The sequence below is a fragment of the Actinophytocola xinjiangensis genome (genome assembly GCF_001921215.1).
Taxonomy (GTDB): Bacteria; Actinomycetota; Actinomycetes; order Mycobacteriales; family Pseudonocardiaceae; genus Actinophytocola; species Actinophytocola xinjiangensis.
The window spans coordinates 56270-111767 of the sequence record NZ_MSIF01000025.1 but is presented as its reverse complement, the minus strand read 5'-3'; the positions used below and the strand labels follow the sequence as shown (position 1 = coordinate 111767).

Sequence of the window (55498 nt, the reverse complement as noted above, 5' to 3'; positions counted from 1 at the left end):
CTCGCGGGTCTCGTCGTCGGCGGCGAGCTCACGGGCACGGGCCAGCAGGTTGTCCGCGCCGTCGCCGGACATCTCCGGGACCAGTGCCTGCCATTCCTTCTCGTAGTCGCCGCCGTCGCCCCTGGCGACCAGCGTCAGGGTCTCGTTGGCGCGCATCTTCAGCGCGACGATCCGCGCCTCGACCGCCAGCTCGACCTGCTGGGTGCCCGACTCCTGCCCGTCGGCGACGCTGTTGGACTCGATCAGCAACGCCACCGTGCCCCAGATGAGACCGACGAGCACCGCGATCGAGGCGACCAGCAGGCCGACGTTGAGCAGCCGGTTGGTGCGCCGGACCAGGTACATCTGGGTGGCGACCAGGGCGGCGAGCAGGGCGAGCACGAGCGCGGTGGTGATCCACGGGAAGGACCGGGCCTGTGCCTGCTCCTCGGCCAGGCGCCGGAAGTCGATCGAGTACAGCTCCTGGGCGGCGGGCAGCAGCTTGGCCCGCATCAGCCCGGAGGCCTCACGCAGGTAGGCGGCGCCGGCGGGGAAGCCCTGCCGGTTGAACGCCCGCGCGGTCTCGACCAGCCCCGTGTAGACGGGCAGTTGCTGGGAGAGCTGGTCGACCTGTTCCTGGGCCTGCGGCACCCCGGCGACGTCGGCGGCGGCCTTGGCCAGGTTCGCCCCGGCCTGGGCGATGTCCAGTTCGTAACGTTCGCGCAGCTCTTCCGGCGGGTTGCCGCCGGCGAGGAACGCGCTGGCGGCGGTCGCGTCGGCGTCGGACAGCGAGCGGTAGATCTGCTGGGAGGCGGCCGCGACCGGCTCCCGGTGCTCGATCAGGTTGTCGATCGTCGCCTGTTTCTGCTGCAGGGCGACCGCGCCGACCAGCCCGGTCAGCAAGGACAGGACGACCAGCCCCACCCCGATCACGAACAGCCGGCCGGGGGTGCTCGCGGCGGACCGGCGAACCCGGCGCGCGGCAGTAGCCGGGATCTCCCATACACCCTTTCGAGTGCCCGGTTCGGGTGGCGAGGCAGTCACCATCTGTGATCCCGACGGAGTGCCCTCGGACGCAGTGCCCACGCCCGGAGAGTCAACACGACAGCCACCCTCATAGTGGGAGGTTCCCCCTCGCAGTTACGCCCCTGTGATGTGATCCGAACTTAGTCCAGCACCACTCCAACGGCCACCATGACGCCGATTTTGGTTACTTTCAGTGACGATCCGTCGCTCGGTTGCACTATGGAGTTCGCGGCCCCCGGATGCGAGCCTTCGAGGACACCCTCCCCCACGCCGAGGTGACCCGTGAACGACGCGACCCCGCGCTGGGCCGTCACCGTCGCGTTCCTGGGGGTCGCCGTGTACTGCGTGGTGCGTCTGGTGGCCGCGAACCGCGCCGTGCCCGCCCGGTATCCCGGCTGCCACCGGGCCGTCGACACGGCCCACGTGCTGATGGCCGTCGGCATGGCCGCGATGGCCTCACCCGTGGGCGGGCCGCTGCCGGTCGCCGGCTGGCAGGCGATCTTCCTGCTGATGACGGGCTGGTTCGTCGGCTCGTGGTGGCTGGAACGCGGAGTGGTCGCCCCTCCCGGCGGCTGGCACGGCGGCGGACTGCACCACGCGGCGGCGGGCGCGGCGATGCTGTACATGCTGTCGGCCGGGTCGCATTCGATGGAGCACCTGTCGGCGCCGTGGATGCCCGGCCACGTCCCCGGACTGGCGTGGCCGGTGGTGGGGTGGGCGTTCGTCGCCTATTTCGTGGTGGTGGCCGGGGTTCTGGTGGCGCGCACGGACTGGCGGACCGGCGGCGCGTCGGTTCTGCTGGCGCCACGGCTGACGGCGGCCTGCCAGGCGTGGATGGCGTTGGGGAACGGCTATCTGCTGCTGGTCATGCTCGGCTAACCCTCCAGGGACTCGGCCACCTCGCGGATCCAGTCGAGGGACCAGGTGAGGCTGCCGTCCCGCAGCGAGGCCACCACGGGTCCGAGCCAGGTGAGTTCCGCTTCGAGGACCGCGACCTGGTACTCGTCGTCCAGCAGGAACAGTCGAGGCAGGTCGGGCACCGAGGCGAGATCGGCCCGCAGGGCCGCGATCTCCTCCCGCAGCACCTCCATCCGCGCCTCCAGTTGCACCAGCGCGTCGGCCGGATCCAGCAACATCACCGAGGCCAGCGCGGCCGGGAACTCGGGAAACTCCCGGCGTGGGGCCGCCAGCATCGACCGTGTCCACTCGCGCAGCGCCGCCTCGCCGTCGCCGGTGAGGGAGTAGATCGTCCGTTCGGGGCGGCGTTCGTCGCGTTCGGTGTCGTCGACGGTGATGAGGCCGGTGCGCAGCAGGCGGTCGATCGTCTGGTAGACGCTGTTGCGTTGGGCGACGTTGGCGATCCGGTCCTTGCCGCGCGTCTTGATCACCTGCTGCATCCGGTACGGGTGCATCGGTTCCTCCGCCAGTAGCGCCAGCAGTACCAGCGCCAGCGGGGAACGTCGGTCGGAACTCCTCGGCACCAGGTCAGCCTAGTCGCCTTGACCGCTGCGTCATTCTATGTATAGTCATACTATGACCAAGGCACTGGTGATCGGCGGTGGCATCGCGGGACCGACCACGGCGATGGCGCTCGAACAGGTCGGGATCGACGCGACGGTGTACGAGGCGTACGACCGGGGAGCGGACGGCGTCGGCGCCTTCCTCACCCTCGCGGTCAACGGGCTCGCCGCGCTGCGTCCGCTCGGGCTCGCGGACCTGCTGCGGGACACAGGATTCGACACCCCGTCAATGGTCGCGTGGATGGGCGATGGGCGGCGGATCACCGAGTTCTCCTTCGGCGATCCGCTGGCCGACGGCACCCGCAACCAGACCATCACCCGCGCCGCCCTCTACGGCGCCTTCCGCGACGAGGCCCTGCGGCGCGGCATCACCGTCGAGTACGGCCGCCGCCTCGTCGACGCCGAGTCGACCGGCGACGGCGTCCGGGCAAGGTTCGCCGACGGGTCCACCGCCGAGGGTGATCTGCTGATCGGCGCGGACGGTCTGCGGTCGGTCACCCGCCGGATCATCGACCCGCAGGCGCCGGCCCCCCGGTACGTCCCGCTGATGAACGTCGGCGGCTACGCCACGGGCCTGGACGTCGACGTCGAACCGGGCGTGTTCAACATGGTCTTCGGCCGCCGCTGCTTCCTCGGCTACCTGCGCGCGCCGGACGGCACCGTCTGGTGGTTCGCGAACCCGCCCCAGGAACGCGAACTGTCCCCCGCCGAGCTGGCCGCGATCTCACCCGACCAGTGGCGCGAGCACCTGCGCCACCTCTTCGCCGCCGACGCCGCCCCCGCCCGCGCCCTGATCGACGCCACCGACGAACTGTTCACCGGCTGGAACACCTACGACTTCCCCACGGTCCCCACCTGGCACCGCGACCGCCTGATCATCATCGGCGACGCCGCGCACGCCACCTCACCCTCGGCCGGCCAGGGCGCGTCGATGGCCATCGAGGACGCCGTGGTCCTGGCCAAGTGCCTGCGCGACCTGCCGGACGTCCCGGCCGCGTTCCGCGCCTACGAGAGCCTGCGCCGCCAACGGGTGGAACGCGTGGTTGCCAGGGGAAAGCGCAATGGCAGCGGCAAGGCCCTTGGCCCCGTCGGACGCGTCCTGCTCCCCACGTTCTTCCGCTTACTCGCCAGGTTCTCCGGCGGCGGCCAGAACTGGATCTTCAACCACCGAATCGACTGGGACGAGCCCGTCCCCAGCCAGCCCTGACCACGTCTCACCTCACCGCTGTCGGCCGTCCGGTCCGGCCGGAACCCTCCGCACCCCACAGGGCGCGACGCGGCCACGGTGGCTGCGGGAGCGGCAACGGTGGCGATGGCGGAAGGGGCGGCGGCTGGCGGCGACAGTGCGCCAACCCCAACGGCTACAGCGGCCGGCGCCAGCTGCGATGACCGAGGTAGCCGCAGCGGACAGCGCCGGTTGGGGACTGTTTCAAGATCGGCTCTGGCCGAGGACACCCCGAACCTGGACCACTCCGCTACTGGCCGGGTTGTGAGGAAACGGAACTGCGTCCTCAGCTGAGGAAATGCTGGAACATCCCGCCGCGGGCGAACGCTGAGTTCGCCGCGCGCATGGAAGATGTCCTCTCCGTCTACGCCCGGCCGTACGACCCCACCCGTCCCGTGGTGCGCATGGACGAGAAACCTTTCCAGCTACTGGACCAGGTCCGCGACCCGCTGAAGGCCGTCACCATCGCACGATCGAGCGGGCTCTCGCGCAGCCACGAGGCGACCGTGTTCGCGTACTCGACGGCGATCGCGTCCACGTCGCGGACCCCGTCCAGTGACAACGCATCGTCCCTGCCCGCCAACATTTCACCTGAAGCTGTCGTGACTCTTGGAACACTGTCGATCGCATCTGATCCCCCGACAGGAGAGGTTCCTCGATGCCGCGACGCACAAGCATCCGAAGACGATCCGTCACCTCGGCCGCCACGGCGGTGACCGCGCTGGCGGCGCTCACCATGGTCGCTCCACCGGCGCACGCCGTCACCCTCGTCCCCTGCGATCCGGCCGCGCTGGTCCAGGCCGTCGCCTCGGCCAACACCTCCGCCGAGCCGGACACGTTGTCCCTGTCACCGAACTGCGTCTACACCCTCACCGAGCGGGCCGACGCAACCAACAACTCCGGTCTGCCGGGCATCGACGGGACGCTCACCATCAACGGCAACGACGCCACTGTCGGCCGGGCCGGTGACGCGCCCCGTTTCCGGCTCATCGCCAACTGGGGTGAGCTGGTCCTCAACGACGTCACCCTCACCGGCGGCCACGCCCCCGACGGCGTCGGCACCGACACCTTCGGGGACGGCCGGAGCGGCCAGTCGGGCGGCGCCATCCAGAACTGGGGCCCGCTGACCATCAACAACAGCGTGATCACCGGCAACACCTCCGGCGCGGGTGCCCCCGGCGTCGACGCCACCGCCACCACGCGCGCCGGCCGAGGCGGGGGCGGCGGCTTCGGCGGCGGCATCGCCTCCTACAGCCTCAGCACGGTGAAGCTGACGATCACCGACACCCTGATCACCGGCAACGCCACCGGTCCCGGCGGCGTCGGCGGCGACGGCACGGGCACCAGGCCGGGCGGCACGGGCGGTTCCGGCGGCTTCGGCGGCGGCATCGACGTCACCGACGGCGCCTCCCTGCGGATCACCAACAGCACCGTCACCGGGAACGTCACCGGGAACGGCGCCGCCGGCGGTTCCGGCGGCCCCGACGGCGGCGGCGGTGGCGACGGCGGAGGCGGCGGTGTCGGCGCCGGCATGTTCGTGTCCGCCGACCAGGACGCCCCGCTGTACCCGTTCGTCATCGCCACCACGATCTCCGGGAACCAGGCGGGCAACGGCGGCGACGCCGGTGCCGCCGGCCCCAACGGGTACGCGGGCTGGTCCGGCAGCGGCGGCGGAGGCGGCGGGATCGCCGTGTTGTACGACATCCTCACCGTCTCCGGCGGGACGATCGTCGACAACGCGGCGGGCGCGCCGGGCGCGGGCATGTACCCACACCCCGGCTCCGGTGGCGGCATCTACACCCTGAGCGCGCAGGTCGCCCTGACCGACGGCGCCGTGGTGAGCGGCAACCTTCCTGACAACTGCGACTACCTCGAGGACGTGCCGGGCTGCGTCAACGACGGCGCGGCCGGCGTCAGTGGCGGCCCACCGGCCGTCCGACACCGCCACCTCGTCGACCTGGCCGTCGCGGAACGAAACGCGGCCATGGCGACGTCGCGCCGGTAGCGGCGGGGCCCGGTCCGGCTCGCCCGGGAGCGCGGACCGGGCCCCGTTCAGCGGTCCTGGTCACCCGCTCAAGTTTGCGGCCTTCCTCCATCGACGGTGTCCGAACGAACCTCAGGCAGACGAGCCACAAGCACCTCCCGTATCTGATCGACAGGAGACAGCCTGACCCACCACCGCCAAGATCGGTTACCGGGTCAACCCACTGAGACGAGCCACCAGGTCGGCGGTGATGGCCGCGGTGGGCGGTGGAAGCTGGTGGAGGTGTTGCGGGAGGAGATCGCGACCCCGCGGGCTGACCTCGCCTCGGTGCCCGACCTGAGGACCGCGACCTGATACTCGTCGTCCAGCAGGAACCGCACGGCGACAGGCGGCCACGAAGTCGACCCGGGTGCGGTCGCCCCGCGACCGTCCGGCGCACGGCGGGGAACGAAGTGACCCGGTGCGGTGCCGGGGATCGTCGTTGATCGAGTGGCACCGCACCGGGTTCCGCTCGGCTGGGCGGTGCTCAGGCGCTTCGCCGGGCGGCGCAGGGCTGGCACGTCGTCTTGCGTGGCCAGCCTTGTGGTCGGCTTCCCCACAGGGGCCAGGCGACGCCCGCCAGGGTGGCGAGCAGGCAGTTGGCGCACAACCGGTTCCGCCTGGCGGGTCGGGGCATCAGTTGTACCCGCGGATCAGGTGGTCGTCGGCGGTGCGTTCGGGGGTGGTCTGTTGGTTGTCCCGTGCCGGAGGCCCGGTGGTGGCAGCCTCGCGTTCGACCTGGGGCTGTGTGTTCATGCACCTCATGATGCGAAACGGAACTCAAAAGCCACTCAAAAGGCGCACGAGGAAGCTGGACATTTCACGCCCGACATGCTGGCGACAAGTCCACAGTGGACAGACAGTGGTCAGGCGTCCCAGATGGACACGTAGCGCGCGGGTCGAGCGAGGGTCGAAGATCGCTGACAGCGACCGATTCCCCGTGCTGTCGGTGTCACCATGGCGCAAGTCTGGCTCGTCGGGTGGAACCGCGCAGTGTGGGAGTTTTCCATGCAGAATCGTCATTCTGGAGCAGAGGCCGCAACAGCACTCCAGCTCACCGCTACACCGGCGAGCGAGACGAATCGCATCGTAGCGAACCAACCGGCCACCAGAGAGTACGACTCGATCACACTCGGACTCCTCGGCCCCCTGTTACTGATGCGCGGCGAACGGGTCGTCACCCCGTCGGCCCCCAAGCTGCGGCAGGTGCTCTCGCTGCTCGCCGTCCAGGCGAACTCGGTGACCAGGGTCGACCAGCTGGTCGAGGAACTCTGGGAGGAAAGCCCCCCGCAGTCCGCGCTGACCACCGTCCAGACCTACATCTACCAGCTGCGCAAGCTGCTGAAACTCGACGACAAGCCAGCCGCCTACCGCAGCAGCGGCGGGCCGAGCCCCGCCCTGCTCAGCCACCCCGGCGGCTACGTCCTCCAGCTCCCCGACCTGGAGTCCATCGACGCCAACCAGTTCGAGCAGCTCGCCCGGCGGGGCCGCCAGGAGCTGCTCGGCGCACACGTCGAGTCGGCCGCCGAGGTGTTCCGGACCGCGTTGGCGCTGTGGCGCGGCGGGTTCCTCGAGGGAGTCGCGACCGGCCCACTGCTGTACTCGCACTCCACCCGCCTGGAGGAGCTGCGCCGCACCGTCCTCGCCCTGCGCATCGAGGCCGACCTGCAACTCGGGCGCCACCAGGAGATCATCGGCGAGCTGACGAGCCTGGTGAACGCCGAACCCACCCGCGAGGACTTCTCCGCCAAGCTCATGATCGCGCTCTACCGCAGCGGCCGCCGCGCCGACGCGCTGGGCGTCTACCAGCGCATCCGGGCCGCGCTGGTCGACGAACTGGGCCTGGACCCCGCCGCCGAGCTGCGCCGGCTCCACCAGCTGATGCTGGAGGCCGACCCCGAACTGGACCTGCCGGGCGACCCGACCGCGCCGGTCACCGAGGGCCGGGTCGTCATCTCGCCGGCGCGCCCTGGCCGGCCCGCCCCCGCGCAACTGCCGGCCGAGGTGGTGGACTTCGTCGGGCGGCAGGCCGAGCTGGACGCGTTCAGCCACGCCCTCACCGGGCCGGACATCCAGGGCCTGCGGGTGGTCAACGTCGTGGGCCGGCCGGGGATCGGCAAGAGCGCGTTCGTGGCGCGGGCCGGCCGCGCGGTGCGGGAACGGTTCCCCGACGGGCAGCTCCACGTCGACCTCACCGGCGGGGACGGGCGGCCGATGCCCGTGCGGCAGGTGCTGGTCGGGATGCTCAAGGCGATCGGGGCCGACGAGGCGGACGTGCCGCACAACGTCGCCGAGGCGGCGTTGATGTTCCGCAGCTGGACCGCCGACCGGCGGCTGCTGGTCGTACTGGACAAGGCGGTCACCGCCGACTCGCTGCGCCACCTGGTGCCCAGCGGGTCGGGGTGCGCGCTGGTCGTGCTCAGCCGGGTGCCGGTGGACGCGCTGGCCGGGGCGCTGCGGCTGCGGCTGCCGGTGCTGACGGTCGCCGAGTCGGTGCGGCTGCTGGCCAACATCGTCGGTGAGCAGCGGGTCAGCCGGGAGCTGGACGCCGCCGAGAACCTGGCCGAGCTGACCGACCGGCTGCCGTTGGCGTTGCGCGCGGTGGGGGCAAAGCTGGCCGGACGACCCGGCTGGCACCTGTCGCGGATGGTCGTTCGGATGGCCGACGAGCGGAACCGGTTGAACGAGCTGAGCTACGGCGGCTTCGACGTCTTCGGGCAGCTGGCCGAGGCCTACCAGACGCTGACCGCGCGCCAGCGGTGGGTTTTTCGGCGGTTGGCCTCGACCGACGGGCTGACCGCCGGGGAACTCGCCGAACGCGCCAGCCTGGGCGGGCCGGCCGTTCTCGGCGTGTTGGACGAGCTGGTCGACGCCGACCTGGTCGAGGAGGGCGACGGGGAGGAGCCCCGGTACTCGGTTCCCGCGCTGGTCCGGTTGGTGGGGCTGTCGGGGATGCTGGGGAGCTCGTGGTGGCGCCGCACCACCGGGCGCGACTCCGGGTAAATGACGTGGCCGCGGCGAGGGGGGCGGTGTACGGTCGCGGTGAGGAGTCTCGTCGAGGTGAGGAGTTTCGGGCGATGCGCTGAACAGCCATTTCACGGCCTGTCCACATCGCACGGAAAGCTCCACCATGTCCAGGATCACCTGCACGGACCTGTCCTTCTCCTGGCCCGACGACACCCCCGTCCTCACCGGGCTCAGCTTCACCGTCGGCCTCGGACGCACCGGCCTGGTGGCGCCCAACGGGGCCGGGAAGAGCACCCTGCTGCGGCTGATCGCCGGCGAGCACACCCCCAGCGCCGGGTCGGTCGTCGTCGAGGGTGTCCTCGGCCATCTGCGCCAGACCCTGCCGTTGAGCGGGGAACTGACCGTCGGGCACGTGCTGGGCGTCGACCAGGTCCTGGCCGCCATCGCGGCGATCGAGGGCGGCGACGTGTCCGACGAGCACTTCGCCACCGTCGGCAGCGACTGGGACGTCGAGGAGCGGGCGCGGGTCGAGCTGGACCGGCTCGGGCTGGGCGGGGTCGCCCTGGACCGGACGCTGGGCACGCTCAGCGGCGGGCAGGTCGTCTCGCTGGGCCTGGCCGCGCAGCTGCTGCGGCGGCCGGACGTGCTGCTGCTCGACGAGCCGACCAACAACCTCGACCGGACCGCCCGCCGGCGGCTCGCCGACGTGCTCGCCGACTGGTCGGGGTGCCTGCTGCTGGTCAGCCACGACCGGGACCTGCTCGACCGGATGGACCGGATCGCCGAGCTGGAACCCGACCGGCTGCGGACCTTCGGCGGGAACTTCACCGAGTACCAGGCCGCGCGGGCCGCCGAACGCGACGTCGCCGAGAAGAACCTGCGCAACGCCGAACAGGACCTCAAACGGGAACGGCGCGAACTCCAGCAGGCCAGGGAACGCGCCGCCAAACGAGCGCGGACCGGGGCGCGCACCAACACCGACATCCCCCGGATCGTCAAGGGCGGGTTGGCGCGCCGCGCCCAGGAGTCGGCCGGGCGGGCGCAGGACGTGCACGCCCGGCGGGTCGAGTCGGCGCGGGCGCGGGTCGACGAGGCCGACCGGGCGTTGCGCACCGACGCCACGATCTCGCTGTCGCTGCCCGACACCGAGGTGCCGGCGGGGCAGACCGTGTTCGACGGGGAGCACGTGCGGGTCCGGGACCTGTTCGCCGGCGACGGGATCGACCTGAGCATCCGTGGCCCCGAACGGATCGCGTTGACCGGGGACAACGGCGCCGGGAAGTCGACGCTGCTGCGGGTCATGGCTGGCCTGGCCGAGCCGGACGGCGGGCGGGTCAGCCCGCCCCGGGGGCGGGTCGCCTACCTGTCCCAGCGGCTCGACCTGCTCGACCTCGACCTGGACACGCCCAGCAACCTGGCGGCGTTCGCGCCGTCGCTGCCGGTCACCGAGACCCGGCACCTGCTGGCCCGCTTCCTGCTCGACGCGCAGCGGGCCCGGGTCCCGGTCGGTGACCTGTCCGGCGGCGAACGGCTGCGCGCCACGCTGCTGTGTGTGCTGATGGCCGAGCCGGCGCCCCGGCTGCTGCTGCTCGACGAGCCGACCAACAACCTGGACCTGGCCTCCGTCGAGCAGCTGACCTCGGCGTTGGGCGCCTACCGGGGCGCGTTCGTGGTGGTCAGCCACGACGAACGGTTCCTGGCCGACGTGGGCGTGCGGCGCTGGCTACACCTGGCCGACGGGCGCCTCGAGACCAGGTAGGACCTTCCACCGGTCGTTGAGCGGCTCTCGTCCATGGCTGCCTAACTTGTTGCCACGGCGGCCACTGTGGGTCGGCTGGCATGAAGGGGTACGGCTGTGCAGTCCGAGGTTCGGGCCCCCGACGAGCGGCCCTACGGTCAGGTCCCCGAGTACGACTCGAACATCTCCGTGCTGGCCGGCGGCGGGGCGGCGTTACGTCTCGGCGCGCGGGTGTTACCGCTGCGCCGCTGGATGTCCATGCGGCACTCGCTGGTCGGGGCCGAGATCGGGGTCACCGCGAGCCTGCTCGACCAGCTGCCCGTCCGGCCGGCCGCGGTGATCGTGGTCGCCCCCGAGGTCGACGCGGCGGCCGTGGTCGACCGGCTGCTGTCGGCCGCCTACGGGATGCTGGGCAGTGACACGGAAACAGACGCGTTGACGTTGGGGATCACCAGCCCCGAAGCCGTCCGGTCGGGCACCGCCGGCGGGCTCGCGATGTACAACCTGCACCGCGAGTCGCTGCCCGAGGCGCTGGTCGAGGCGGTGACCGCCGGGCGGCGCTGCGGGCTGACGACCGTGCGCGGCAACTGTGTCCTGCTGCTGCAACGGTTCGTGCCGGCCTCGGCCTCCGCCGTGGTGCACGCCCGGCCCGAGCGGGACCGGCCGGTGCGGGTCGACGGGCGGTGGGGGCTGACCGAGGCGTCCTCGCCCTCGGACGTGTTCGAGGTGCCGCCCGACGGCGGGGCGATCAGCGAACGGCTCGCCTGGAAGCCGACCGCGCACGTCGTCGCGCACGGCGGCACGCACACCGTGAACCTGCCGGCCGGGCTGCGCTACCGGTACTCGCTGGGCCGCGCCACCGTCCGGCAGTTGGCCGGGCTGTCCCGCGACGCGGCGCTGACCGCGGGCCGGCCGCTGTCCCTGGACATCGCCGTGACCAGGACCGGGCCGGTGGTCCTGCGGTGCCGGCCGGCGGTGGGGTGACCGGACGAAGCTGACAGGGCGCTGGAAATCGCCCTGCTCTCGTTTCGAGGTGACTTCCAGGCACCCGGCACACCATCGAAGGGTCAGCCAAGTCCTCGGAGGTCATCGTGCCCCGCGCACTCACCGTGGAAAACCGGAAACAACGCCACGCCAGGAAGGCGCTGGCCGGACTGCCGACCGAATGCCGGACCGGTGACTGCGAGCACTACCGGGAGATCGTGCGGCTGCGGCGCAACCTGCACGACGGCCTCGGCCCCGGGCTCGCCGGGATCATGATGCGCGCCGACGTCCTCACCGAGCTGCTCACCGCCAACCAGGGCGCCGCCGAACAGATGCTGCACGAGCTGCGCCGCGAGGCCGCCTCGTTCATGGCCGAGTTCCGTCGCATGCTCGCCGACCAGAGCCCCGCCGAGCTCGACGGGCACCGCTTCGACGACGCGCTGCGCGCGTTGGCCGCGCGGATGAGCCGCGCGTCGGGCAACACGCTGCTGGTCACCGCCGAGGTCGACCCGGACGCCGTCGAGGTGGACCGGGCGGCGCGGGTGGCCGCGTTCTGGATCGCCAAGGAGGCGCTGACCAACGTCGTCAAACACGCCAGGGCCGGCACCTGCGTGATCCGCGTGTGGGTCGAGGACGGTCTGCGCCTGGAGATCACCGACGACGGGGTCGGCGGCGCGGGGCTGTCCAGGCCGGGCGTTGGCCTGCGGTCGATGGGCAGCCGGGCCGCCGAGCTGGGCGGGTGGTGCGACGTGACGGAGAACGGCCGGCACGGTCGTCCGGGCATCACGGTCAGCGCGCACCTGCCGGCGCCCTCACCAGCTGAGGAGTCCTACTGTGACAGCACCGACTGAGCAGACCACCGCCACGATCCGCGTGGTGATCGCCGACGACCACCCGGTGTACCTGTCCGGGCTGCGGATGCTGCTGGACCTGATCAGCGTGGTCGAGGTCGTCGGCGAGGCGCGCACCGGGCCCGAGGCGCTGGCCGAGATCTACCGGCTGCGCCCGCACCTGGTGCTGATGGACGTGAACATGCCGGGCACCAGCGGGATCGAGGTGACCAAGACGCTCGCCACCCGCTGCCCGGAGACGTCGGTGATCATGCTGTCGATGCTGGAGGACCGGGACACGTTCCTGGCCGCCATGCGCGCCGGCGCGCGCGGGTACCTGGTGAAGGGCGCGTCGTCGGAGGACATCGGGCAGGCCATCGGCACCGTGCGCCGCGGCGGGGTGGTGTTCGGCGCGGCCGTGGCGAACTGGGCGCTGGACCACCTGAACAAGCCCCGCGAGTCGGCCAAGCCGTTCCCCGAGCTGACCGACCGGGAGCTGGCGGTGCTGGAGCTGGTGGCCGACGGGCTGGGCAACGCCTCGATCGCCCGCCGCCTCGGCCTGTCGATCAAGACGGTGCGCAACTACCTGTCGCGGATCTTCGCCAAGCTGCAGATCGCCGACCGCACCGAGGCCGCCGTCCAGGCCCGCCGCGCGGGTCTGGGCAACTGAGCCTCCCCCACCAAGAGAAAAGCCGACCGTGCGGTAGGGACGACCGCACGGTCGGCGTTCGGGGGGTGGGTCAGACGCGGGCCGACTCCTCGGCGGGTGCCGGCGCCTCAGCCGGCTTTCCCTTGCGCAGGGCCAGGGTCACCGTCGCGACGACCAGCCAGAGGAAGCCGCCGAAGCGGCCGATCGGGGTGAAGGCGACCAACTGGTAGACCAGCGGCGTCAGCGAGGCGACCAGGCCGAGCGCGCCGATCACCAGGCCGGCGATGCCGAGCCACTTCGGCAGGCCAAGGCCCATGGCGGCGGCCACGATCAGCAGGCCGAGACCGGCGACGTGCAGCGGGCCACCCAACCAGAACGTCAGCTGGTAGGACAGCTGGGCCATGGTGTCGTCGGCCACCAGATCCGTGCTGGCGTAGACGATCGACACGGCGGCGCTCACGATCAGCGTCACCGCGGCGGTGATCGCACCGGCGAAGGCCAGTTCCGGGGCGGGGCCGGGGCGACCGGAGCGGCGCAGCGCACCGGCGACGACCGCGCCGAACCACAGCAGCGCCATCGCGGCGAGGACCTGCAGGCCGGCGCTCGCCTCCATCGACGAGGCGCCCTCGCGCAGGTAGCCGGCGACCGTTGCCGTGTCGTCGTCCGGTCTGGGGAACCCGGCACCGGACGCGCCCTGCACGACCGACCCGGCCATCCACAGCACGACGAACAACGACCCCGTCAGAATCCCCAGGTCCCGACGACCGGTCTCCTGCGTTGCGGTCATCGCATTCCTTCCCTCGGCGACAGACAAAACGGGCGACGGGCCCAGCCTGACACCGGCCGCTGACAAACGCCTCAGGCCACGGGAGGCTTCGCGACTACTCCGCCGAGCGTAGGTTCGCGGCTACTCGGCCCACCCCGGGCGGACGAGCCCCGACTCGTAGGCCAGCACCACCAGCTGCGCCCGGTCCCGCGCCGCCAGCTTGATCATCGCCCGGCTGACGTGGGTCTTGGCCGTCGCCGGGCTGACCACCAGCCGCCGCGCGATCTCGTCGTTGGTCAGGCCCTCGCCGACCAGCGCGACGACCTCCCGCTCCCGCTCGGTCAGCACGTCCAGCGCGGTCGACTCCGGCGCCTTCTTCGCCCGGGTGGCGAACTCGCCGATCAGCCGGCGGGTCACGCCCGGCGAGAGCAGCGCGTCGCCGCCGGCCACCACCCGCACCGCCCGCACCAGCTCCACCGGCTCGGTGTCCTTGACCAGGAACCCGCTGGCGCCGACCCGGATCGCCTCGAAGACGTACTCGTCCTCCTCGAACGTCGTGAGGATCAGAATGTGCACGTCGGCCAGCGACGGGTCGCCGGAGATCGTCCTGGTGGCCTCCAACCCGTCCAGGCCGGGCATCCGGATGTCCATCAGCATCACGTCGGGGTGGTGCTCGCGGGCGGCGGCGACCGCCTCGTTGCCGTCGGCGGCCTCGCCGACCACCTCGACGTCGGCCTGCGCGTTGAGCAGCGCCCGGAAACCCGCTCTGACCAGTGCCTGGTCGTCGGCCAGTACGACTCGGATCATGAACCGTCCTCGGTGTCGGTGTCGCTGTCGGTGTCGCTGTCGGCGGGCCCGGTCGGCAGGGTCGCGGCGACCCGGAAACCCCCGCCGGGCAGGGGCCCGGCCGACAGTGTGCCGCCCAGCGCCTCGGCCCGTTGCCGCATCCCCGTCAACCCGCTGCCGCTGCCCTCGACGAACCCCGACGCGTCGCCCCGCCCCTGGTCGAGGACCTCGATGGTCAGCTCGCCCGGCAGGTAGCCCAGGCGCACGGTGGCCCGGGTGGGGCCGGCGTGGCGGTAGGTGTTGGTCAGCGACTCCTGCACGATCCGCAGCGCGGCCGCGTCCACCCCCGACGGCAGGGTCCTGGTGGTGCCGGTGCGTTCCAGGGCCACCGGCAGCCCGGCCTCCCGCATCCGCTCCAGCAGCCGGTCGAGCTGGTCGAGGCTGGCGACCGGCTGGCGCGGCGCCGACCCGTCGACGTCGCGCAGCACCCCGAGGATGGTGCGCAGCTCGACCAGTACCTCCTTGCTGGACTGCTTGATCGCCGAGAGGGCCTGGCGGGCCTGCTCGGGCTGCTCGTCGATCAGGTGCAGCGCCACCCCGGACTGCACGTTGATCAGCGACACGTGGTGGGCCAGCACGTCGTGCACCTCGCGGGCGATCTTGAGCCGTTCCTCGCTGGCCAGCCGCAACGCCTGCTCCTCCATCGTCAGCTCGGCCTGGGCCGCCCGGTCGCGGCGCACCTTGAGGATCTCGGCCAGGCCAAGGATCAGCGCCATCCACGCCACCCCGAAGCCGACCCCGCCCAGGTCGGGGTCGTACCCGTCGCCCTTGCCGATGTCGGCCACGACGATCAGCACCGCGAACGTGCCGCCGGCGGCGGCCCAGCCGACGTACTTGGGCCCGAGCAGGACCACGTTGAACGCGGCCACCAGCGGGGACAGGAACACCGGGCCGATCGGGTAGTCGAGCAGCAGGTAGACCACGGTGACCAGGGCCGTGCCGAGCAGCGTCACCAGCGGCCACCGGCGCCGGCCCAGCAGCACCAGCGGGCCGGCCACCAGCAGCACGGCCGAGCCGGCGTTGAGCTTGTCCGCCTCGCCCCACACCGCGGCGGCCGGGAACGAGCCGGCGTACTGGATGAACGCCACCAGGATGACCACGGCGAACGGCGGCAGCCCGGACGGCCCGAGGCCCCGGGCGCCGCGCTGGGGCCGCACGCTGGTCATGTCACGACGGTAGAGCAGCGCGACCGCCCCCGACCTCCCGACTTGAGCGGTCCACGACCCTGACCGGGTACACGTACGCCCACGGGAGCAGGCGGGGCGCCCGGTCGTCGCCGGTCAGGGTAGGCGGGGTTCAGTCCGGTGTGCGACGACGAAACCGCTGTTGGCGAGGACATTGGTAGTCATGAACGAGCCAAGCGAGCGGAAGCGGCCGGGCAACCCCGTCCGCGCCTCGGACGCCGAGCGGGAGCGTGTCACCAAGATGGTGAGCGACGCCGCCGGCGAGGGCCGACTGACCCTCGCCGAGGCCGACGAGCGCATGAACCTGATCTACGCCACCACCTACCGCCACGAGCTGGACCGGTTCGTGGCCGACCTGCCGGGCGAGCCGGCACCGAACCCCTCGCCAGCCCGGCGTTTCGCCGGCGCCCCCACGAGGCTGCGGGTGCACGCGACGATCGTCGCCGTGCTCTCGGTGCTGCTGGTCGTGCGCTGGGTCGCCTCCGGCGTGCCGTTCTTCTGGCCGGCCGGGCCGATGCTGGTGCTGTGGGGCAGCGTGTTCGTGCACGCCGCCGTGCTGCGCCGAGGGGGTCGAGGGGTTCGTCAGTGGGGGCCACCACCCTGGGGGGTGCAACGGTGACGCGGAACGGGACGGGTAGGACCATGGTCAAGCCGCTGCACGGCGTTCCCCGCAAGGTCTGGCAGATCACGCACATCGTGAGCGCGGTCGGCTGGTTGGGCATCGAGGTGTGCGTGCTCGGGCTGACGGCCATCGGCCTGGCCGCCGAGGACGCCACCACCGTGCGGACCGCGCACGGCGCCGCCGTGCTGCTGGCGGAGACGTTCTTCCTGCCGGCGACCGTGCTGATGCTGCTCAGCGGCCTGGTGCTCGGCCTGGGCACCAAATGGGGCCTGTTCAAGTACTACTGGGTGGTGGTGAAGCTGGCGATCGGGTGCGCGCTGCTGCTCGCCGGCACCTACACCCTGCAGAACACCATGCGGGAGACCGCCGACCTCGCCGAGGCGGACGCGTTGACGGCCGGCGAGGGCGCCAGCCTGATCGGGATGCTCTCGGTGATCGCCGGCATCACGCTGTTCGCGGCGATCCTGTCGGTCGCCAAGCCGTGGGGCCGGATCTCCCGGCGCACCCGCCAACCGTCCACGCTCACCGTGACCCAGGAGTCGTGATGACCACCGTGACCCAGGAGACGATCACCGGACTCGCGGCCCGCGCGGTCGGGGTGACCAAGGCCTACGGTGCCGGCGCCGCCGCGGTGACCGCGCTCGACGACCTGTCCGTCGACGTCCAACGTGGACGGTTCACCGCGATCATGGGGCCCTCCGGTTCCGGCAAGTCGACGCTGATGCACTGCCTGGCCGGACTGGACACAGTGGACTCCGGCGAGGTGTGGATCGGCGAGACCCGGTTGACCGGCCTGAACGACAAGGGCCTGGCCGACCTGCGGCGCAACCGCGTCGGGTTCGTCTTCCAGCAGTTCAACCTGCTGCCGACGCTGACCGCCGAGGAGAACATCACGCTGCCGCTGGCGATCGCCAACCGCAAGCCGGACCCGGCGTGGTTCGACACGGTCGTCGACGCGGTGGGCCTGTCCGACCGGCTCACCCACCGGCCCAGCGAGCTCTCCGGCGGCCAGCAGCAGCGGGTGGCGTGCGCGCGGGCGCTGCTGCCCAAGCCGGACGTGATCTTCGCCGACGAGCCGACCGGCAACCTGGACTCCCGTTCCGGCAACGAGATCCTCGGCTTCCTGAGCCGCTCGGTCGAACAGTTCCACCAGACGATCGTGATGGTCACCCACGACGCCAACGCCGCCGCGTACGCCGACCGGGTGATCTTCCTGCTCGACGGCCGGATGGTGCACGAGCTGCACGACCCGGACGCCGAGGCCGTGCTCGACACGATGAAGGCGCTCGACACGTTCGATTCGAGGTAGGACCATGCTCAAGGCGACCCTCAAGGGCCTGCTGGCCCGCAAGCTGCGGCTGATGCTCGCCGGGCTCGCGGTGGTGCTCGGGGTGACCGCGGTGTCCGCCGCGATGGTCACCACCGCCACCATCGGCAGCGGCTTCGACTCGATCTTCGAGACCACGACGTCCGATGTGGACGTCTCGGTGTCCTCGGCGCCCAACGTCGGCGGCGAGACCACGTTCACGCCGCCGGTCCCGGCGTCGGTGGTGGAGGAGTTGGCCGGGGTCGCCGGGATCGACGCGATCACCGGCGAGGTGTCGGCCGACGGCGCCCGCCCGGTCGGCGCCGACGGCAAGGTGATCTCCGTGCAGGGCCCGCCCCGGCTGGGGGTGGCCTGGCAGGGCGAGACCGGCCTGGTCGAACTGCGCGAGGGCCGCGGCCCGACCGCCGACGACGAGGTCGCCATCAACGCCGGGCTGGCCGAGCTGGGCGGCTACCGGGTCGGCGGCACGATCGACGTGCTGACCCTGGAGCCCAGGACGACGTTCCGGGTCGTCGGCGTCTACGGCTACAGCAACGGTACGGGCACCATGGGCGGCAGCACCGAGGTCGCGTTCACCGAGCCGGTCGCCCAGCGGCTGATGCTCGGCGAGACCGGCGTGTACTCGTCGTTGACGCTGACCGCCAGGGACACCGTGCCCAACGAGACGCTGCGCGACGAGATCGCCGCCCTGCTGGGCGATGGCTACCAGGTGCGCACCGGCGACGAGTTGGCGGCGCAGACCGCGGCCGACGGGCGGGCGTTCCTGGACATCGTGCGGATCGTGCTGCTGGCGTTCTCCGGGCTGTCGCTGCTGGTCGGGATCTTCCTGATCCTCAACACGTTCTCCATCCTGGTCGCCCAGCGCACCGGCGAGCTGGCGCTGGTCGCCGCGCTGGGTGCGCGGCGACGGCAGATCGTCGGCTCGGTGCTGGTGGAGGCGGCGCTGGTCGGCGTGCTCGCCTCGGCCGTCGGGATCGGCCTGGGGGTGGCGGTCTCGACCGGCCTGAAGGCGGTGATGGAGGCGCAGAGCGGGGCGCAGCTGCCGGTCGGGCTGATCGTGCCGGTGCCCGACCTGCTGGCGGCCTTCGGTGTGGGTGTGCTGGTGACGCTGGTCGCCGCGCTGGTCCCGGCGCTGCGCGCGTCGCGGGTCCCGCCGGTCGCGGCGATGCGCGCGTCGGCCGCCGAGCAGCGTTCGCTGACCAGGATCACCGTGGCCGGCGCGGTCCCGGCGGTGCTCGGTGTCGCCGGCATCCTCGGCGCCGTGCTCGACGTGGTCGGCGACCTGCGCTGGGCGGCGCTGGGCGGTGGGGTGGTGCTGGGCCTGGTCGGCCTGGCGCTGCTCACCCCGGCGGCCAGCAAGGTCCTGCTGCCGGTGGTCGGCCGGCTGCTTGGCTGGTCGACACCCGGCCGGCTCGGTCGTCTCAACGCCGCCCGCAACCCGCGCCGCACCGCGATCACCGTGGCCACCCTGGTGGTCACCCTCGGTCTGGTCGGCGGGGTGGGGGTGGTGGCGGAGTCGCTGCGCCGCGACGTGTCCGCTCTGGTGTCCACCGACCTCGCCGCCGACCTGGTGATCTCCGGTGACGGGGTGAGCGCGCGGGCCGGCGGCGGCTCCGGCGGTCCGCCGACCGCCGCCGACGGCCGGATCATGCCGACGTTCGAGGCGTCGGTGGTCGAGGAGGCCGCCGGTCTGCCGGGCGTGGCGGGCGCGACCGCCCAGTACGTTGACACCGTCGAGCTGCCCGGCGGCCAGAGCCCCGCCAACGCCGGTGACCTGTCCACACTGGAATCGGTGCTGGGCCTGAAGACCGTCGACGGCACCTTGCGCCTGTCGGGCCCCGACGAGATCGTCGTCGACACCGACACGCTGGGCGCGCAGGGCTGGGCCGTCGGCGACACCGCCCGCGTGGCGACCCAACGCGGCGGCTGGCAGGAGTACCGGATCGTCGGCAGCTACGAGCCGAACTTCCTGCTGACCGGCCCGGTGCTGACGCCGGAGGCGGCGACCGAGCGGTTCGTCTCGGCGCTGCCGGCGCTGGGCTACGTCGAGCTGGCGCCGGACGCGGACGTGGCGACGGTGAAGGCGGCGGTGAGCGAGCTGGTGGCCGACAACCCGGAGGTGACGGTCGCCGACCAGACCCAGCTGGCGACCGACTCGGCCAGCCGGTTCGACATCGCCGAGATCATGCTCTACGTGCTGCTGGGCCTGTCGGTGGTGATCGGCATCCTGGGCATCATCAACACCATGGCACTGTCCATTTTGGAGCGAACCAGGGAGTTGGGTCTGCTGCGCGCGATCGGCATGCGCCGCTCCCACATGGTGCACATGGTCGTCGCCGAGTCCCTGGTGATGTCGGTGTTCGGCGGCCTGCTCGGCCTGGCGTTCGGCGGCCTCGCCGGAGCGGCGTTCGTCTCGGTGGCGGGCCTGGCCGAACTGGCCGTCCCGTGGACGTCGCTGGCCGTGTTCCTCGGCCTCGCCGTCGCCGCCGGCCTCATCGCCGCCCTCGCCCCCTCCACCAGGGCGGCGAAGGTCAACGTGCTGGCCGCCATCGCCTACGAGTAGTCGAACGGCAACGCGTCGTAGACCGCCGACAGGTCCCGGCGACGCACCTCGAACACGACACTGTCCAGGACGATCTCGACCATCAGCCGCTCGTGCTCGTCGCCGCGGGCCCGGTAGTGCACCCCGTCACCCTCGACCACCGCCGAGGTGATCCTCCGCCCACCGCCGGGCACCGGCGAGAACGTCAACTCGAAGATGCGGAACCCGGTCCAACTGCGGTGCAGGACGACCACGTCACCGTCCGCGTAGAGGTTCCACCGCTCCTCCATCATCGTCGACCGCACACCGGCGCTGATGCGCTCCCACTCGGCGTCGGTCCACACCCGCTCGGGCACCACAGCGAGGACCCGGGGTACATGCAGGACAGGCAGTTCCGCGAACACCCCTACGACAGTAGCTCGCTCACGGCCGGACCTTCTCGTACAGGACGATGCCGAGTTCGGCGGTGGCCGGTGGCTGCTGTTCGGGGATCGTCACGGTGATCGTGTGCGGTTCGCCGGGGTCGAGCAGGCAGCCGCCGGCGCGGAAAGTCGGCAATCCGTAGTTGAACCGGCACGACGTGCCGTCGAGGACCGCTTCCACGCCGGCGCCCGTCACACCGGGGGACCGGGAGTCCTTGGCGACGACGTCGTAGTGGCGGACCGTGTCCGACGCCGGGATTTCCCAGGTCAGCTCGCGTTCCCCCAGCCGAGACGTGCGGTGTTCCCGGTAGGCGTAGTCCTCGCCGTCCAGGCCGATCAGGGACGGGATCTCGGCGCCGGCGACCGTCGTCTCCGGGGGAGCGATCGAGTAGATGCCGACGCCCAGGACCACGTTGGGGTCGCTGACGGGGACGTAGGTGCCCGTGTCGTCCGGGTTCTCGATGGGGTTGCCGTTCTTGTCGACCTCCTGGGTCAACTCGACGTGCACGGTCAGCTGGTCGCCTTCTGGCTGGGCGGTGAGGCCCGGGTCGTAGGAGTAGGGCCCGGGTGCCGTGCCGGTCAACGCCGGCACCACCGGGGTGGTGGGTTCACCGCCGCACCAGTTGCTGTCCGGGCGGTCGGGGCGGCTGTCACCGGTGTAGCCGGACACCCAGTGGTCGGGGCCTTCCAGGTCGCCGTAACAGACCATCATGATCCGGACCTTCCCCTTGGGTGCCGGAATCGTGACCTCCAGTGTCGACTCACCCGGCTTGCCCATGGTGGCGCCGATCAGGTCGTAGGCGCCGCTGTGGGACACGAAGTTCTCGTGCGTGATCGTGGTGGCGGCCGGGTCCTGGCCGGCGATCTCGGCGCCGTCCGGTTCGCGGGCCGACAGGAACCCGGCGGTGCCGACCACGGCCAGGGTGCCGACGGTGAGCGCCGCGACGCCGGTGACCCGGCGCCGGCGCAGGGCGCGGATCCTGGCCTGGACCTGGGTGGCCCGCGCCCCAGGGTCGGGATCGGTGACGGTGTCGGCTCGGTCGCGCAGCGAGGTGCGCAGGTCGGTGACGTTCATGTCAGTCCGCCTTCAGGAGGGGGTCGATGCGGAGTGTGGCCAGTGCCCTGGCGGTCTGGCTCTTGACGGTGCCGACGCTCACCCCGAGGGTCTTCGCGGTGTCGGCCTCGGTGAGGTCGTCGAAGAACCGCAGCACGATCACCGCGCGTTGCCGGCGCGGCAGGTTGGCCAGCGCGGCCCACAGGTCGGTGTGCGGTTCGATGGCCGGGCCGTGGGTGTCCGGCGGTTCGGCGGTCGGACGTTCTCCGCGCCAGCGACGCCGCCAGCCCGACGCGAACTCGTTCACCATGATCCGGCGCACGTACGGCTCCGGGTCGCCGGTCACCCGACGGCGGGCCGCCCACCACTTGGCCAGCGACGTCTGCACCAGGTCCTCGGCGAGGTGACGGTCCTGGGTGAGCAGGTACGCGGTCCGCAGCAGCGCCCGCGACCGGGACACCACGAACTGCTCGAAGCTGACGTGATCGGACACGACCACCTTCGCCGAGGGCACCGTGTCCCCCGGGTTCACGACACTCATGCCCACCCCAACCCTCTGGACCCCCCAGAAGGTTGTCAGGCGACTCGACACCGGGAACGGACGAAAGGCCGTCTTCGTCACTCCCCCGACGAAGACGGCCCCTCTCCCCCCTCAGGCCGGAGACCGCTCCCGCCCTCCCCAAAGCGGGCGCGGTCTTCGTAACCCCCATGAGTAAAGAGAGCGGCCGGCCCCGCTGGATACGAGACCGGCCAAACTTTTTTCTCGACGCCCCCGCGGGCACTACGCGGCCTCACCCGGCCACGGATAGTCATCGAGACCGGACACCGTCTCCATGTACGCCAGCAGCGCCGCGACGTCGTGTTCGCCGAGGCCGCGGTTCTGCGCGGCGGTGAGCCAGTCGTGGCTGGCGGCCGTGGTCGGCATGGGGACGCCGAGGCGCTGGGTCTCGTCGAGGACCAGGCCGAGGTCCTTGCGCATCAGCTTCAGGCGGAAGTCCGGCTTCTCGAACGCGCGCCTGGCCATCACCCCGGCCTTGAACTTCATCATCGGGCTGCTGTACCCGCCGGCGGCGATCAGCCGGATCAGCGTCCCCCGGTCCAGGCCGGCCCGCTCGCCGAACGCGACCGCCTCGACCAGTGCCTGCATCTGGACGCCCATCAGCAGGTTCAACGCCAGCTTGGCCGTGGCGCCCATGCCGCCGCGGCCCAGATGCACGACCTCCTTGGCCAGCGGCTCGATCGCCGGCCGCAGGGCCGCGACGTCCTCGGCCGCGCCGCCGATCATGAACCGCAGTTCGCCGTCCTTGGCGTGCTGGGCGTTGCCGAGCACGCACGCGTCCAGCGCCCGGTGGCCGGTGCCGGCCAGCCGCTTCTGCAACCCGACGGCGAAGTCGGGCGCCACGGTCGACAGGTCCGCCACGATCGCGCCCTCCGGCAGGCCCTCGACCACGCCGTGCTCGCCGAACAGCAGCCGCTCGACGACCTCGCTGGTCGCCAGCGACAGGAACACCACGTCGGCGCCCTGCGCGGCCGCCGCCGGGGTCGTCGCCAGGACCGCGCCCTCGGCGGCCAGGGCCTCGCCCCGGGAGCGGGTGCGGTTGTAGACCGTGACGTTCGCCCCGGACGCGAGCAGGCGCGAGACCATGCCCCCGCCCATCGCGCCGAGGCCGACGAACGCGATCTTGGCGGCCATCAGCTTGCTTTCGCTTCCGGGATCGCCACGCCCTGGGGCGGGCCGCCGGCGCCGACCGGGGGCTTGGGCTCCTCGACGATCCCCAGCTCGAACAGGATCCTCGGGAAGTCGTCGCTGATCCACGACTCGGTGACCTTGCCGTCGCGCACCCGGTGCAGGTCGACGCCCTCGACGACGAACGTGCCGTGGGTGGGCGGCATCCACATCAGCGGCCCGGTGTGCGTGCCGGTGGTGCGGAAACGCAGGCCGACCAGGTCACCGGCGGCGAACATCTCCTGGATGCCGCAGGTGAAGTCCGGGAAGGCCCGCTTCCAGAACTCGACGGCCATCTTGAACGCCGTCGGCCCCTTCGGCAGTTGCAGGCCGGCGGTGTGCACCTCGTAGTCGTCGGCGAAAACGTCGTTGATGAATCCGAGGTTCCCCTTGTTGAGCCCTTCTTCGGTCACGAACCGGACCAGTTCGATGTTCTCTTCGGACATCTACGACCTCCGCGCATGAACAGCCGAATACACAGTCCAGTCCACCGTCACACGCGCTTTTCCCGGCGCCACCCGACGGCGGTCCCGACTTCGCGGTGACAAGTTCCCGGGTCAACCGGGTGCCGACCTCCATTAAATTGTTCAGTTGACATACCTGTATTCCGTTGACGGAGGCCGAAGATGCATACGACCCAGGTGTTCGCCGTCAACCGGCAGCCGACCGACTGCCTCGAAGTCCGGGAGACGGACCTGGAGGCACCGCCCGCCGGTCACGCGCGGGTGCGGGTCGAGGCCGCCGGAGTCTCCTACGGGGACGTGCTCTTCCAGCGGGGCGTTGTCCCCGGCGGACCCAAGGCGCCCTACACCCCCGGCTGTGACCTGGTCGGCGTCGTCGAGTCGCTCGGCGCCGGCGTGACCGGTCTGGAGGTCGGCCAGCGGGTGGCGGCGCTGGTGGTGTCCGGCGGCTACGCGACCGCCATCAACCTGCCGGCCGCGCGCCTCGTGCCAGTGCCCGAGGGCGTCGACCCGATCGGGGTCGCCGCCGTGTCGCTCAACTACTTCATCGCCCACCAGATGCTGCACCGGGTCGCGAAGGTCACCTCCGGGCAGCGGATCCTGGTGCACGGCGCGTCCGGCGGCGTCGGCCTGGCGTTCCTGCAGCTCGCCGAGCACATCGGCGGGGTGACGGTGTTCGGCACGGCCTCGGCGGCGAACCTGCCGCTGCTGCGCCGTCACGGCGCGGTCGCCATCGACTACCGCCACGAGGACTTCGCCAACATCGTGCGCGGCACCGCCGACGAGGGCAGCCAGCTCAACGCCACCACCGCCTACCACCGCAACGGCACCGTGGACGCGGCGTTCGACGCGGTCGGCGGGCCGCACTTCTGGCGGTCCTACAGCGTGCTGGCCCGGGGCGGGCGGCTGGTCGCCTACGGCCAGAACGACGTGCTGCGTGACGGCAGGCGCAACATGGCGATCGGCGCGGTCGGTTTCCTCGGCGGGCTGGTGCTGCCCAAGCTGCGTCCGGACGGCCGGCGCACCGGCTTCTACAACGCCTGGTCGCTGGAGAAGTCGCAGCCGCACGCCTACCGCGAGGACCTGGCGCAGGTCCTGAACCTGCTGGCCGCAGACAAGATCGCCCCCCGGGAGATCTCCACGCTGCCGCTGGCCCAGGCGCCAGAGGCGCTCGCCCGGGCCGAGCGCGGCATCACCGGAAAGCTCGTCCTGGACTGCCGCTGAACACCTCGCTGACATTTCCCTGATGCCGGTCCGACATTGTTCGGACCGGCATCGTTCGTTTCGGTCGACGGGCACTCGAAAAATGGTGGAACCGGGCCTTCTGCCCAGCCCACCGGGACAGTCGACTCATGCCCCTGGGACCGGTGAACACGCATTCTTGCGATAAGAAGCCCGCGCTGTCGAAGTTGGAGAATGGCATGCACCGATCACTCATCGTCGCTCGCATCATGCCCGACTCGCAGGACAAGGTCGCGCAGATCTGGGCCGACTCCGACGCGACGGAGCTGCCGGGGATCGCCGGCGTCGAGCACCGGTCACTGTGGACGCTCGGCGATGTCTACATCCAGCTGCTGGAGACCGCCGAGCCCGGCCAGGAAACGATCAACCGCATCAAGGGACACCCGGAGTTCGTCGGGATCTCCGAGAAGCTCAGCGAGTTCATCTCCCCGTACCTGTCGACCTGGCGTTCGCCCAAGGATGCCCAGGCTCGTTGCTTCTACACCTACGAGAAATAAGGAGCCCACCGCGATGGCGAACGTGTCGTTCGACGACATCGAGACGATCCTGGTGAAGAAGGTCGGCCTGGCCCCCCGGACGCTGGCCGACACGCCGGAGAACTCGCTGGAGGACCTCGGCCTGGACTCCCTGGCCGTCCTGGAACTCCAGATCGTGATCACCAAGCAGTACGGGGTCGAGATCCCCGACGAGAGCGGCAGCCTCAACGTCGGCGAGATCGTCGAGTTCATCAACAACGCCAACGAGCAGGCAGCGTAAAGGGGAAGATTCGAGATGGCTGGGCACACCGACAACCAGATCCGCATCGAGGCGCCGTTCCAGCTCGTCTGGGACATCACCAACGACGTGCCGAACTGGCCCAACCTGTTCACCGAGTACGCCGCGACCGAGGTGGTGAGCCAGGAGGGCGACACGATCACCTTCCGGCTCACGATGCACCCGGACGACAACGGGCAGGTGTGGAGCTGGGTCAGCGAGCGGACGAAGTTCCTCGACGAGAAGCGCACGAAGTCGCACCGCATCGAGACCGGGCCGTTCGAGTTCATGATCCTCGAATGGTTCTACGAGGAGGTCGAGGGCGGCATCGTCCTGCGCTGGGTGCAGGACTTCCACATGAAGGACACCGCGCCGGTGGACGACGAGTGGATGGTCAACAACATCAACAAGAACTCCAAGGTGCAGCTGCAGATCATCAAGGACAAGATCGAGAAGGCGTACCACTCGCGGCGGGCCAGCGCCCAGCGCACGGTCTCGCTCCACGACTGCCCGCAAGACCACCGGCGGGGCGGCACGATCCAGACGCTGCTCTCCCCGCGCACGGTCGGCTCGACCTCGGGTTTCATGGGCGGCGCCACCCTCAAGGCCGGCGAGGCGATCGCCGAGCACTACCACCCGTACAGCGAGGAGTTCGTCTTCTGCATCTCCGGTGAGCTGGAGGCCGACATCGACGGCGAGATCGTCCCGGTGCCGGCCGGCACGGCGATCCTGGTGCCCAAGGACACCCGCCACCGCCTGCGCAACGTCGGCGGCGGCGAGGTCTTCGCGGTGTTCCACCTCGGTCCGCTCGCGCCCCGGCCGGAGCTGGGCCACGTGGACACCGAGACCCGCGAGGAGGCCGCCGAGTACGCCGCGCGGATCCTCGCGGAGAGGGAGACGAAGGCGGCATGAGCGGACACCGGAGCGGGAGCGACGGAGCGGACGCCGCCTGGACTGACGAACGCGCGCAGGCGCGCCAGCGCCGAGCACGTGAGGAGGGAAGGCGGCGTCTGAGCGGAGTCGCGGGAGCGACCATCAAACACCGCCGGGTCGTGGTCACCGGGGTCGGCGTTGTCGCCCCCGGTGGCGTGACCCGTGAGGGGTTCTGGTCGACCCTGACGGCCGGGAAGACGGCCACCAGGAAGATCAGTTTCTTCGACGCCACCAAGTTCCGGTCGCGGGTGGCCGCCGAGGCCGACTTCGACCCGGTGGCCGCCGGGCTGAGCGCCCAGGAGATCCGGCGGGCCGACCGGTACGTCCAGTTCGGACTCGCCTGCGCCGGTGAGGCGCTGGCCGACTCCGGCCTGGAGCTGGACGAGAAGACGCTGGACAACACCGGCGTGGTCATGGGCTCGGCCGTCGGCGGCACGATGGCGCTGGAGGACGAGTACGTCGCGGTGTCCAACACCGGCCGGGACTGGCTGGTCGACCACACCTACGCCGGCCCGTTCCTCTACCAGGCGCTGGTGCCCTCCTCGCTGGCCGCCGACATCGCGCACCGCTACGGCACCCACGGCCCGACCCAGGTCGTGTCCACCGGCTGCACCTCGGGCATCGACGCCATCGGCTACGCCTGGCACCTGGTGCAGGACGGCGAGGCCGACGTGATCATCGCCGGCGCGTCGGACAGCCCGATCTCGCCGGTCACCGTGTCCTCGTTCGACGCGATCAAGGCCACCACGCCGGAGAACGACGACCCCGAGCACGCCTCCCGCCCGTTCGACGCCACCCGCAAGGGTTTCGTCATGGGTGAGGGCGGCGCGGTGCTGATCCTGGAGGAGCTCGGCCACGCCCTGGCCCGGGGCGCGAAGATCTACTGCGAGGTCACCGGGTACGCCAGCCGCTCCAACGGTTTCCACATGACCGGGCTGCGCCCCGACGGGCTGGAGATGGCCGAGGCGATCCGGGTGTCGCTCGACCAGGGCCGCACCAACCCGACCGACGTGGACTACATCTGCGCGCACGGCTCGGGCACCAAGCAGAACGACCGGCACGAGACGGCGGCGTTCAAGAAGGCGCTCGGCGACCACGCGTACCGCACACCGGTCAGCTCGATCAAGTCGATGATCGGGCATTCGCTCGGCGCGATCGGCGCGATCGAGATGGCCGCGTGCGCGCTGACCATCGACCGCAACACGGTCGCGCCGACCGCGAACTGGGCGCAGCGCGACCCGGAGTGCGACCTGGACTACACGCCCAACACCGCCCGCGAGCACAAGGTCGACGTGGCGCTGTCGGTGGGCAGCGGGTTCGGCGGGTTCCAGTCGGCGATGGTGTTCAGCCGCTTGAAGGAGGCGTCATGACAGCTCGTGCGGTGATCACGGGCCTCGGGGTCGTCGCGCCGTCGGGTGTCGGCGCCGACGCGCACTGGAAGTCCATCATGGACGGTGCGTCGCGGCTGGGCCGGATCTCCCGGTTCGACCCGTCGAGCTACCCGGTGACACTGGCCGGCGAGGTCCCCGACTTCGACCCGGACGAGTTCGTCAACCCCCGGCTCAAGGTCGCCACCGACCGCTGGACCTGGCACGGTTTCGCCGCCGCCCAGGAGGCGCTGTCCGACTCGGCCGTCGACCTGTCCACGATGGACCCGTACGAGACGGCCGTCGCGCTGGCGTCGTCCTCGGGCGGCAACGAGTTCGGTCAGGGCGAGCTGCAGTCGCTGTGGTCGGAGCCGGACGGCGCGGTGAGCGTGTACCAGTCGATCGCCTGGTTCTACGCGGCGAGCGTCGGCCAGATCTCGATCCTGCACCAGCTCAAGGGCCAGTGCAGCGTGCTGGTGGCGGAGAGCGCCGGTGGCCTGGACAGCTTCGCCCAGGCGGCCAGGACGATCCGCCGCGGCACGAAGGTCGTGCTGGCCGGCGGCACCGAGGGCCCGCTGTCGCCCTACGCCCTGACCTGCCAGCTGTCGACCAGGAGACTGTCGACCGGCACCGACCCGGCGACCGCCTACCGGCCCTTCGCGCCCGGCGCGGCGGGCTACGTCGTCGGCGAGGGCGGGGCGGTGCTGCTGGTCGAGGACCTCGACCACGCGCGCGAACGCGGCGCCGACATCTACGGCGAGGTGCTGGGCTGGTCGGCCACCCACGACGGCCGCGCCACCCGCCCCGGCGACGGCGGTGACCAGGCCCAGGTGGCCCGCGCCCTGCGGGTCGCCCTGGAACGCGCCGACCGCGCGGCGTCCGATGTGGACGTCGTGTTCCCGGACGCCGTCGGCGTGCCGGAGTGCGACCGGGTCGAGGCGGCCGCCATCCGCGAGGTGTTCGGCGACCAGGTGCCGGTCACCACCCAGAAGGGCCAGCTGGGCCGCCTCTACCAGGGCGGCGCGGCGCTGGACGTGGCGACCGCGTTGCAGGCGATGCGCTACGACGTCCTGCCGGCCACCCACGGCCTGACCGAGGTCGCGCCCGGCTGCGAACTGAACTTCGTGACCGAGCCGACCGCGCGACGCACGTCGCTGGCGGTGGTGAACGCACGGGGTTACGACGGATACAACACCGCGCTCGTGGTGGGCCGGTACGAGGAGGCGTCATGAGTAGGGCACGGATCGTGTTCCTGGTCCGCGTGCCGGCGGAGAACGTGGAGCGTTTCCTGGCGGCCTACGAGCGGATCCGGTACCAGGTCGCCGGCGGGGTGCCCGGCCACGTGCTGGACCAGGTCTGCCAGTCCCCGGCGGACCCCGAGCAGTGGCTGATCACCAGCGAGTGGGAATCCCTGGAGCACTTCGTGGAGTGGGAGCGGAGTCCCGGCCACCGCGACTTGGCCGGCCCGATGCGCGCCTGCATGACCGAGGCGAAGTCGATCAAGTTCGAGATCCGCGAAGAGACGGCCAACAAGGCTCTACGCCGCGCCAGCTGACCCGGGAGAGAAGATGACAACCGCCCTCACCATCATGAGCGTCTGGGTGCTGGCCGCGTCCGGCATCCAGCTCGGCACGCTCTGGATCATGAAACTGTCGATCCTGCCGCTGCTCAACGGCCTGCCGTACAGCCAGTACGTCAGCACCTGCCAACGGATCGACATGCACGTGTTCCACCCCATCGCCGTGTGGAACGGCGTCATCGCCGCCGGCGTCGGCGTCATCGCCGCCTTCGCCACCACCTCCGGCGGCTCGGCCGCCCTGTTCATCATCGGCTCGGTCGGCATGCTCATCGTCGGCCTCGCCTCCGAAGGCGTCAACCGCCCCATCTGGCGCCAGATCGAGAAATGGAGCATCGAGAACGTCGAGGACGAGCAGTGGGCGAAGAAGCGGCACATCTGGCACATCGCCCACCAGGTCCGCACCTACGGCGCCATCATCGCGGTGGTCGGCTACATCGCCGCCATCTTCACCGTCTGAGCCCTGGGGCCGATCCCCGTCCGGCACACCCGGGCGGGGATCGCCGCGCGGCTGGCGCTGACCGCCACCGGCACGCTGCTAACGTCGGACCCCGTCGCGGCGGCCACGCCTGCCGAGCCGGAGCCCACCCTGTTCTGACCCACCACCGGCCGGTTCGCGGTCGGCTGCCGGACCACCCGCCCGTCAGCCGAGACCGCGAGGACCAGCCGCCCGATGACCGACTCGACCAGCACCGTTACGCCCCGCATCGGCGCCCGTGTCCTGCTGCTGGACCCCGACGACCGCGTGCTGCTCATCCACGCCCTCGACCCCGCCGACCCCGGTCACCACTGGTGGGAGCTGCCCGGCGGCGGCGTGGACGACGGCGAGGACCTCCAGGCCGCGGCCCGCCGCGAAGTCGCCGAGGAGACCGGGATCATGCTCCCCTCTCTGGGCCGGGAGTTGTGGGTGCGCGAATCCCGCTTCCGGTACCAGGGCCGCGACCACCACCGCGTCGAGCACGTGTTCCTCGGTCGCACCCCCAGCACCGCGCCGCAAGTCGCGCTCAGGCCTACCGAGAACGAGAAGGTCGGGCTGATCGAACGTCGCTGGTGGCCGGCGGACGCGTTGCGGCAGTGCACGGACAAGCTCCTGTCCGCCGAACTGCCTGACCTGCTCGACGACCTCCTCGCGAACCGTTTCGGCTCCACGCCCCTCATCCTCACCGGCTGAGCCTCCGGCCCCCGTCCGCCTTGGGTGCTTGACAACGAGTTCGCGGACGACCCGCGCCTGGGTGAGCAGGTCGCGCACGCGCGCCCCGGTGTCGTGCTTGTCGATGAGGGTGTAGCCGTGTGGTGTCTCGAAGCAGCGTCGTCGCCAACTCGTCGGCGGTGAAGCCGGGGTGTTCGCGGATCGCGCGTTCACAAACCCTGTTCGATGTGTTCGAAGATGTCGGCGTCGGTTTCGCGTTGCCATTCCGGCAGATCGGCCCAGTCGGCGACGTAACCGGGTTTCGGGTCGGCGAAGTGCTTGTGGATCTGCCCGACCCAGCAGATCGCGACGAAGCGCCCCTTCTGCTCGCGACTCAGCTTCGCAGTTGCCCCACCGGTCGCGGCGACGAAGGCCGCCACCTGGTTGTGGACCGCCGTCGCCGCCTCGCGTTCCCAGTCGGGCGTCTCGTCCCAGGGGGCGACGTAACCCGGCTTGGGTTCACCGGGAAAGTGCTTGCGCACGCCGGAGATCCACGCTTCACGGAAGACTCGACCTCGTTCGGACCGCACTGTTCTCCTTTGTCAGGTGGGCATTCCGACGAACTCGGTCAGGTCGCGGACGTCGGATTGGAGGGAGCGGGGGGCGCGGCGGGTGATGCCGCGCAACATCGCGTGGACCCGGCGGGTGAAGATGAGCTGTTCCGGGGCGGCGGAGCGGGCCGATCTCAGGACGGTGACCGCCTCGCGGTCCCGGCGGCGCAGGTAGTTGGCCCAGGCGACGGTGATCAGGTGGGAGGCCCGGCGTTCGGCCAGTTCCGGCGGTAGCCGGTCGTGGCGGACCGAGGTGGCCTGGTCGGTGGCCCGGGTGGGGTCGCCGAGTTCCAGGGAGAGCCACACGCGGTGGATGGCGACGTTCGTCGGGCCGAAGGCGAGCCAGTGGTCGTTGCGGTCGCCGGTGACGGTCGCCGCCCGGGATGCCTCGTTCAGGTAGTCGTGGGCGCTGGCGTGGTCACCGAGCGTCGCCGCGCCAACGGCGCCCTTGAGCATCAGCGAGCCGTACACACTGTAGGCCTGCGGGGAGTCGAGGTGCGGCCGCAACGCGTCGGCGGCGGCGACCGGCGCGTCCGTCGACTCGACCAGCCGCCCCGCGTGCCGCAGGACGACCGCCATCCGCCACGCCCCGCCGGCGACCAGCAGCCGGTCACCGGACAACTCGGCCGCGTGCATGGAACGTTCGGCGGCCACCCAGGGCAGGTGGGTCTCGCCGAGGCGGTCGAGCATGCCGGAGGTGACCCGGTAGACCAGCGCCTGCGCCGCATGGGCCGCCCGGCGTTGCTCGTCGGTGGTCGCGTCGCGCACCAGGTGCCAGGCGTCGGCGATCAGGTCGGGAACGAGCGGCGCCATCTCCGACCACCGCTCGGTCTGCGAGCACACGAACGCCGTCGCCGTCCGCCGCCGAAGATCGTCCGGCGACACCGATATCCGGTCCGGGACACCGACCAGCCCGGCGACACCGTCGTACCGGAACATCGCCGCCTCGATCTCCGGCACCGAGTTCGGCGCGGTCCCCAACGAATCAGCGCGCGTCGAACGCGTTCGGAACGGCCCCGGCAACAACGCCGACGGACTGATCCGCAACGCCTCGGCTACAGCCACGATGGTGGACAGTCTGTCCACCTCGCGCTTGCCGTTCTCGATCTGACGCAACCACTCGGTCGAGCGACCCCCGACCAGGCCACACAACACTTCCTGCGTCATCCCCCGACGCCGGCGGTGGTACGCGATCCGTTCGCCGACGGTCGCTTCGTCGTTCAGCCTCACAAATCCCAGCGTAACCACCCCAACACATTGTTGGGGAAGGCGGACGACCTCGCTCTTACGGTTCCTGTCGACAGCGTGCGGGGAGGCGAGACGTTCATGAACGAGTTCGACGCGCTCATCGCGGAGGCGGGGCGGCGTGGGTATCTGTGGCACCAGTTCCGGCCGGATCGGTACGGGCCGGAGGTGTTGGCCGGGGTCCTGCGGTGGGGCGGTGTTTCGGACGTCGTCGTGCTCACCGACGAGTGGGGGACGCATGCCTATCGGACGCCGGGCGGCGATGGTGAGGATGTGTTCGCGCCGGGGCGGGTGCACTGGTGGTACGGGTGCAACGCGGGTGCGGCGAACGTGAGCATGGTGTGGATTCTTCGGGCGCTGCTGACGCTTCCCACGCCCGACGAGTGGTTGCCGCCGTTGGTGGACGCGCCCGCTGGGACAGGGGTTTCCGGTGCGCGGGTTCCGGTTCTGGTGAGCCGGCGGGAGTGTTTCCGGTGAGCGGGTCGCAGCGGTTCCTGGGGCCGTTGGCGGCGGTTCGGGAGTTGTTCGTCCGGTGCCCGGTCGATGTGGAGATGTCGTCGGTGCGGATCGGGGTTGATGCCGGTGGGGTGGTGTCGGCGTTGGTGCGGCTGCGGAATTCCGATCCCGCGGTGTTGGCCGCCGGGATCGTCCAGTGGCGACGGACGTTGGTTCGCGGAAACACCTGGGCCTGGCGCGGACCGGCCGGCGACGGGTTTCACATTGTGACAACCGGATTCGGTGAGGACGGCGGTGTCGCGGTGGCGGTGGTGGCCGGGCCGGTGCCGGCCGGTTGTTGTCTCGATCTGGAGTTACCGGGCGAGATCGACGACGACGTTCTGTACCGCTGGCTCGGTGACGAGATCGCGAACAACTGGCCTTTCGAGACGAAACCTGGAGAACTGTCATGACCGCCATACCTTTCGCCCTGGTCAGCGCCGAGGACCGCGACCGGGTCGTTGCCTACGGGCTGGACATCGAGCTGGCGTCCGGGCGCGACGTCGTCACCTTCCGCCGTGACGGGGACGGCAGGAGCACGGTCACCGTCCACCGGTCCGTCGAGGACGCGGTGCGGCGTTACCAGGGGCTCACGCCGGTCGAGCTGGAGTGGGAGACGTGATCCGGGGTCACGTCTCGATGTGGCGGAGGAAGGTGGCGGCCAGGGGGCTGAGGTCCTCGGTGCGCCAGACCAGGGCGTAGTCGAAGGTGGGGTCGCCGGCGACGGGGACGCAGACCAGGTTCGGCCGGGGGTAGAGCGCCTCGACCTGGGCGCCGACGATGGCGACGCCGTGGCCGGAGGCGGCGTAGGCCAGCATCTCCTGGAAGCCGGGCACCGGGTCGATCGGGGCGGGGGTTGGTCGGTGGTGGTCGATCCAGTACTCGGGGAGGCCCTGGGCGAACAGGAAGGTCTGGCCGGTCAGGTCGTCGGGGGTGATCACCGGGTGGGTGGCGAGGGGGTGGTCGGCGGCGACCGCGAGCAGGGCGGCCTCCGACAGGAGCACCGGGCCGACGGTGAGGTCGGGTTCGGTGACGGGCAGTGGCAGGACCGACAGGTCGACCTCGCCGCGCCGCAGCGGGCCGTACAGGTCGGCCAGGGTGGTTTCGGCGATGGTGACGTCGACGCCGGGTGACCGGGTGCGCAGGACGCACACCAGTTCGAGCAGCCGGGGTGCGACGGCGGCGGACATGTAGCCCAGGCGCAGTTCGCCGGTGTCGCCTCGGGCGGTGGCGGTGGTGCGTTCGATGGCGGCCTGGACCTGGGCGTAGGCGGGGCCGAGGTCGTCGCGTAGTTGGCGGCCGAGGGGGGTCAGGGCCACGTGTCTGGTGGTGCGGACGAACAGCGGCGCGCCGAACCGGCGCTCCAGCTTCCTGATCGTCTGACTGATCGAGGCCGGCGCGAGCCGCAGGCGCTCGGCGGTCCTGGCGAAGTGCAGTTCCTCGGTCAGCGTGAGGAACACCTCGATCTCCTGCCGTTCCATGCCCCCATTATTCAGCATGGCTGAACAATCATGCCGAATCTCGTCGTTGATGGCCGTGGCACGCGGAACGAGGATCGGTCGCGACACGCGAACAGAGGAGGCGACGCATGCACGACCCCGAGCCGCAGACCGCTGACGGCAAGGTGCTCTGGCACTTCTCGATGACCCTGGACGGGTTCGTCGCCGGGCCCGGCCACTCGATGGACTGGCTGGCCGGCCTCACCAACCGCCCCGGGCTGATCGACGAGTACATCGCCACCACCGGGGCCGTCCTGGGTGGACGCGACGGCTGGGACCTGGCCGTCGCGGCCGGTCACCGTCCGTACGGCGACGGCTGGGACGGGCCGATCTTCGTGCTCACCCACCACCCCGAGGACGCCGTCCCGGCCGACGGCGTCACCTTCCTGACCTGCGACCCGGCCGAGGCGGTGCGGATCGGACTGGCGGCGGCCGGCGGCAAGAACCTCGAGGTGCTGTCGCCGACCGTCGGGCGGCAACTGCTCGCACTGGGCCTGATCGACGAGATCGACCTGCACATCGCCCCGGTCCTGCTCGGCGAGGGCATCCGGCTCTACGACAACCCGGGCGCCACGCCGATCCGCCTGCACCTGGCCGGCGACGTCGACCCCACCTCGGAGATCAACGTGCGGTACCGGCCCGTCTGATGTGGGACACCGTTCCCCGGCTGCTCGCCGAGCACCGCTATCTCGTCCTGGGCACCGCCGGCCCGGCGGGCGACCCGTGGGTCACGCCGGTGTTCTACGCCCCCGACGGGACCCACCGTGTGGTCTGGGTGTCCGCACCGGACAGTCGGCACTCCCGCAACATCGCGGCCCGCCCGACGGTGTCGGTCACGATCTTCGACACCAACGCACCCGTCGGTGGGGCCGAGGCCCTCTACCTGGAGGCGAGGGCCGGTCTGGTCGACGAGCACGACCGTCCGGCCGCCGTCGGGCTCCTTGACGCGCGCCTGCCGGCCGGCCGACGGCTCGAACCCGAGGACCTCGGGCCGGCGGGACCGCTGTGGGTCTACCAGGCGATCGTCACGCGCCACCACGTCCTCGTCCGGGGCGGTGACCCCCGGTTCGACAACGTCACCGACGCCCGGCTGGTCGTCGAACCGCCGGCGTGACGCCCCGCTCACGTCCGTTGAGCTGAAGTGCACGGACATGGAGAAAATCGACTACGACACGCGACTGCACGCCGTCTACGCCGCCGGGCGCGGGATGTCCGGCGAGGCGCTGGACGCCTGGACGGCGGCCTTCGCCCGGTCCCTGCCGGCGGCGCGGCCGGTGAGCTGGCTCGACCTCGGCTCGGGAACCGGTCGACTGACGCCGGCGTTGGCGGAGGCGTTCGGCGGGCCCGTGGACGGGGTCGAACCGTCGACGCGGATGCGGGAGCAGGCGCCGGTGCGGGAAGGGGTCGAGTACCTGGCGGGGGCGGCGGAGAGTATCCCGTTGCCGGACGCCGCCGTGGACGCGGCGCTGGTGTTCTCCGTGTGGCATCACGTCGCGGATCCGGTGGCCGGGGCGCGGGAGCTGCACCGGGTGGTGCGGCCGGGTGGGCGACTGTTCGTGCAGGTGAAGCTGGCCGATGCCATGCCGGACGTGTGGTGGTTGCGGGTGGTGCCGGCGTGGCTGGCGGCCGACCGGGCGCAGTTCCGGACCGAGGGCGAGGTGCTGGCCGACTTCACCGGCGCCGGCTGGACGGTCGCCGGGCGGGAGCGGGTCACCTGGCTGCGGTCGCCGAGCCTGGCCCAGGACCTGGAGCGGCTGCGGTTGCGGGCGGTGTCGGTGTTCGAGCACCTCGACGCCGAGGCCGTCGCGGACGGGTTCGCCAGGATCGAGGCGGCGCTGCCGACCCTCGACGAGGGCCCGCGGTACGAGACCAGTGAGCTGCTGGTCCTCGAACGTCCATAGTCGACACTCAAGGAACGCTGACAGGCAACCAGTTGGCGTGGTCGAGAGATCCCCGTTCGGCGTGCCGGACGGGGATCATCGTTTTCTGGACCTTTATGGACTCACACCGGGAGGTGTCGTGCAGTTACGCAGCCCCAGGAGCGTACGGCGAAGGGCCAGGGCGTTCGTCGCCGGGCTCTCCGTTGTCACGTTCGCCGCGTTAGGGGTCGCCGCCGCGTCCGGGCCGACGGCCGCGGTCGGCGACGCCGGTTCCCAGCACCACGGGCGCTCATCGGACTGGCCAACCTGGTCGCTCAACACCTCGGGTACGCGCTACAACGCCAACGAGCGCACGATCACCCCGCGGAACGTCGACCAGCTGGAACTGAAATGGGCCTACACGTTCGGCAACGTGCCGTACTCGCGGGTCGGTAGTCAGCCGGCGGTGGCCGACGGCGTGCTCTACGTCGGCGGGCCGGACGGGAAGTTCGTCGCGCTCGACGCCCGCAGCGGCAAGACCCGCTGGAGCTACGACGCGGCCGCCGTGACCGGGCCGTTGCCGGACGGGTCGCCCAACGGGATCCGGGACGGCGCGGCCGTCGCCGGGAACAAGGTCTACTTCGGGGACTCGACCGGGCGGGTGTTCGCGCTGTACCGCGAGACCGGCGAGGTCGCGTGGATCAGCCGGGCCAGCACCCAGCCGAACTCGGTGATGACCAGCTCCCCGCTGGTCGTCGGGAACCGGCTGTTCGTCGGGGTGTCCACTTTGGAGGCAGGGTACGTCCGCGACCAGAACTACCCGTGCTGCAAGCACCGCGGTCAGGTCCTCGCGCTGGACACCCGCACCGGCAAGGTGATCTGGAACTACTACACCCTGCGCCCGGCCGAGCCGGTCGGCACCTGGCCCAGCGGCGCGACGAAGTTCGCCCCGTCCGGCGGCAGCGTCTGGTCCAGCCCGGTCGCCGACCTGCGCACCCGCACGATCTTCGTCGGTACCGGGCAGAACACCACCGGTATGGAAGGTGACATCAACAGCGTCATCGCGCTGAGCATGGACACCGGCAAGGTCCGCTGGAAGAACCGGATGACCTTCCCCGACACCTACACCACCGCCTGCGAGGACGACGATCCCGGCGAGTACTGCCCCGGCAAGGGCACCTACGCGCTGGACGCCGACTTCGGCGCGTCGGCCAACGTCATCGAGGTCCGGGGCCGGACACTGGTCACGATCGGGCAGAAGAACGGCATGTTCTACGCCTTCGACGCCCGCTCCGGCCGCGTCGTGTGGAAGACCGAGGTCGCGCCCGGCCCGCTCGGCGGCGTCGGCGTGCAGTGGGGCAGCGTGTTCGACGGCCGCTACCTCTACGGGGCGACCTGGTACGACCACCCGGCGAAACTGTTCAAGTTGGACGCCACCAACGGCAGGATCGTCTGGCAGACACCGCATCCCGCGGACGGCTGCGAGACCGGCGGCGCCGCCCCGCACCCGGACATCTGCACGGCGATCTTCACCCCGGCGCCCAGCGGCACCCCGGGCCTGATCTACGAGGGCAGCGGCGACGGCAAGTTCCGGGTCTTCTCGTCGAGGACCGGTGAGATCCTCTACACCTACGACGCGGTCCGCGACTTCCAGGGCGTCAACGGCGTCCCCGGCCGGGGCAGTGCCCTGTCCGGCAACGGCGGCGCGGTCATCGCGAACGGCATGGTGTACGTGATGGCCGGCTACTACCCGTTCTACCCGACCGACAAGGGCGTGGTGATGCTCGCCTTCGGTCTCAAGGACAGGAAGTAGGTCGGCCCCGGCCCGGCGGCACTGTGCCGCCGGGCCGGTGTCGTTGTCAGACCCGGGTGACCTCGAAGGTTCCCCAGGTCACGCAGAACGCGCAGGAAGCCCAGTTGTAGAAGTGGTAGTAGGTTCCGGCGAAGCTGACGACGTCGCCGCCCGCGTCGCAGGTCGCCGAGGTGGTCTCCAGGCCCAGGATCGGGTGGTCGGGTTCGAGTTGGCGCAGCAGGCCCGTGGAGGTGTCGGCCCACGCGTAGGCGAAGCCGCCGGGGCTTCCCATGGCGCCGTCGAACCCGACCCTGAAGATGCCGTCGACGGTGGACCGGAACGTCCGGATCTCCTGGTCGGACACGGTGCCGGTGCGCTCGTCGGTGTGCGGGCCGACGAAGCTGCCCGTCCAGGCGGCTTCATCGGTCGGCGCACACGACGACACCGGCGCCGCCTGGGCGACGGTCGCCGGTGCCACCAGTATTCCGGCCGCCCCGAGCAGGGCCGCCACCATTTTTCCGAATCTCACAGGACCTCCGTGGAATCAGTACCTTTGTGGTAACGGATCCCAGCGTAGGTACCGAGTGGTCCCAGGAATTCGGGAAATGGTCCCCGTGAACGGGGAAACTCAGCCGGCGAGATAGCCGGGCAGCACCAGGAAAGCACACAGCAGGACCGGGCCGATGATCACCATCGAGAAACCCCACTGGAACAGGAATCGCCGGACCTGGGGGCGGATCGACTCGTCGACGGCGCCGACCGCTGTGGCGCCGACGGTCGACAGCGGGCTGATGTCGACCAGCGACGAGGACAGGGCCAGCGCGCAGATCACCCCCACCGCCGGCACCCCACCGGCCTCGACCAGCGGCAACGCCAGCGGGATGATGATCGCCAGCAGCGCGGTGGTCGAGCCGACGGCCGAGATCAGCGCCCCGCACACGCACAGCGCGAACGCGGCCAGCAGCGGGCTGGAGATCTTGGTGCCCAGGTCGGCGACGGACTTCACCGCGCCCATGTGGTCCAGCACGCCGACGTAGGTCGTGATGCCGCCGACCAGCAGGATCGTCGACCAGTCGACCCGTTTGACGGCCTCGGAGGTCTCCTTCGTGAAGGCCAGCATCAGCAGCACGCTCAGCCCCAGCGCGGTCGCCCCGACGTGCAGGTCGACGCCGAAGAACGCCAGCCCGATGACCGAGCAGACCAACAGCAGCAGCGACGCGACCGTGGCCAGCTGGTAGCTGTTCAGCTTGACCGGAGCGGCGACCGACGGTGCGGACACCCGGGTGACGGTCGCCGTGGCGCCGCCGCCCGAGCCCGGTAACGGATCCGGCTCAACGTCGGCCGAAGGCCCGCTGGAGGAGCTCTCGTCCGCCGTGGGAGCGTCCTTGACCAGGTACTTCCCGAACAGCATCCACGAGGCGACGAACAGCACCAGGTTGACCGCCAGCGCCGAGGCGAACAGGAACAACCCGTCGAAGTCGATCCCGCTCCCCTCGGCGGTGCCGGCCGTGATCAGCCCGAACAAGCTGGTCGGGGCGAACGCGCCGGCCGACCCCCCGGTGGTGGTCGCCAACGCCAGCACGACCGGACTGAGCCGGTTGCGCCCGGCGAAGGACACCGAGACCGGGATGAGCACGATCGCCGCCAACGGCGAACCGAGGCTGGCGATCCCGGCCGAGAGCACGAAGAACAGCAACGGCACCAACGTCGTACGGTTCCCGATCAGCCGTAGCGACCGGTCGATGACCCAGTCCAGGGTGTCGTTGGCCCTGGCGATGCCGAACAGCAGCGTGACCCCGAGCAGCAACAACAGGATGTCGACGGGAAAACCGGCGAGGATGTCCTTGACCTCCAGGCCGGCGAGCCCGGTGCCCACGGCCAACGCCGCGGCCAGTGACAACGCGCCCAGATGGACGGGCCGCACGGTCGCGATCAGGAAGGCCAGGGCGAGGACCAGCAGCGCAGTGATTTGGGCAGCCATGGGCGCACGTCCCTCCAGGGGAGATGATTGCGTGGCAGCGTTGACCCGCCCCGGCCACGCCCGCTGGAGGCTCGCTGAAGTCCCAGCTCAGCCCACCCCTGAGCCCTGGCCAGGCCGGGACGAAACGTGATACACGCCAGCCGGGCGGCGCCGGCGCGGGACGCCGACCAACCCGAAACCCTCGACCGACCCTCGACAGCCGTCTGCTGCACTCTCGGGAATGAACCTTCCCCTGGAAGGCATCCGAGTCACGGACCTGACCCGGGTGCTGGCCGGCCCGACCGCCACCGCCCTGCTCGCCGACCTGGGTGCGGACGTCGTCAAGGTGGAGGCCCTCCCCCGGGGCGACAACGCCCGGGCCTGGGGCCCGTTCGTCGACGGGCGGGGCCAGTACTTCGCCTCCATCAACCGCAACAAGCGCTCGTTGGCGCTGGATCTGCGGCACCCTGACGGGCAGGCCGTGCTGCGTCGCCTGGTCGGCGACAGTGACGTGCTGGTCGAGAACTTCCGGCCGGGCACGCTGGCCAAACTGGGCCTGGACCCCGACCGGCTGGCCGTCGACCACCCTCGGCTGGTGATCGCCAGTGTCTCCGGTTACGGCCCGACCGGGCCGGAGCGCGACACCCCTGGCCTGGACCAGATCGCCCAGGGCATGTCGGGGCTGATGTCGGTGACCGGCGCCGGTGAGCACACGCCGATGCGGGTCGGTGTCCCGGTGGTGGACAGCATCTCCGGGATCGTGACCGCGTTCGCGGTGGCCGCGGCGCTGGCCGGCCGGGAGCGCCGCGGGCGGGGCGGGCATGTGCAGACCTCGCTGCTGGAGTCGGCGATCTCGGTGCTCAGTTTCCAGGCGCAGCGTTACCTGGCCGCCGGCGAGGTGCCGGCGGCCAGTGGCAACGACCATCCGGTGATCAGCCCGTACGGCGTGTTCGCCACCGCCGACGATCCGATCAACCTGGCCGCCGGCACGCACGCCCAGTGGCTGGCGCTGTGCGCCGAGCTGGAGGTGCCGGAGCTGACCGGTCTGCCCGAGTACGCCGACCCGTCCGCGCGGGTCACCCACCGCGCGCAGCTCCAGGTGGCGTTGGAGAAGGCGCTGCTCACCCGCCCGGCCGCGGAGTGGGTGCCCCGGCTGCGGGCGGCGGGGATCCCGGCCGGCCCGGTGTACCGGATGGACCGGGTGTTCGCCGATCCGCAGGTCGAGGCGCTGGGTCTGGTCCAGCACGCCCCGCTGGCCGGCGGCGGCACGACGCCGCTGGTCCGGGGGCCGGTGTGGGTGGACGGCAGGCCGTCGCGGGTGGCGCAGGCGCCGCCGGAGCTCGGTGAGCACTCGGCGGCGGTGCTGGCCGAGCTGGGGTTGTCCGGCGCGGAGATCACCGCGCTGTGCGAGGCCGGGGTGACCCGCTGTCCGTGAGCGGGAACCAATCGCCGGCGGGCGCCGTTGACCCGGTTACAGGCAGGACGCGAACGCCCGCAACGGCTCTTGAGCGAACGTTGCGTTCGCGTCGAGTGTCACGCGGTCTATTGGGCCGGACGTGCATCCCTCCCGGGGGATTCATCCGGCCGACCAAAAGGCGGACATCCATGTCTGACAGTGCTCCCTTATCCCGTGGCTCGACCACCGCCGGCGACACCCCGCCGGGTCCCTCGTCCCACCAGTCCCGTTCGCTGGCCCCCGACCTCGCCCGGGGCTTCATGCTGCTGCTCATCGCCCTTGGCCACTCGTCGGTGCTGCGGGCGGCGTGGTCGGACGGCGGCTACTCCAACGACGATCCGATCTCCGCGTTCTACAACGCCGCCGCCGCCGTACTGCTCGACGGCCGGGGGGCGGCGCTGTTCGCGTTCCTGTTCGGCTACGGCCTGTCCCAGATGTACCTGCGGTACTCCCAGCGCGGCTACGAGTGGCCCAAGTTCCGGGGGCTGATCCAGCGCCGGGGGTTCTGGCTGCTGGTGATCGGTCTGCTGCACACCGCGCTGCTGTTCTTCGGTGACCTGCTGGCCGCCTACGGCGTGGTCACGTTGATCTTCTTCGCCGCGCTGCGGTGGACCTCGCGCAGCCTGTGGATCACCGGTTCGATCTTCCTGACCGCCGGCACCCTGGTCTACGCCTTCGGTATCCCGCAGGTGTTCCAGAGCCTGAGCCAGCCGGAGACGGTCACCCCGCTGTCGGACATGCTCTACCGCTTCCAGTGGCCGATGATGATCCCGCTCGTGGTCGTCGGCGCGGTGTTCCCGGTGCTGGTCGGTATCTGGGCCGCCCGCAAGCGTCTGCTCGACGAGCCGCACCTGCACCGCTCCTACCTGCGCAAGGTCGCGGTCTACGGCATCCTGATCACGATCGTCCTGGGCCTGCCCTACGCGCTGATCAACGGCGGCTACATCATGACCGAGTCGATGGTCGTCTACAACGGCACGTACTGGATCAACCAGATGGGCGGCTACTTCGGCGGCTTCGCCTACGCGGCGCTGTTCGGTCTGCTGGCCGCCAAGATCGGTGACCGGCGCAACAAGGTGGTCAACGCCCTGGTCGCCACCGGTCAGCGGTCGCTGTCCTGCTACCTGTTCCAGTCGCTGTGCTGGATGGTGCTCGGCGCGCCGTACCTGATCGGCCTGGGCAACACGATGTCGGAGCTGGGTGCGCTGGGCGTCGGTGCCCTGGTGTGGATCTTCGCGCTGTGCGTGTCGGCGCTGATGGCCAAGCGTGGGGTGCGCGGCCCGGTCGAGATCGTCTACCGGCGGCTGACCTACGGGCGTTCGGCGTCGTCGAACTCCAAGGCCGAGCCGAAGGTCCCGGCCGGCGTCTGAGAAGCGGCACAACAGTGGGGCCCGGTGGCGATCAGCCACCGGGCCCACTGTCGGATCACTGTCGGGTCACTGCCGGGTCACTGTCGGCGGGCGGTTCGCGTTACTGCTCGACCACCCGGATCGCGCCGGAGGGGCAGGCGAACGCCACGTCCGCCAGCGGCGCGACCAACTCCGCCGGTGGGTTCTCCTCCAGCAGCACGACGACGGCGTCCTCGCCCTGGTCGAACACCTGCGGCAGGGCCTGGGCGCACAGGCCGGCGCCGCAGCAACGGTCGCGATCCACGATCACCTTCGGCACGTCACCACACCACCGGGCACTCATACAGGCCGTACACCCACATCTCGTAGCGGTAGCGCAGTTCCTCGGGCGCCACCGTGGTGCGCAGCCCGGGGAACGCGGCGAACAGCTCCCGCAGCACGACCCGCACCTCGGTGCGGGCCAGGCTCTGCCCGGCGCACTGGTGCACGCCGTAGCCGAAGGTCACGTGCGGCGACTGGGCCTGGCCGGTGTCCACGGCGTGCGGGCAGCCGTAGCGGCTCTCGTCGCGGTTGGCCGAGGCCAGCGAGCACACCACCCACTCGCCCTTGGCGATGTGGATGCCGTTGATCTCGATGTCGTCGGTGGCCCGCCGCACGATGCCCCACTGGATGATGGCGTGCATCCGCAGGATCTCCTCGACCAGCGCGGTGCCCTTCGCGGTGTCGGCCAGGTCGGCGATCAGTTCGCGGTTGTCCATCAGGGTCGCCACGCCGAGGCCGATCATGTTGGCGGTGGTCTCGTGCCCGGCGATGAGCAGCAGCATGGCCTGGCCGACGACGATGTCGTGCGGGGCCGGCTCGCCGGCGATCCGCGCGTGCACCAGGCGGCCGAGCACGTCGGAGGTGTTGGCCGATTTCCGTTTGTCGGTGACCAGCTGGCCGAGGTACTCGTAGAGCGCCCTGGTGGCGGCGTTGATCTTCTCCGCCGGCGCGCCGACCTGGCTGCGGACCTCGGCCTGTTCCTGGAAGAACTCCTGGTCGGCCTGGGGGACGCCGAGCACCTCGCAGATCACCCGGGAGGGCACCGGCAGCGCCAGGTTCTCCACCAGGTCGGCGCCCGGCCCGATCTCGCGGACGCGGTCGAGGTACTCGCGGGTGATCTCGGCGATCCGGGGCTCCATCGAGCGCGCCCAGCGGGGCGTCATCTCCTTGACGATCGCCCGGCGCCACGGCGTGTGCTCCGGCGGGTCCATGGCCACCAGCGAGCGGGGCAGCATGACCTCCGGCTTGCGGTCCTTGATCGCCGAGAGCGACGGCGGCGGGCTGTTGAACCGGTTGATCGACAGCCTCGGGTCGGCCAGCAGAGTGCGTACCTCGCTGTAGGTGGTGACCAGCCAGCCCTCGACGCCGTTGGGCCAGACGAACCGGGAGATCGGCGATTCCTTGCGCAGCTGGTCGTACTCCGGCGGCGGGTGGAACGGATGCGTGCGCGAGCGTGGCAGCTCGGGCAACGAGGACGGCAGCGCCATGGCAACCCTTCTGGCTCTGTTTCTTACGCGAGCTATTTGCCTGCTCCTTACCATGACTCGCGCCTGTGACTGCGCGCTCAAGAACCATTCGAGATTGCTGGCGCGTTATGTCCGGATCACTCACTATCGAAGAGAAATCGAGGCGTGCCGCCGACCCCCCGATATCCCCAGAAACGAGAGGGACGACATGAGTCAGATCGTCAGCGCATGGGGCGACAACACCAATGGACAACTCGCCAACGGAAGCAGTGGCGACCAGACCCACGTGCCGCAGCAGGTCAAGTCCCTCGATGGTGTGCGCACGATCGAGGCCGGCAGCGGGCACGTCATCGCGATCATGGAGGACGGCTCGGCCTTCGGCTGGGGCCGCAACGGCTTCGGCCAGATCGGTGACATCTCCACCGATCAACAGGCCAAACCGACACGGGTCAAACTCGAGGGGATCAAGGCGGTGGCGCCGGGCGGCGGGCACACCCTGTTCCTGCTGGAGGACGGCACCGTCTGGGGTTGCGGCGCCGGCTTCTTCGGCATGCTCGGCCCGGACAACATGCGGGTGCACCCGGTCCCGGTGAAGATCGAGGCCCCGAACAACATCGTGCAGCTGGTGTCCGGCGGCAGCCACGCGCTGGCGCTGCTCGACGACGGCACGGTGTGGGCGTGGGGCCGCGACGACTGCGGCCAGCTGGCCGACGGTGACCAGACCGGCAAGCGTGACGGTGCCCTGGTGCAGGCGCACGCCGGCCGGGAGTACCCGATCCGCGCGCTGCCCCAGCCCGTGGAGGGCGTCACCGGTGCCACGTTCGTGGCCACCGGCGGCGGCCACAGCCTGGTGGTGCTGGAGGACGGTTCGCTGATCACCTGGGGCCTCAACGACTGTGGCCAGCTCGGTGACGGTGTGGCGGCCAACCGCAAGCGCGAGTACCGCACCCCGGTGAAGGCGCTGGTGTCCGACGTCAAGGCGGTCGCCGGGGCGTACCACCACACGCTGATCCTGTTGAACGACGGCACGGTGCGGGCCTGTGGCATCAACGACCGTGGCCAGTGCGGTGACGGCTCGACCGTCGAGCGGTCGACGCCGGTCGAGGTCGCCGGCCTGACCGACGTCGTGCAGATCGCCGCGACCGGCGGTGGCGGCGACGACAACCCCGGCGACTACGGGCACAGCGTCGCGGTGCGCGCCGACGGCTCGCTGTGGGGTTGGGGCAACAACAACTTCGGTGAGCTCGGCATCGAGGGGGTCGGCCTGTCGCCGTCGCCCTCGCAGGTCCCCGGCGTCTCCGGGGTCACGTACGTGACCTGCTCCGGTGAGGTGCCCGGCTTCCGTGAGCTTCCCGGCGGTGGCAGCACGATCGCACTCCACAGTGGACAGTAAGAACCAGCAGAGGAGCGAGACACCAGCCATGAGCACCGAACCGACCATCGAGGACGTCCACGCCCTGCTCGACCTGATGTTCCCCACCTCCGGCCAGTGCCTGGGCATCGCCGCCGAGCTGCGGGTCGCCGACCTGCTGGCCGACGGTCCGCTGGGCATCGCCGAGCTGGCCGACAAGACCGGCGCGCACCAGCACGCGTTGCAGTCCGCGTTGCAGATCCTCAACGAGGACGGGATCTTCGACGAGGTCGAGCCCGGCGTGTTCGCCAACACGCCGCGCTCGACGCTGCTGCGCAAGGGTGTGCCGAACTCGCAGTTCATCATGTCGCAGTTCGCCGCGTCGGAGTGGCTGTGGCGGTCCTACGCCAAGACCAGCCACAGCGTGAAGACCGGCAAGGCCGCCTTCGAGGAGGCCTACGGCATGACGCTGTGGGCCTACATGGGACAGAACCCGACCGCCGGCCGCGACTTCAACATGGCCATGAACGAGTTCTCCCAGACGCTCGGCCCGTCGATCGTGGCCGGCTACCCGGAGTTCGGCGAGGCGGACGTGATCTCCGACCTCGGCGGCGGCACCGGGACCTACCTGGCGAACATCCTCAGCGCCTACCCGACGGTCAAGCGCGGTGTGCTGGCCGACCTGCCGCCGGTGATCGAGCAGGCCAAGGCCCGCCCCGACCTGGCGCCGCTGGTGGAGGGCAACCGGCTGGAGTTCCACCCCGGTGACTTCTTCGAGTCCGTTCCCTCCGGTGTGGACCTCTACGTCTGCAAGCAGATCACCCACTCGTGGAACGACGAGAAGCTGCTGTCGGTGCTGAAGAACTGCCGGGCGGCCTCGCCGAACGCCAAGATCGCGGCGGCGGAACTGTTGCTGCGTCCGGGGATCGGCCGGTTCGTGAAGTACTTCGACATCATGATGCTGGTGACGATGGCCGGCTTCCTGCGCACCGAGGAGCAGTACGCCGAGGTGTTCGCGCAGGCGGGCTACAAGCTCACCAGGGTGGTCCCCACGGAGACCGCGTTCTCGATCATCGAGGCCGTTCCGGTCGACTGAGACCCGGTTCCGGCATGACCGCAGGAAACCTGGCACCGGCCACTCACGTGGTGGCCGGTGCCGTCAGGCTGTGAGGGAGAAGGACGATCGTGACTGCGCACAACGAGCCGACCGAGGCCGACGAGGCCACCGTCCGGGCCGAGGTCACGGAGTGGATCAGGCAGTACGGCCTGCCACTGTCTACAGCGGACGCGACAGAGTCCCTTCGGGACATCGAGCCGCTTGGCGCGATGGTCGGCGCGGCGGACGTGGTCGGTATCGGGCCGTCCACCTACGGCGGGCACGAGCAGTTCACCCAGGCGCACCGGATCATCCGGGTCCTGGTGGAGCAGCTGGGCTTTCGCACCGTGGCCACCGAGGAGGACTGGGACGTCGCCCGCGAACTCGACCGGTACGTGCTCACCGGTGAGGGCGACCTGGACGCCCTGGTGGCGGGTACCGGCGTGCCGTGGCGGGTCGGTGAGATCCGCGACCTGCTGGCGTGGATCCGCGAGTACAACACCACCCACGACGAGCCGGTGCGGTTCGTCGGTGTCGGCGTGATCGACACCCGCCCGGCCAGCTACGACGAGGTCGCCGACCACGTGGCGGCCGTGGCGCCCGAGCGGTCGGCCGAGCTGGCCGCCCACTTCGACGTGCTGCGGCCCACGCGCCCCGACCACGTGCGGTGGTTCATCGGCGAGGTGACCGACAAGGACCGCTACGTCGAGCACGCCCGCGCCGCGGCGGCGCTGGTGGCCTCGCTGTCCGGGCCGGACGCCAAGGCCCAGGAGTGGATCGCCCAGCAGGCCAGGCAGATCGTCGGGTTCTACGAGCACTACGCCCACCACCTAACCGACGACGGCTACCGCGACGCGAAGATGGCCGAGAACATCGTGTGGTGGCAGCGGTACACCGGCCACCGGATCGCCTACCTGTCGACCAGCGCGCACAGCGTGCGCTCCGACGGGCTGACGATCAACGTCCCGCCGCGCGGCACGCTGACGTTCCGGCCGACCGGCGGGCACCTGCGGGAGGCCTTCGGCGAGCGGTACTTCTCCATCGGCATCACCTTCACCGCCGGCACGGTGAACTCCGGGTGGGGCCTGCCGCCCTTCGCCAGCCGGCCGATCGCCGCGCCGGCGCTGGCCGACGGGTTCGTCGAGTCGCACTTCCACAACTACGCCTCGCCGCGCTACCTGCTCGACCTGCGGCGCAACCCGCCGGAGATCGTGAAGCGGTGGCTGGCCGCACCGGTCAAGGCCAGGATCATCGGCTCGATCTGCGCGCCCGACCAGGCGGCGGAGGGCTACTGGATGACCGGCGGCTCGCTCGCCGAGTGGTACGACGTGCTGCTGCACGAGAAGGAACTCACCCCAACGCAGGCCAAGTGACGAGCGGGAGTCTTCGATGCAGGTAACGTCCACACCGGACCCGGCGGAGTTCGTCGCCTCGGCCGGTGACTGGCTGAGCGCCTCGCCGGTGGAGAACAACGTGCTGCTGGTGCACGGGCTGGACCCCAACGGGGTCACGCCCGGCGACCGGGACCCGGTGTTCACCACCGTCACCGACTCCGACGGCGCGGTCGTCGGCGCGGGCTATTTCCGTTCGCCGATGCGGATGACGATCTCGGCGATGCCCCCGGCGGCGGCGGTCGCGCTGGCCGAGTTCATGTCCAAGGAGGGCGAACCGGTTCCGGGGGTGAGCGGGCCGACCGACGCCGCGGTCGCGTTCACCACCCGCTGGACCGAGCTGACCGGGCAGTCCGTCCGCCAGGAACGCGCCCAGTGGATCATGGAGTGCACGGCGACGACCCGCCCGGAGAACCCGGCCGGCCGGCCCCGGCTGGCCACCGAGGCCGACCTGGAGACCGTCGCCGAGTGGTTCACCGCCGGCATGCGCGACAGCGGCCTGTCCCCCGAGGAGATCAAACGCCGCACCCAGCACATGGTCGGCGGGCAGATCGCCAACGAGCGGCTGATCCTGTGGGAGGCGCCGGACGGATCGCCGGCCGGCGCGGCGGGCTGGAACCCGCCGCTGCACGGCGTGGTGCGGCCATCGGGGGTGTTCGTCAGCCCCGACCACCGCGACGGCGGGATCGCCACGCTGGTGCTCGGCGAGGTCGTCGCGCGGGCGCTGGAGTCCGGCGCCGACGCGTGCGTGTGTACGCATTTCCTGCAGTACCAGTCGATGCAGGCCGTCGTGGAGAAGGTCGGCTTCCGCCGGCTGCTCGACGTGGTCGAGCACATCTACCAGTGACGCCGAAGGGAGCGACATGACCTCCGATGTGCCACGCTACCCGGATCTGGAGGGTAGGACGGCGGTGGTGACCGGCGGTTCCCGGGGGATCGGCGCCCAGGTGTGCCGGGCCTTCGCCGCCAACGGGATGAACGTCGTGGTGACCGGGCGCGACAAGGACGCCATCCAGTCCGTTGTGGACGGTATCCGGGCCGACGGCGGGACGGCGGCCGGCGCGGTCGCCGACGTGACCGACCGGTCGGCCGTCGAGGAACTGCGGGAGACCGCCGAGCGCGAGTTCGGCCAGGTCGACGTGCTCGCCGCGTTCGCCGGGTTCGACCAGGGCCAGGGCGCGCTGGCGGAGGTGACCGAGGAGAACTGGCACGCGGTCATCGACGGCAACCTGACCGCCACGTTCCTCACCGTGCAGGCGTTCCTGCCGGCGATGATGGCCAGGGGCGGCGGCTCGATCATCACCATGGCCTCCACCGCCGGGCGGCTGCCGGGCCGGGCGTCCATCCCGTACTCGGCGGCCAAGGCCGGCGTGCTGATGTTCACCCGGCGGGTGGCGCTGGACGCGGGCGCGCGCGACGTGCGGGTCAACGCGATCGCGCCGTCGGCGATCCTCACCGAGCGCCAGGAGCAGCGCATTCCCGAGCAGATGCGCGAGCAGGTCGCCAAGCAGTTCCCCATCGCCCGGTGGGGTACGCCGCAGGACTGTGCCAACGCGGCGCTGTTCCTGGCCTCGTCGGCGTCGGGCTGGGTCACCGGCCAGACGATCGACGTGGCCGGCGGAAAGGTCATGCTGTGAGGCACCGGTTTCTCGAGGCGGTCCCGAGTGAACAGCGAGTTCCCCGGACGTCGCCGGGCCTACCATGAGTCGATTGTGCGAAACCGGGGATTCCACGACGTAGGTGACGGTGCTGACCTACGCCCCGGGGCGTAGCCGAGAAGCCTTCGTACGCCGGATGCCGCACCGTCGCCGGCCTGCGATTCTTCTCGTCAGGAGCACAACCCGCTTGCTAAGGAGAGTAAGGGAATGAACTACCCCACAGCCCGCAACCTCACCGCGGCGGGCCTGGTCGGTATCATCGTCGGCATCGTGTTCCTGCGCATTGCCGGCGTCGACATGCCGCCGGTCCCGCCCGGTGCGCTGATCTGCCTGGTCGCCGCCGTCGCGATGTACGTCGCCCCCTGGAAGTGGGTGCCGATCGTGGCCGTGCTCGGCGCGCTGGCCGAGGCCATTCCGTCCATCGTGGGCGTCGGCAGTGCCGAGCAGGGTGGCATGGAGGTCCTCGGTGACTGGGTCCGGCTGATCGGTGCGCTCGTCGCGCTGGTGTTCGCCGTGGTCGCCACCATCGCCTCCTTCCGTGGCGCCAAGGCGGAAGCCACCGCCTGACACCGTCCCACCACGACACACGAACCGCCGGATGCGTTGGCATCCGGCGGTTCGCCGTTGTCACCGGCCCGGTCACCGGCCCGCCAGCGCCAGCTCCCGGTCGGGGGCCCGGTCGCGGTGCCACGCCACGTACAGCACGGCGCTGGCGACGGTCACCGACGCGAGCAGCCACCAGGCCAGCCGGTAGGCACCGAGGTCGGCCGCCGACCCGAGCGCGGCGACCAGCAGGCTCACCCCGAGCACCCCACCGAACTGGCGGAAGCTGTTGTTCACCGCGATCCCCACGCCGAAGCGGTCCTCCGGCAGCGACGCGGCCGCCGCACTGTTCACCGTGGACAGTGCCAGGCCGACACCGACCCCGTTGAGCACCAGCGTCGGCAGCCAGACGGCCAACCACGCGGAGTCCGGCCCGAGCCGGGTGGCCAGCAGCACCGCGCCGACGGTGTAGCAGGCCGCGCCGGCGACGAACACCTGCCGGTAGCCGAACCGCTCGGCCAGCCCACCCGCCGCCGGCGCGACCAGCGCGGTCACCAGCGCCGCCGGGCTGACCGCCAACGCCGCCAGCAGCGGCGAGTAGTGCCACACGTTCTGCAGGAACAGCAGGCTCGCCAGCAGGTTCGCGAAGAACGACACCGAGAACACCAGCGTCACCACGGTGGACGCGACGAAGTTGCGGATCCCGAACAGTGTCAGGTCCACCGCCGGCCGGGCGACCCGGCGGGCCCGGCGCACCAGCCACGGCACGGTCGCCGCGCCCAGCACCAGCGCCCCCAGGACCCGGGGGTCCGCCCAGCCGATCCTCGGGCCGTAGATCACCGCGAAGCTCAGCAGCGCCGGGCCGACCCCGCTGATCAGCACGCCCAGCGGGTCGGGTGCCCCGCCCCGGGGCGCGGCCGGCTCGGGGGCCAGCAGCCGCCGGCCCCAGGCCGCGGCGGCCAGGCACACCGGCACGTTCACCAGGAACACCAGCCGCCAGTCGGCGTACTCGATCAGCAGCGAACCCAGCGTCGGCCCGATCGCCGTGGCGACCGCGCCCATCGCGCCCCACGCGCTGACCGCGCCGGCCCGCTGGCCACGGGGGAAGGCCCGCAGCAGCAGCGTCAGCGAGGCCGGCACGATCATGGCGCCGAACAGGCCCTGGACGGTCCGGGCCGCGATCAGCACCCCCGGCGATGGCGCCAGCCCGCAGACCGCGCTGGCCAGCGCGAACCCGCACAGCCCGAGCTGGAACAGGCGGCGGGCACCGTAGGTGTCGCTCATCCGTCCGGCCGGGATCAGCACCGCCGCGAACACCAGCGTGTAGGCGTTGAGCACCCACACCAGGGTGGCGAGGTCGGCGTCGAAGGCGCGGCGCACCGTCTCGAACGCCACGTTCACGATCGTGGTGTCGAGGAAGACGATGAACACGCCGAGCCCGGTGAGCAGCAGCATCCGGCGCGCCGCCGGTGAGGTCGTGGTGGCCATGCTCAGCTCCACATCCGCACGAGCAGCGTGAGGCCGACCACGAACAGCCCCGTGAACGCCACCACCCAGACGGGGTAGAACCGGCGCCACCGCTGGGCCAGCACACCGATCAACGCCAGCACCGCGCCGATGATCACCATCCGCTCACCGCGCGCGGTCAGCGAGTTCACCGCCCACTCGCCGGCGTTCACCCCCATCCGGCCGGCCTCGGCCGAGTACAGCTTGTAGGGGATCGCGCTGGAGGGCTGGTGCGCGACCGCGGCCGCGCCCTCGGCCCGCAGCTCGGTGCGCACCTGGACGAGCATCCGGTCGGTGGTCAGCGGCTGGGGCAGGGTCACCGGTGTGGCGGCGTAGAGGCCCAGAGCGGCGACCCCGCCGGCGACACTGGCCAGCACGGTCGTCAGGATCAGCCGGGGCGCGAACCTCGGCGCGGCGACACACAGGATGGCCAGCAGCGACTCGGGGATCAGCGGCCAGCTCAACGCCTCGGTGAACGACCACGCCGCCACCAGCGCCAGGCCCCACCGCGACGCCGCCAGCCGGGCGATCCGCACCCGCAGCCGACTGTCCCTGGGCCGGTGGCCCTCGATCAGCGCCGCGACCTCGGCGCGGGCCCGGTCCTTGTCCGGCGCCTCCAGCGGCGCGCCGATCCGCACGCCGATCCGCTGGGGCCGCAGACGACCGCGCTTGGCCAGCATCCGCCCGGTGCCGCACACCGCGACCGGCACCACCGGCACGCCGTACTCGGCGGCCAGCCGGAACGCACCGCCCCGGAACTCGCCGAGCTCGCCGCCGCCCCGGGTGCCCTCCGGGAACACGACCACGGCCTGCCCGGCGGCCAGCAGCGGCCCGGCCTGCTCCCGCAGCGACAGGTAGGCGTCCGAGCCCTGGCGGTGCATGGGGAACGCGCCGACCAGCCGGGTGCACACCACCCGCCGGAACCAGCCACGGAACCAGTAGTCCCAGGCGGCGGCGACCCGGGGCGCGGACCGGGCCCGCAGCGAGGCGGCCAGCACCGGCGCGTCGGCGTGCGAGCTGTGGTTGGCGACCACGACACAGCCGCCGGCGGGCAGCCGGCCGTGGACCTTGATGCCGCCGAGCAGGAAAAAGAACAGCCGCCAGCCGACCTTGCGGGCCAGCGCGGCCAGTTGGGCGCCGGCCCGGGGCCGGCGCCGGGTGGGTAACAGTGCGGTTCTCCGCTGTCGCGGAGCCTCCGTCCGGGTGGTCATGCCGTCACTCCCAACAGGATCAGCGTGATGAGCAGCGAGTCGATGCGATCCAGCAGGCCGCCGAAACCGGGCAGCCAGCGACCGGCGTCCTTGACGCCCGCACCACGCTTGAACATGGATTCGAGAAGGTCGCCGAGCACGCAGCCGGCCAGCACCGCCGCGTGCAGCCACGGCGTCCACGCCGAGAGCGCCACCAGCGCCAGGCCCGCGAACACACCGGACCCGAGCACACCGGCCCAGGTCTTGTTCGGCGAGAGCGTGGACAGCGATCGGCTCAGCGGGCCGGAGCGGCCCAGCGCGCGCCCGCCGCACCAGCCGCCGACGTCGGCGAAGGCGACCGCGACGCACACGGCGAGCACGGTGCCGCCCAGCGAGACGATGCCGCTCAACGCGATCGGCAGCCACAGCAGGCCGAAGGCGGTCGCGGCGGCGCGGGTGGCGCCGCGTTCGGCGTCCTGGCCAAGCAGCGGCGGCAACGCGGCCACCACCAGACCGATGCCCACGGCGGGCACCGAGGATGGCGTGAACCCGGACAGCACCGAGAACGGCACCACCACGCTGGCCGCGACCAGGACCGTCCGGTCGGCGGCGCGCAGGCCCATCAGCCGCCCGTACTCCAGCGACCCGACGACACCGAGACCGGCGGCGAACACCGCGGCGCCGGGCCCGCCGAAGGACATCGTCGTGCACAGCAGGATCGCGGCGACCAGCCAGGTTCGCCACCGCCGGCGCAGTTCGGCGTTGCGCACGAACAGCAGCAGCACACCGGTGACCAGGAGCATGCCGGCGATGACCGGGACCGCACGCGCCAGCTCGGGATAGGGACTCAACCAGGAGGGCATGTCAGCCTCGTACTGGTTGTCCGGTCCTCCCGGTCGGTGCGGCTATCTCGTGTTCGCGGGCCAGGCGCACCATGCGTAACAGCCCGGTGACCACCGAGCCGGCGAGCACCACCACCGCGAACGCGGTGTACCAGCCGGTCGCGGCGGCCAGCGCCACGAGCAGGCAGCGTTCGGTCTTGCCGACCGGGCCGCCGTTGATCCGGCGCGTTCCGGCGGCCGCGCCGGCCAGCGACACCCACGAGGGCATCGAGGCGGCCAGCAGCACGCCCAGCGCCAGCGGCAGCGACACGTGCGCCAGCAGTCCGGCGAGCACCAGCAGGTCGGCGGCCCGGTCGCCGAACTCGTTGAGCACCGCGCCCCAGCGGGTCTGGCGGCCGGACTCGCGGGCCACCGAACCGTCCAGGTTGGCCGCGGCGAGCCGGGCGACCAGCAGCAGCGTCACCGGCAGCGCGGCGACCGGCGCCGGCAGCAACGCCAGCGACAGTCCCGCGCCGGCGGCGAACAGGATCCCGGCCAGGCTGATGGTGTTCGGGCTGACGCCGCGCCGCACCAGCACCACGCGGACGAACGTGAGCCGGGCGGCGAACCAGGCCTTCAGGGAGTAGAGCCCGGCCGAGGAGATCTTTCGGGTGGGTAGGTCGTTGGCGGACAGGTCGTTGCCACGTAAGTCGTCGTCGACTGTCATGCTGATCCCCAGTTCATCTTTTTCTCGGGCGGCCGGTTCGGCCGCGTGGTCAGGTTCAGGTGGCCCGGCGGAACAGGGTCAGCCGGTCCTCGCCGATGCGCTCGCGCAGCACGGGGTCGGTGATGCCAAGGCCCTCCGACGGGGCCAGGCACAGCACGCCGACCTTGCCGGTGTGTGTGTTGGTCTGCACCAGACGCACCGCCTCGGGCACCTCGGCGAGCGGGTACACGGCCGAGAGCGTCGGGGCGATCCGCCCGCGCTCGATCAACCGGTTGCAGTCCAGCTGCTCACGCATGTTGGCCCCGTGGCTGCCGATGATCCGCTTGACCCGCATCCACAGGTAGCGGTTGTCGAACTGGTGCTGGTAGCCGGTGCTCGACCCGCAGGTGACCACGGTGCCGGCGGCCTTGGCGACGAACACCGAGACACCGAAGGTCTTCTGGCCGACGTAGTCGTAGACGATGTCGGGGTCCTGGCCGACCTGCGAGCGGATGATCTTGCCGAGCCGGCGGCCGATCTCCATGGTGCGCCCGGGATCCAGGCCGTCGTA

59 protein-coding genes (2 of these 59 cut by a window edge) are annotated in these 55498 nt (G+C 71.1%); 36 read left to right on the top strand and 23 right to left on the bottom strand.

Annotated elements, in window-relative coordinates; all coding sequences use genetic code 11:
* Positions 1-1026, bottom strand: the 5' portion of a protein-coding gene (locus BLA60_RS34575; RefSeq protein ID WP_075137264.1) for a hypothetical protein. 321 nt of this gene lie to the left of the window's left edge; 1026 of the gene's 1347 nt are visible here — the first part of the coding sequence; it begins with the start codon at positions 1024-1026; its stop codon lies off the left edge, out of view.
* Between the two features lie 261 nt (positions 1027-1287).
* Here BLA60_RS34575 and BLA60_RS34570 point away from each other — a divergent pair, with 261 nt between their 5' ends.
* On the top strand, positions 1288-1884 hold the full coding sequence (locus tag BLA60_RS34570; RefSeq protein WP_075137263.1) for a DUF5134 domain-containing protein: 597 nt from the start codon (positions 1288-1290) through the stop codon (positions 1882-1884).
* On the opposite strand, the gene BLA60_RS34565 is transcribed toward BLA60_RS34570, so the two are convergent.
* A complete protein-coding gene (locus BLA60_RS34565) occupies positions 1881-2486 on the bottom strand; it encodes a PadR family transcriptional regulator (protein ID WP_075137262.1) in 606 nt (201 codons plus the stop codon). The genes BLA60_RS34570 and BLA60_RS34565 overlap by 4 nt on opposite strands.
* A 52-nt stretch (positions 2487-2538) precedes the next feature.
* Between BLA60_RS34565 and BLA60_RS34560 the strand changes: the two genes are divergently transcribed.
* Positions 2539-3732 carry an FAD-dependent oxidoreductase gene (locus tag BLA60_RS34560; RefSeq protein ID WP_075137261.1) on the top strand — a complete coding sequence of 398 codons (1194 nt, stop codon included), beginning with the start codon at positions 2539-2541 and terminating at the stop codon, positions 3730-3732.
* 382 nt (positions 3733-4114) lie between these two features.
* Here the strand turns inward: BLA60_RS34560 and BLA60_RS42590 are convergent, their stop codons facing one another.
* Positions 4115-4312, bottom strand: a complete 198-nt coding sequence (locus BLA60_RS42590) for a hypothetical protein (protein ID WP_154814812.1) — start codon at positions 4310-4312, stop codon at positions 4115-4117.
* A 96-nt stretch (positions 4313-4408) separates the two neighbouring features.
* Here BLA60_RS42590 and BLA60_RS46350 point away from each other — a divergent pair, with 96 nt between their 5' ends.
* From BLA60_RS46350 to BLA60_RS34525, 6 genes are all read left to right on the top strand, one after another.
* Entirely contained in the window at positions 4409-5755 is a 1347-nt protein-coding gene (locus tag BLA60_RS46350) for a hypothetical protein (RefSeq protein WP_281257505.1), read from the top strand.
* A 1176-nt stretch (positions 5756-6931) separates the two neighbouring features.
* Positions 6932-8776, top strand: coding sequence for an AfsR/SARP family transcriptional regulator (locus BLA60_RS34545; protein ID WP_075137259.1), 1845 nt, complete (start codon positions 6932-6934; stop codon positions 8774-8776).
* A 127-nt stretch (positions 8777-8903) separates the two neighbouring features.
* A complete protein-coding gene (locus BLA60_RS34540) occupies positions 8904-10499 on the top strand; it encodes an ABC-F family ATP-binding cassette domain-containing protein (RefSeq protein ID WP_075137258.1) in 1596 nt (531 codons plus the stop codon).
* 96 nt (positions 10500-10595) lie between these two features.
* A complete protein-coding gene (locus BLA60_RS34535; RefSeq protein WP_075137257.1) occupies positions 10596-11462 on the top strand; it encodes a hypothetical protein in 867 nt (288 codons plus the stop codon).
* A gap of 107 nt (positions 11463-11569) precedes the next feature.
* Positions 11570-12313 (top strand): sensor histidine kinase, encoded by a 744-nt coding sequence (locus BLA60_RS34530; protein WP_075137256.1) that lies wholly within the window; start codon positions 11570-11572, stop codon positions 12311-12313.
* Complete coding sequence (locus tag BLA60_RS34525) at positions 12297-12962, top strand: response regulator (RefSeq protein ID WP_075137255.1); 666 nt, start codon at positions 12297-12299, stop codon at positions 12960-12962. Before BLA60_RS34530 ends, BLA60_RS34525 begins: the two co-directional genes overlap by 17 nt.
* Before the next feature lie 70 nt (positions 12963-13032).
* Here BLA60_RS34525 and BLA60_RS34520 read toward each other — a convergent pair whose 3' ends face one another.
* The 3 genes from BLA60_RS34520 to BLA60_RS34510 all read right to left on the bottom strand — a co-directional run bounded on the left by BLA60_RS34520 (position 13033) and on the right by BLA60_RS34510 (position 15719).
* On the bottom strand, positions 13033-13728 hold the full coding sequence (locus BLA60_RS34520) for a hypothetical protein (protein ID WP_075137254.1): 696 nt from the start codon (positions 13726-13728) through the stop codon (positions 13033-13035).
* 120 nt (positions 13729-13848) lie between these two features.
* Positions 13849-14514 (bottom strand): response regulator transcription factor, encoded by a 666-nt coding sequence (locus tag BLA60_RS34515; RefSeq protein ID WP_075137253.1) that lies wholly within the window; start codon positions 14512-14514, stop codon positions 13849-13851.
* Positions 14511-15719 (bottom strand): sensor histidine kinase, encoded by a 1209-nt coding sequence (locus tag BLA60_RS34510; protein ID WP_075137252.1) that lies wholly within the window; start codon positions 15717-15719, stop codon positions 14511-14513. The genes BLA60_RS34515 and BLA60_RS34510 overlap by 4 nt, the downstream gene beginning before the upstream one ends.
* Positions 15720-15900: 181 nt before the next feature.
* On the opposite strand from BLA60_RS34510, the gene BLA60_RS34505 reads away from it, so the two are divergent.
* The 4 genes from BLA60_RS34505 to BLA60_RS34490 are packed head-to-tail and all read left to right on the top strand — an operon-like array spanning position 15901 to position 20249.
* On the top strand, positions 15901-16356 hold the full coding sequence (locus BLA60_RS34505; protein WP_075137251.1) for a DUF1707 SHOCT-like domain-containing protein: 456 nt from the start codon (positions 15901-15903) through the stop codon (positions 16354-16356).
* Positions 16353-16904, top strand: a complete 552-nt coding sequence (locus BLA60_RS34500; protein ID WP_154814811.1) for a hypothetical protein — start codon at positions 16353-16355, stop codon at positions 16902-16904. Before BLA60_RS34505 ends, BLA60_RS34500 begins: the two co-directional genes overlap by 4 nt.
* Positions 16904-17668 (top strand): ABC transporter ATP-binding protein, encoded by a 765-nt coding sequence (locus BLA60_RS34495; protein WP_075137249.1) that lies wholly within the window; start codon positions 16904-16906, stop codon positions 17666-17668. The genes BLA60_RS34500 and BLA60_RS34495 overlap by 1 nt, the downstream gene beginning before the upstream one ends.
* Before the next feature lie 4 nt (positions 17669-17672).
* Positions 17673-20249: an ABC transporter permease gene (locus tag BLA60_RS34490; protein ID WP_075137248.1), complete on the top strand. Its 2577-nt coding sequence runs from the start codon at positions 17673-17675 to the stop codon at positions 20247-20249.
* Here the strand turns inward: BLA60_RS34490 and BLA60_RS34485 are convergent.
* From BLA60_RS34485 to BLA60_RS34465, 5 genes are all read right to left on the bottom strand, one after another.
* Positions 20240-20632, bottom strand: a complete 393-nt coding sequence (locus tag BLA60_RS34485; RefSeq protein WP_075137247.1) for a hypothetical protein — start codon at positions 20630-20632, stop codon at positions 20240-20242. The genes BLA60_RS34490 and BLA60_RS34485 overlap by 10 nt on opposite strands.
* 19 nt (positions 20633-20651) lie before the next feature.
* On the bottom strand, positions 20652-21725 hold the full coding sequence (locus tag BLA60_RS34480) for a hypothetical protein (RefSeq protein ID WP_075137246.1): 1074 nt from the start codon (positions 21723-21725) through the stop codon (positions 20652-20654).
* Position 21726: 1 nt separating this feature from the next.
* Entirely contained in the window at positions 21727-22245 is a 519-nt protein-coding gene (locus BLA60_RS34475; protein WP_084735704.1) for a SigE family RNA polymerase sigma factor, read from the bottom strand.
* 240 nt (positions 22246-22485) lie between these two features.
* Positions 22486-23397 (bottom strand): NAD(P)-dependent oxidoreductase, encoded by a 912-nt coding sequence (locus BLA60_RS34470; RefSeq protein WP_075137245.1) that lies wholly within the window; start codon positions 23395-23397, stop codon positions 22486-22488.
* Positions 23397-23876, bottom strand: a complete 480-nt coding sequence (locus BLA60_RS34465) for an ester cyclase (RefSeq protein WP_075137244.1) — start codon at positions 23874-23876, stop codon at positions 23397-23399. The genes BLA60_RS34470 and BLA60_RS34465 overlap by 1 nt, the downstream gene beginning before the upstream one ends.
* A 180-nt stretch (positions 23877-24056) precedes the next feature.
* Between BLA60_RS34465 and BLA60_RS34460 the strand changes: the two genes are divergently transcribed.
* The 9 genes from BLA60_RS34460 to BLA60_RS34415 all read left to right on the top strand — a co-directional run bounded on the left by BLA60_RS34460 (position 24057) and on the right by BLA60_RS34415 (position 30933).
* On the top strand, positions 24057-25115 hold the full coding sequence (locus tag BLA60_RS34460) for a medium chain dehydrogenase/reductase family protein (RefSeq protein WP_075137243.1): 1059 nt from the start codon (positions 24057-24059) through the stop codon (positions 25113-25115).
* Positions 25116-25312: 197 nt separating this feature from the next.
* Positions 25313-25630 carry a TcmI family type II polyketide cyclase gene (locus BLA60_RS34455; RefSeq protein ID WP_075137242.1) on the top strand — a complete coding sequence of 106 codons (318 nt, stop codon included), beginning with the start codon at positions 25313-25315 and terminating at the stop codon, positions 25628-25630.
* Between the two features lie 13 nt (positions 25631-25643).
* Positions 25644-25889, top strand: a complete 246-nt coding sequence (locus tag BLA60_RS43870) for a phosphopantetheine-binding protein (RefSeq protein ID WP_075137241.1) — start codon at positions 25644-25646, stop codon at positions 25887-25889.
* 15 nt (positions 25890-25904) lie between these two features.
* Positions 25905-26798, top strand: coding sequence for a cupin domain-containing protein (locus BLA60_RS46460; protein WP_075137240.1), 894 nt, complete (start codon positions 25905-25907; stop codon positions 26796-26798).
* A 122-nt stretch (positions 26799-26920) separates the two neighbouring features.
* Positions 26921-28189 carry a beta-ketoacyl-[acyl-carrier-protein] synthase family protein gene (locus tag BLA60_RS34440; protein WP_075137290.1) on the top strand — a complete coding sequence of 423 codons (1269 nt, stop codon included), beginning with the start codon at positions 26921-26923 and terminating at the stop codon, positions 28187-28189.
* Positions 28186-29418: a beta-ketoacyl synthase N-terminal-like domain-containing protein gene (locus tag BLA60_RS34435; RefSeq protein WP_075137239.1), complete on the top strand. Its 1233-nt coding sequence runs from the start codon at positions 28186-28188 to the stop codon at positions 29416-29418. The genes BLA60_RS34440 and BLA60_RS34435 overlap by 4 nt, the downstream gene beginning before the upstream one ends.
* Positions 29415-29741, top strand: coding sequence for an antibiotic biosynthesis monooxygenase family protein (locus BLA60_RS34430; RefSeq protein WP_075137238.1), 327 nt, complete (start codon positions 29415-29417; stop codon positions 29739-29741). The genes BLA60_RS34435 and BLA60_RS34430 overlap by 4 nt, the downstream gene beginning before the upstream one ends.
* Positions 29742-29754: 13 nt before the next feature.
* The gene (locus BLA60_RS34425; protein WP_075137237.1) at positions 29755-30222 is read left to right on the top strand and encodes a hypothetical protein; all 468 of its coding nucleotides are present in this window, start codon (positions 29755-29757) and stop codon (positions 30220-30222) included.
* A gap of 213 nt (positions 30223-30435) precedes the next feature.
* Complete coding sequence (locus BLA60_RS34415; RefSeq protein ID WP_075137235.1) at positions 30436-30933, top strand: NUDIX hydrolase; 498 nt, start codon at positions 30436-30438, stop codon at positions 30931-30933.
* Positions 30934-31121: 188 nt separating this feature from the next.
* On the opposite strand, the gene BLA60_RS34410 is transcribed toward BLA60_RS34415, so the two are convergent.
* Both BLA60_RS34410 and BLA60_RS44400 read right to left on the bottom strand, forming a co-directional pair.
* Positions 31122-31481, bottom strand: a complete 360-nt coding sequence (locus tag BLA60_RS34410; RefSeq protein ID WP_075137234.1) for a hypothetical protein — start codon at positions 31479-31481, stop codon at positions 31122-31124.
* Positions 31482-31493: 12 nt separating this feature from the next.
* Positions 31494-32732 carry a helix-turn-helix domain-containing protein gene (locus tag BLA60_RS44400; RefSeq protein ID WP_075137233.1) on the bottom strand — a complete coding sequence of 413 codons (1239 nt, stop codon included), beginning with the start codon at positions 32730-32732 and terminating at the stop codon, positions 31494-31496.
* A 27-nt stretch (positions 32733-32759) separates the two neighbouring features.
* On the opposite strand from BLA60_RS44400, the gene BLA60_RS44395 reads away from it, so the two are divergent.
* The 3 genes from BLA60_RS44395 (at position 32760) to BLA60_RS34390 (ending at position 33864) form a co-directional block, all read left to right on the top strand.
* Positions 32760-33224 carry a hypothetical protein gene (locus BLA60_RS44395; protein WP_162293051.1) on the top strand — a complete coding sequence of 155 codons (465 nt, stop codon included), beginning with the start codon at positions 32760-32762 and terminating at the stop codon, positions 33222-33224.
* A gap of 74 nt (positions 33225-33298) precedes the next feature.
* Positions 33299-33655, top strand: a complete 357-nt coding sequence (locus BLA60_RS44390; RefSeq protein ID WP_162293050.1) for a hypothetical protein — start codon at positions 33299-33301, stop codon at positions 33653-33655.
* Positions 33652-33864: a hypothetical protein gene (locus BLA60_RS34390; RefSeq protein ID WP_075137230.1), complete on the top strand. Its 213-nt coding sequence runs from the start codon at positions 33652-33654 to the stop codon at positions 33862-33864. Before BLA60_RS44390 ends, BLA60_RS34390 begins: the two co-directional genes overlap by 4 nt.
* A 7-nt stretch (positions 33865-33871) precedes the next feature.
* Here the strand turns inward: BLA60_RS34390 and BLA60_RS34385 are convergent, their stop codons facing one another.
* A complete protein-coding gene (locus BLA60_RS34385; protein ID WP_075137229.1) occupies positions 33872-34723 on the bottom strand; it encodes a LysR family transcriptional regulator in 852 nt (283 codons plus the stop codon).
* Between the two features lie 107 nt (positions 34724-34830).
* On the opposite strand from BLA60_RS34385, the gene BLA60_RS34380 reads away from it, so the two are divergent.
* The 4 genes from BLA60_RS34380 (at position 34831) to BLA60_RS34365 (ending at position 38413) form a co-directional block, all read left to right on the top strand.
* Complete coding sequence (locus tag BLA60_RS34380; RefSeq protein ID WP_075137228.1) at positions 34831-35388, top strand: dihydrofolate reductase family protein; 558 nt, start codon at positions 34831-34833, stop codon at positions 35386-35388.
* Complete coding sequence (locus tag BLA60_RS34375) at positions 35388-35855, top strand: pyridoxamine 5'-phosphate oxidase family protein (protein ID WP_075137227.1); 468 nt, start codon at positions 35388-35390, stop codon at positions 35853-35855. Before BLA60_RS34380 ends, BLA60_RS34375 begins: the two co-directional genes overlap by 1 nt.
* A 37-nt stretch (positions 35856-35892) precedes the next feature.
* Positions 35893-36642: a class I SAM-dependent methyltransferase gene (locus tag BLA60_RS45915; protein WP_075137226.1), complete on the top strand. Its 750-nt coding sequence runs from the start codon at positions 35893-35895 to the stop codon at positions 36640-36642.
* Positions 36643-36760: 118 nt separating this feature from the next.
* Complete coding sequence (locus BLA60_RS34365) at positions 36761-38413, top strand: outer membrane protein assembly factor BamB family protein (protein WP_075137225.1); 1653 nt, start codon at positions 36761-36763, stop codon at positions 38411-38413.
* Between the two features lie 46 nt (positions 38414-38459).
* On the opposite strand, the gene BLA60_RS34360 is transcribed toward BLA60_RS34365, so the two are convergent.
* Both BLA60_RS34360 and BLA60_RS34355 read right to left on the bottom strand, forming a co-directional pair.
* On the bottom strand, positions 38460-38921 hold the full coding sequence (locus BLA60_RS34360) for a hypothetical protein (RefSeq protein ID WP_154814808.1): 462 nt from the start codon (positions 38919-38921) through the stop codon (positions 38460-38462).
* A 99-nt stretch (positions 38922-39020) separates the two neighbouring features.
* Positions 39021-40373, bottom strand: coding sequence for an SLC13 family permease (locus BLA60_RS34355; RefSeq protein ID WP_075137223.1), 1353 nt, complete (start codon positions 40371-40373; stop codon positions 39021-39023).
* A 220-nt stretch (positions 40374-40593) separates the two neighbouring features.
* On the opposite strand from BLA60_RS34355, the gene BLA60_RS34350 reads away from it, so the two are divergent.
* Positions 40594-41787: a CaiB/BaiF CoA transferase family protein gene (locus tag BLA60_RS34350; RefSeq protein WP_075137222.1), complete on the top strand. Its 1194-nt coding sequence runs from the start codon at positions 40594-40596 to the stop codon at positions 41785-41787.
* Between the two features lie 170 nt (positions 41788-41957).
* Positions 41958-43178, top strand: a complete 1221-nt coding sequence (locus BLA60_RS34345) for a DUF418 domain-containing protein (protein WP_084735696.1) — start codon at positions 41958-41960, stop codon at positions 43176-43178.
* Positions 43179-43278: 100 nt separating this feature from the next.
* Here BLA60_RS34345 and BLA60_RS34340 read toward each other — a convergent pair whose 3' ends face one another.
* Positions 43279-43461, bottom strand: coding sequence for a ferredoxin (locus BLA60_RS34340; RefSeq protein WP_342744801.1), 183 nt, complete (start codon positions 43459-43461; stop codon positions 43279-43281).
* A gap of 16 nt (positions 43462-43477) precedes the next feature.
* Entirely contained in the window at positions 43478-44686 is a 1209-nt protein-coding gene (locus BLA60_RS34335) for a cytochrome P450 (protein WP_075137220.1), read from the bottom strand.
* 187 nt (positions 44687-44873) lie between these two features.
* Between BLA60_RS34335 and BLA60_RS34330 the strand changes: the two genes are divergently transcribed.
* From BLA60_RS34330 to BLA60_RS34305, 6 genes are all read left to right on the top strand, one after another.
* The gene (locus tag BLA60_RS34330) at positions 44874-46058 is read left to right on the top strand and encodes an RCC1 domain-containing protein (RefSeq protein ID WP_075137219.1); all 1185 of its coding nucleotides are present in this window, start codon (positions 44874-44876) and stop codon (positions 46056-46058) included.
* Between the two features lie 28 nt (positions 46059-46086).
* Positions 46087-47112, top strand: a complete 1026-nt coding sequence (locus BLA60_RS34325) for a methyltransferase (RefSeq protein WP_075137218.1) — start codon at positions 46087-46089, stop codon at positions 47110-47112.
* Between the two features lie 89 nt (positions 47113-47201).
* Positions 47202-48485, top strand: a complete 1284-nt coding sequence (locus BLA60_RS34320; RefSeq protein WP_075137217.1) for an erythromycin esterase family protein — start codon at positions 47202-47204, stop codon at positions 48483-48485.
* Between the two features lie 16 nt (positions 48486-48501).
* On the top strand, positions 48502-49350 hold the full coding sequence (locus BLA60_RS34315; protein WP_075137216.1) for a GNAT family N-acetyltransferase: 849 nt from the start codon (positions 48502-48504) through the stop codon (positions 49348-49350).
* Between the two features lie 16 nt (positions 49351-49366).
* The gene (locus tag BLA60_RS34310) at positions 49367-50140 is read left to right on the top strand and encodes an SDR family NAD(P)-dependent oxidoreductase (protein WP_075137215.1); all 774 of its coding nucleotides are present in this window, start codon (positions 49367-49369) and stop codon (positions 50138-50140) included.
* Positions 50141-50368: 228 nt separating this feature from the next.
* The gene (locus tag BLA60_RS34305) at positions 50369-50728 is read left to right on the top strand and encodes a hypothetical protein (protein ID WP_075137214.1); all 360 of its coding nucleotides are present in this window, start codon (positions 50369-50371) and stop codon (positions 50726-50728) included.
* Positions 50729-50800: 72 nt separating this feature from the next.
* On the opposite strand, the gene BLA60_RS34300 is transcribed toward BLA60_RS34305, so the two are convergent.
* The 5 genes in view from BLA60_RS34300 to ccrA are tightly spaced (at most 55 nt apart) and all read right to left on the bottom strand, a layout consistent with a single transcriptional unit that may run on beyond the window.
* The gene (locus tag BLA60_RS34300; RefSeq protein WP_075137213.1) at positions 50801-52192 is read right to left on the bottom strand and encodes an MFS transporter; all 1392 of its coding nucleotides are present in this window, start codon (positions 52190-52192) and stop codon (positions 50801-50803) included.
* Between the two features lie 2 nt (positions 52193-52194).
* A complete protein-coding gene (locus BLA60_RS34295; RefSeq protein WP_075137212.1) occupies positions 52195-53421 on the bottom strand; it encodes a lysophospholipid acyltransferase family protein in 1227 nt (408 codons plus the stop codon).
* Positions 53418-54263, bottom strand: a complete 846-nt coding sequence (locus BLA60_RS34290) for a phosphatidate cytidylyltransferase (RefSeq protein WP_075137211.1) — start codon at positions 54261-54263, stop codon at positions 53418-53420. The genes BLA60_RS34295 and BLA60_RS34290 overlap by 4 nt, the downstream gene beginning before the upstream one ends.
* 1 nt (position 54264) lies before the next feature.
* The gene (locus BLA60_RS34285) at positions 54265-54948 is read right to left on the bottom strand and encodes a CDP-alcohol phosphatidyltransferase family protein (protein WP_084735693.1); all 684 of its coding nucleotides are present in this window, start codon (positions 54946-54948) and stop codon (positions 54265-54267) included.
* A gap of 55 nt (positions 54949-55003) precedes the next feature.
* Positions 55004-55498, bottom strand: the final stretch of a protein-coding gene (ccrA, locus tag BLA60_RS34280) for a crotonyl-CoA carboxylase/reductase (RefSeq protein ID WP_075137210.1). 846 nt of this gene lie beyond the right edge of the window; only the last 495 of its 1341 coding nucleotides appear in the window; its start codon lies off the right edge, out of view; its stop codon occupies positions 55004-55006.

Excerpts from the sequence above, each read along its gene's own strand:
- BLA60_RS34560 (WP_075137261.1), top strand. The coding sequence starts at position 2,539 with ATGACCAAGGCACTGGTGATCGGCGGTGGCATCGCGGGACCGACCACG.
- BLA60_RS46350 (WP_281257505.1), top strand. The coding sequence starts at position 4,409 with ATGCCGCGACGCACAAGCATCCGAAGACGATCCGTCACCTCGGCCGCC.
- BLA60_RS34545 (WP_075137259.1), top strand. The coding sequence starts at position 6,932 with ATGCGCGGCGAACGGGTCGTCACCCCGTCGGCCCCCAAGCTGCGGCAG.
- BLA60_RS34540 (WP_075137258.1), top strand. The coding sequence starts at position 8,904 with ATGTCCAGGATCACCTGCACGGACCTGTCCTTCTCCTGGCCCGACGAC.
- BLA60_RS34520 (WP_075137254.1), bottom strand. The coding sequence starts at position 13,728 with ATGACCGCAACGCAGGAGACCGGTCGTCGGGACCTGGGGATTCTGACG.
- BLA60_RS34515 (WP_075137253.1), bottom strand. The coding sequence starts at position 14,514 with ATGATCCGAGTCGTACTGGCCGACGACCAGGCACTGGTCAGAGCGGGT.
- BLA60_RS34510 (WP_075137252.1), bottom strand. The coding sequence starts at position 15,719 with ATGACCAGCGTGCGGCCCCAGCGCGGCGCCCGGGGCCTCGGGCCGTCC.
- BLA60_RS34505 (WP_075137251.1), top strand. The coding sequence starts at position 15,901 with ATGAACGAGCCAAGCGAGCGGAAGCGGCCGGGCAACCCCGTCCGCGCC.
- BLA60_RS34495 (WP_075137249.1), top strand. The coding sequence starts at position 16,904 with ATGACCACCGTGACCCAGGAGACGATCACCGGACTCGCGGCCCGCGCG.
- BLA60_RS34490 (WP_075137248.1), top strand. The coding sequence starts at position 17,673 with ATGCTCAAGGCGACCCTCAAGGGCCTGCTGGCCCGCAAGCTGCGGCTG.
- BLA60_RS34480 (WP_075137246.1), bottom strand. The coding sequence starts at position 21,725 with ATGAACGTCACCGACCTGCGCACCTCGCTGCGCGACCGAGCCGACACC.
- BLA60_RS34475 (WP_084735704.1), bottom strand. The coding sequence starts at position 22,245 with ATGAGTGTCGTGAACCCGGGGGACACGGTGCCCTCGGCGAAGGTGGTC.
- BLA60_RS34470 (WP_075137245.1), bottom strand. The coding sequence starts at position 23,397 with ATGGCCGCCAAGATCGCGTTCGTCGGCCTCGGCGCGATGGGCGGGGGC.
- BLA60_RS34465 (WP_075137244.1), bottom strand. The coding sequence starts at position 23,876 with ATGTCCGAAGAGAACATCGAACTGGTCCGGTTCGTGACCGAAGAAGGG.
- BLA60_RS34460 (WP_075137243.1), top strand. The coding sequence starts at position 24,057 with ATGCATACGACCCAGGTGTTCGCCGTCAACCGGCAGCCGACCGACTGC.
- BLA60_RS34455 (WP_075137242.1), top strand. The coding sequence starts at position 25,313 with ATGCACCGATCACTCATCGTCGCTCGCATCATGCCCGACTCGCAGGAC.
- BLA60_RS43870 (WP_075137241.1), top strand. The coding sequence starts at position 25,644 with ATGGCGAACGTGTCGTTCGACGACATCGAGACGATCCTGGTGAAGAAG.
- BLA60_RS46460 (WP_075137240.1), top strand. The coding sequence starts at position 25,905 with ATGGCTGGGCACACCGACAACCAGATCCGCATCGAGGCGCCGTTCCAG.
- BLA60_RS34435 (WP_075137239.1), top strand. The coding sequence starts at position 28,186 with ATGACAGCTCGTGCGGTGATCACGGGCCTCGGGGTCGTCGCGCCGTCG.
- BLA60_RS34430 (WP_075137238.1), top strand. The coding sequence starts at position 29,415 with ATGAGTAGGGCACGGATCGTGTTCCTGGTCCGCGTGCCGGCGGAGAAC.
- BLA60_RS34425 (WP_075137237.1), top strand. The coding sequence starts at position 29,755 with ATGACAACCGCCCTCACCATCATGAGCGTCTGGGTGCTGGCCGCGTCC.
- BLA60_RS34415 (WP_075137235.1), top strand. The coding sequence starts at position 30,436 with ATGACCGACTCGACCAGCACCGTTACGCCCCGCATCGGCGCCCGTGTC.
- BLA60_RS44390 (WP_162293050.1), top strand. The coding sequence starts at position 33,299 with ATGTCGTCGGTGCGGATCGGGGTTGATGCCGGTGGGGTGGTGTCGGCG.
- BLA60_RS34390 (WP_075137230.1), top strand. The coding sequence starts at position 33,652 with ATGACCGCCATACCTTTCGCCCTGGTCAGCGCCGAGGACCGCGACCGG.
- BLA60_RS34385 (WP_075137229.1), bottom strand. The coding sequence starts at position 34,723 with ATGGAACGGCAGGAGATCGAGGTGTTCCTCACGCTGACCGAGGAACTG.
- BLA60_RS34380 (WP_075137228.1), top strand. The coding sequence starts at position 34,831 with ATGCACGACCCCGAGCCGCAGACCGCTGACGGCAAGGTGCTCTGGCAC.
- BLA60_RS34375 (WP_075137227.1), top strand. The coding sequence starts at position 35,388 with ATGTGGGACACCGTTCCCCGGCTGCTCGCCGAGCACCGCTATCTCGTC.
- BLA60_RS45915 (WP_075137226.1), top strand. The coding sequence starts at position 35,893 with ATGGAGAAAATCGACTACGACACGCGACTGCACGCCGTCTACGCCGCC.
- BLA60_RS34355 (WP_075137223.1), bottom strand. The coding sequence starts at position 40,373 with ATGGCTGCCCAAATCACTGCGCTGCTGGTCCTCGCCCTGGCCTTCCTG.
- BLA60_RS34350 (WP_075137222.1), top strand. The coding sequence starts at position 40,594 with ATGAACCTTCCCCTGGAAGGCATCCGAGTCACGGACCTGACCCGGGTG.
- BLA60_RS34345 (WP_084735696.1), top strand. The coding sequence starts at position 41,958 with ATGTCTGACAGTGCTCCCTTATCCCGTGGCTCGACCACCGCCGGCGAC.
- BLA60_RS34335 (WP_075137220.1), bottom strand. The coding sequence starts at position 44,686 with ATGGCGCTGCCGTCCTCGTTGCCCGAGCTGCCACGCTCGCGCACGCAT.
- BLA60_RS34330 (WP_075137219.1), top strand. The coding sequence starts at position 44,874 with ATGAGTCAGATCGTCAGCGCATGGGGCGACAACACCAATGGACAACTC.
- BLA60_RS34325 (WP_075137218.1), top strand. The coding sequence starts at position 46,087 with ATGAGCACCGAACCGACCATCGAGGACGTCCACGCCCTGCTCGACCTG.
- BLA60_RS34315 (WP_075137216.1), top strand. The coding sequence starts at position 48,502 with ATGCAGGTAACGTCCACACCGGACCCGGCGGAGTTCGTCGCCTCGGCC.
- BLA60_RS34310 (WP_075137215.1), top strand. The coding sequence starts at position 49,367 with ATGACCTCCGATGTGCCACGCTACCCGGATCTGGAGGGTAGGACGGCG.
- BLA60_RS34305 (WP_075137214.1), top strand. The coding sequence starts at position 50,369 with ATGAACTACCCCACAGCCCGCAACCTCACCGCGGCGGGCCTGGTCGGT.
- BLA60_RS34300 (WP_075137213.1), bottom strand. The coding sequence starts at position 52,192 with ATGGCCACCACGACCTCACCGGCGGCGCGCCGGATGCTGCTGCTCACC.
- BLA60_RS34295 (WP_075137212.1), bottom strand. The coding sequence starts at position 53,421 with ATGACCACCCGGACGGAGGCTCCGCGACAGCGGAGAACCGCACTGTTA.
- BLA60_RS34290 (WP_075137211.1), bottom strand. The coding sequence starts at position 54,263 with ATGCCCTCCTGGTTGAGTCCCTATCCCGAGCTGGCGCGTGCGGTCCCG.
- BLA60_RS34285 (WP_084735693.1), bottom strand. The coding sequence starts at position 54,948 with ATGACAGTCGACGACGACTTACGTGGCAACGACCTGTCCGCCAACGAC.